53 protein-coding genes (2 of these 53 cut by a window edge) are annotated in these 57,671 nt (G+C 62.9%); 21 read left to right on the forward strand and 32 right to left on the reverse strand.

The genetic code is table 11. The annotated features are described in order from the left end of the window. Positions 1–67: the start of a PPK2 family polyphosphate kinase gene (locus DVO78_RS00765; protein ID WP_120002901.1), read on the reverse strand. The gene continues 977 nt to the left of window position 1, outside the view; the window shows 67 of its 1,044 coding nt (coding positions 1–67); it begins with the start codon at positions 65–67; the stop codon falls past the left edge of the window. A 92-nt stretch (positions 68–159) separates the two neighbouring features. On the opposite strand from DVO78_RS00765, the gene DVO78_RS00770 reads away from it, so the two are divergent. Continuing rightward, complete coding sequence (locus DVO78_RS00770; protein ID WP_120002902.1) at positions 160–1,371, forward strand: DNA recombination protein RmuC; 1,212 nt, start codon at positions 160–162, stop codon at positions 1,369–1,371. On the opposite strand, the gene DVO78_RS00775 is transcribed toward DVO78_RS00770, so the two are convergent. The 3 genes from DVO78_RS00775 to DVO78_RS00785 form a co-directional block, all read right to left on the reverse strand. Further along, complete coding sequence (locus tag DVO78_RS00775) at positions 1,361–3,058, reverse strand: SLC13 family permease (RefSeq protein ID WP_120002903.1); 1,698 nt, start codon at positions 3,056–3,058, stop codon at positions 1,361–1,363. The two genes, DVO78_RS00770 and DVO78_RS00775, sit on opposite strands and share 11 nt — an antisense overlap. 113 nt (positions 3,059–3,171) lie before the next feature. Then, complete coding sequence (locus tag DVO78_RS00780) at positions 3,172–4,365, reverse strand: MFS transporter (RefSeq protein WP_238385065.1); 1,194 nt, start codon at positions 4,363–4,365, stop codon at positions 3,172–3,174. A 37-nt stretch (positions 4,366–4,402) separates the two neighbouring features. Then, positions 4,403–5,173 carry a sulfite exporter TauE/SafE family protein gene (locus DVO78_RS00785; protein WP_238385066.1) on the reverse strand — a complete coding sequence of 257 codons (771 nt, stop codon included), beginning with the start codon at positions 5,171–5,173 and terminating at the stop codon, positions 4,403–4,405. Positions 5,174–5,386: 213 nt separating this feature from the next. Between DVO78_RS00785 and DVO78_RS00790 the strand changes: the two genes are divergently transcribed. After that, positions 5,387–6,163 (forward strand): CDP-alcohol phosphatidyltransferase family protein, encoded by a 777-nt coding sequence (locus DVO78_RS00790; protein ID WP_157983779.1) that lies wholly within the window; start codon positions 5,387–5,389, stop codon positions 6,161–6,163. 142 nt (positions 6,164–6,305) lie between these two features. Then, on the forward strand, positions 6,306–7,268 hold the full coding sequence (locus DVO78_RS00795) for a lysylphosphatidylglycerol synthase transmembrane domain-containing protein (RefSeq protein WP_120002907.1): 963 nt from the start codon (positions 6,306–6,308) through the stop codon (positions 7,266–7,268). Positions 7,269–7,321: 53 nt separating this feature from the next. On the opposite strand, the gene DVO78_RS00800 is transcribed toward DVO78_RS00795, so the two are convergent. From DVO78_RS00800 to DVO78_RS00810, 3 genes are all read right to left on the reverse strand, one after another. Further along, complete coding sequence (locus tag DVO78_RS00800) at positions 7,322–8,170, reverse strand: endonuclease/exonuclease/phosphatase family protein (RefSeq protein WP_202912043.1); 849 nt, start codon at positions 8,168–8,170, stop codon at positions 7,322–7,324. Between the two features lie 168 nt (positions 8,171–8,338). Beyond that, on the reverse strand, positions 8,339–9,412 hold the full coding sequence (locus DVO78_RS00805) for a 4-hydroxy-3-methylbut-2-enyl diphosphate reductase (RefSeq protein WP_120002908.1): 1,074 nt from the start codon (positions 9,410–9,412) through the stop codon (positions 8,339–8,341). Positions 9,413–9,558: 146 nt separating this feature from the next. Further along, positions 9,559–10,497: a hypothetical protein gene (locus DVO78_RS00810; protein WP_120002909.1), complete on the reverse strand. Its 939-nt coding sequence runs from the start codon at positions 10,495–10,497 to the stop codon at positions 9,559–9,561. A 63-nt stretch (positions 10,498–10,560) separates the two neighbouring features. On the opposite strand from DVO78_RS00810, the gene xseA reads away from it, so the two are divergent. Continuing rightward, positions 10,561–11,844 carry an exodeoxyribonuclease VII large subunit gene (gene xseA / locus DVO78_RS00815; protein ID WP_120002910.1) on the forward strand — a complete coding sequence of 428 codons (1,284 nt, stop codon included), beginning with the start codon at positions 10,561–10,563 and terminating at the stop codon, positions 11,842–11,844. Then, positions 11,837–12,094 (forward strand): exodeoxyribonuclease VII small subunit, encoded by a 258-nt coding sequence (locus tag DVO78_RS00820; protein WP_120002911.1) that lies wholly within the window; start codon positions 11,837–11,839, stop codon positions 12,092–12,094. Before xseA ends, DVO78_RS00820 begins: the two co-directional genes overlap by 8 nt. A 93-nt stretch (positions 12,095–12,187) precedes the next feature. Here DVO78_RS00820 and DVO78_RS00825 read toward each other — a convergent pair whose 3' ends face one another. The 15 genes from DVO78_RS00825 to DVO78_RS17375 all read right to left on the reverse strand — a co-directional run bounded on the left by DVO78_RS00825 (position 12,188) and on the right by DVO78_RS17375 (position 25,734). Further along, positions 12,188–12,580: a hypothetical protein gene (locus DVO78_RS00825; RefSeq protein WP_120002912.1), complete on the reverse strand. Its 393-nt coding sequence runs from the start codon at positions 12,578–12,580 to the stop codon at positions 12,188–12,190. 250 nt (positions 12,581–12,830) lie between these two features. After that, a complete protein-coding gene (locus tag DVO78_RS00830; RefSeq protein ID WP_120002913.1) occupies positions 12,831–13,181 on the reverse strand; it encodes a hypothetical protein in 351 nt (116 codons plus the stop codon). A 43-nt stretch (positions 13,182–13,224) separates the two neighbouring features. After that, positions 13,225–13,794: a hypothetical protein gene (locus tag DVO78_RS00835; protein WP_120002914.1), complete on the reverse strand. Its 570-nt coding sequence runs from the start codon at positions 13,792–13,794 to the stop codon at positions 13,225–13,227. A 25-nt stretch (positions 13,795–13,819) separates the two neighbouring features. After that, a complete protein-coding gene (locus DVO78_RS00840; protein ID WP_157983780.1) occupies positions 13,820–15,148 on the reverse strand; it encodes a hypothetical protein in 1,329 nt (442 codons plus the stop codon). A gap of 320 nt (positions 15,149–15,468) precedes the next feature. Next, the gene (locus tag DVO78_RS17370) at positions 15,469–15,912 is read right to left on the reverse strand and encodes a prepilin peptidase (RefSeq protein ID WP_157983781.1); all 444 of its coding nucleotides are present in this window, start codon (positions 15,910–15,912) and stop codon (positions 15,469–15,471) included. A 142-nt stretch (positions 15,913–16,054) separates the two neighbouring features. After that, positions 16,055–16,726, reverse strand: a complete 672-nt coding sequence (locus DVO78_RS00850) for a pilus assembly protein TadG-related protein (RefSeq protein WP_120002917.1) — start codon at positions 16,724–16,726, stop codon at positions 16,055–16,057. Between the two features lie 20 nt (positions 16,727–16,746). Next, on the reverse strand, positions 16,747–16,956 hold the full coding sequence (locus DVO78_RS00855) for a hypothetical protein (protein ID WP_120002918.1): 210 nt from the start codon (positions 16,954–16,956) through the stop codon (positions 16,747–16,749). 228 nt (positions 16,957–17,184) lie between these two features. After that, a complete protein-coding gene (locus DVO78_RS00860) occupies positions 17,185–17,880 on the reverse strand; it encodes a LuxR C-terminal-related transcriptional regulator (RefSeq protein WP_120002919.1) in 696 nt (231 codons plus the stop codon). Then, a complete protein-coding gene (locus tag DVO78_RS00865; protein ID WP_120002920.1) occupies positions 17,877–19,070 on the reverse strand; it encodes a sensor histidine kinase in 1,194 nt (397 codons plus the stop codon). The genes DVO78_RS00860 and DVO78_RS00865 overlap by 4 nt, the downstream gene beginning before the upstream one ends. Further along, positions 19,067–19,963: a type II secretion system F family protein gene (locus tag DVO78_RS00870; RefSeq protein WP_120002921.1), complete on the reverse strand. Its 897-nt coding sequence runs from the start codon at positions 19,961–19,963 to the stop codon at positions 19,067–19,069. Before DVO78_RS00870 ends, DVO78_RS00865 begins: the two co-directional genes overlap by 4 nt. Then, positions 19,963–20,649: a type II secretion system F family protein gene (locus DVO78_RS00875; RefSeq protein WP_238385067.1), complete on the reverse strand. Its 687-nt coding sequence runs from the start codon at positions 20,647–20,649 to the stop codon at positions 19,963–19,965. Before DVO78_RS00875 ends, DVO78_RS00870 begins: the two co-directional genes overlap by 1 nt. A gap of 243 nt (positions 20,650–20,892) precedes the next feature. After that, positions 20,893–22,068, reverse strand: coding sequence for a TadA family conjugal transfer-associated ATPase (locus DVO78_RS00880; protein ID WP_420799038.1), 1,176 nt, complete (start codon positions 22,066–22,068; stop codon positions 20,893–20,895). Positions 22,069–22,724: 656 nt separating this feature from the next. Next, complete coding sequence (locus DVO78_RS00890) at positions 22,725–24,407, reverse strand: CpaE/TadZ family protein (RefSeq protein WP_120002925.1); 1,683 nt, start codon at positions 24,405–24,407, stop codon at positions 22,725–22,727. Positions 24,408–24,409: 2 nt separating this feature from the next. Then, positions 24,410–25,261, reverse strand: a complete 852-nt coding sequence (cpaB, locus tag DVO78_RS00895; RefSeq protein ID WP_120002926.1) for a Flp pilus assembly protein CpaB — start codon at positions 25,259–25,261, stop codon at positions 24,410–24,412. Further along, the gene (locus DVO78_RS17375; protein ID WP_157983783.1) at positions 25,258–25,734 is read right to left on the reverse strand and encodes a hypothetical protein; all 477 of its coding nucleotides are present in this window, start codon (positions 25,732–25,734) and stop codon (positions 25,258–25,260) included. Before DVO78_RS17375 ends, cpaB begins: the two co-directional genes overlap by 4 nt. Before the next feature lie 572 nt (positions 25,735–26,306). Between DVO78_RS17375 and DVO78_RS00905 the strand changes: the two genes are divergently transcribed. Both DVO78_RS00905 and DVO78_RS00910 read left to right on the forward strand, forming a co-directional pair. Beyond that, positions 26,307–26,666 carry a DUF192 domain-containing protein gene (locus tag DVO78_RS00905; protein WP_120002928.1) on the forward strand — a complete coding sequence of 120 codons (360 nt, stop codon included), beginning with the start codon at positions 26,307–26,309 and terminating at the stop codon, positions 26,664–26,666. Beyond that, positions 26,663–27,904 carry a hypothetical protein gene (locus DVO78_RS00910; RefSeq protein WP_157983784.1) on the forward strand — a complete coding sequence of 414 codons (1,242 nt, stop codon included), beginning with the start codon at positions 26,663–26,665 and terminating at the stop codon, positions 27,902–27,904. The genes DVO78_RS00905 and DVO78_RS00910 overlap by 4 nt, the downstream gene beginning before the upstream one ends. A gap of 1,103 nt (positions 27,905–29,007) precedes the next feature. Here the strand turns inward: DVO78_RS00910 and DVO78_RS00920 are convergent. Beyond that, entirely contained in the window at positions 29,008–30,888 is a 1,881-nt protein-coding gene (locus DVO78_RS00920; RefSeq protein ID WP_238385092.1) for an OmpA family protein, read from the reverse strand. A 157-nt stretch (positions 30,889–31,045) separates the two neighbouring features. After that, a complete protein-coding gene (locus tag DVO78_RS00925; RefSeq protein ID WP_157983786.1) occupies positions 31,046–32,923 on the reverse strand; it encodes an OmpA family protein in 1,878 nt (625 codons plus the stop codon). A gap of 559 nt (positions 32,924–33,482) precedes the next feature. Between DVO78_RS00925 and DVO78_RS18105 the strand changes: the two genes are divergently transcribed. Beyond that, entirely contained in the window at positions 33,483–33,944 is a 462-nt protein-coding gene (locus DVO78_RS18105; RefSeq protein WP_120002933.1) for a DUF4870 domain-containing protein, read from the forward strand. A gap of 33 nt (positions 33,945–33,977) precedes the next feature. Here DVO78_RS18105 and DVO78_RS00935 read toward each other — a convergent pair whose 3' ends face one another. The 3 genes from DVO78_RS00935 to DVO78_RS00945 are packed head-to-tail and all read right to left on the reverse strand — an operon-like array spanning position 33,978 to position 37,698. Continuing rightward, a complete protein-coding gene (locus DVO78_RS00935) occupies positions 33,978–35,216 on the reverse strand; it encodes a pyridoxal phosphate-dependent aminotransferase (RefSeq protein ID WP_120002934.1) in 1,239 nt (412 codons plus the stop codon). Between the two features lie 55 nt (positions 35,217–35,271). Beyond that, positions 35,272–36,534, reverse strand: a complete 1,263-nt coding sequence (locus DVO78_RS00940; protein WP_120002935.1) for a pyridoxal phosphate-dependent aminotransferase — start codon at positions 36,532–36,534, stop codon at positions 35,272–35,274. A 54-nt stretch (positions 36,535–36,588) separates the two neighbouring features. Next, on the reverse strand, positions 36,589–37,698 hold the full coding sequence (locus DVO78_RS00945; RefSeq protein WP_157983788.1) for a glycine betaine ABC transporter substrate-binding protein: 1,110 nt from the start codon (positions 37,696–37,698) through the stop codon (positions 36,589–36,591). A gap of 46 nt (positions 37,699–37,744) precedes the next feature. Here DVO78_RS00945 and DVO78_RS00950 point away from each other — a divergent pair, with 46 nt between their 5' ends. Further along, a complete protein-coding gene (locus tag DVO78_RS00950; protein ID WP_157983789.1) occupies positions 37,745–39,535 on the forward strand; it encodes a hypothetical protein in 1,791 nt (596 codons plus the stop codon). Here the strand turns inward: DVO78_RS00950 and DVO78_RS00955 are convergent. Further along, positions 39,489–40,754 carry a phosphotransferase family protein gene (locus DVO78_RS00955; RefSeq protein ID WP_120002938.1) on the reverse strand — a complete coding sequence of 422 codons (1,266 nt, stop codon included), beginning with the start codon at positions 40,752–40,754 and terminating at the stop codon, positions 39,489–39,491. The genes DVO78_RS00950 and DVO78_RS00955 overlap by 47 nt on opposite strands. 23 nt (positions 40,755–40,777) lie before the next feature. Further along, complete coding sequence (locus DVO78_RS00960) at positions 40,778–41,848, reverse strand: hypothetical protein (protein WP_120002939.1); 1,071 nt, start codon at positions 41,846–41,848, stop codon at positions 40,778–40,780. A gap of 155 nt (positions 41,849–42,003) precedes the next feature. On the opposite strand from DVO78_RS00960, the gene DVO78_RS00965 reads away from it, so the two are divergent. From DVO78_RS00965 to DVO78_RS18110, 7 genes are all read left to right on the forward strand, one after another. Then, entirely contained in the window at positions 42,004–43,452 is a 1,449-nt protein-coding gene (locus tag DVO78_RS00965) for an NAD(P)H-quinone dehydrogenase (RefSeq protein ID WP_120002940.1), read from the forward strand. Between the two features lie 88 nt (positions 43,453–43,540). Beyond that, positions 43,541–45,214: a DUF885 domain-containing protein gene (locus DVO78_RS00970; RefSeq protein ID WP_120002941.1), complete on the forward strand. Its 1,674-nt coding sequence runs from the start codon at positions 43,541–43,543 to the stop codon at positions 45,212–45,214. Between the two features lie 218 nt (positions 45,215–45,432). Further along, positions 45,433–46,203: a purine-nucleoside phosphorylase gene (locus DVO78_RS00975; protein WP_238385093.1), complete on the forward strand. Its 771-nt coding sequence runs from the start codon at positions 45,433–45,435 to the stop codon at positions 46,201–46,203. Positions 46,204–46,205: 2 nt separating this feature from the next. After that, positions 46,206–48,053: a phospho-sugar mutase gene (locus DVO78_RS00980; RefSeq protein ID WP_120002942.1), complete on the forward strand. Its 1,848-nt coding sequence runs from the start codon at positions 46,206–46,208 to the stop codon at positions 48,051–48,053. An 82-nt stretch (positions 48,054–48,135) separates the two neighbouring features. Beyond that, a complete protein-coding gene (gene deoC / locus DVO78_RS00985; RefSeq protein WP_238385068.1) occupies positions 48,136–48,831 on the forward strand; it encodes a deoxyribose-phosphate aldolase in 696 nt (231 codons plus the stop codon). 43 nt (positions 48,832–48,874) lie between these two features. Further along, entirely contained in the window at positions 48,875–49,207 is a 333-nt protein-coding gene (locus tag DVO78_RS00990; RefSeq protein ID WP_120002944.1) for a hypothetical protein, read from the forward strand. 521 nt (positions 49,208–49,728) lie between these two features. Continuing rightward, positions 49,729–49,863: a hypothetical protein gene (locus DVO78_RS18110; RefSeq protein ID WP_274380723.1), complete on the forward strand. Its 135-nt coding sequence runs from the start codon at positions 49,729–49,731 to the stop codon at positions 49,861–49,863. Here DVO78_RS18110 and DVO78_RS01000 read toward each other — a convergent pair. Beyond that, on the reverse strand, positions 49,860–50,354 hold the full coding sequence (locus DVO78_RS01000; RefSeq protein WP_120002945.1) for an RES family NAD+ phosphorylase: 495 nt from the start codon (positions 50,352–50,354) through the stop codon (positions 49,860–49,862). The genes DVO78_RS18110 and DVO78_RS01000 overlap by 4 nt on opposite strands. An 8-nt stretch (positions 50,355–50,362) precedes the next feature. Then, positions 50,363–53,983, reverse strand: coding sequence for a transcription-repair coupling factor (mfd, locus tag DVO78_RS01005; protein ID WP_120003151.1), 3,621 nt, complete (start codon positions 53,981–53,983; stop codon positions 50,363–50,365). Between the two features lie 95 nt (positions 53,984–54,078). On the opposite strand from mfd, the gene DVO78_RS01010 reads away from it, so the two are divergent. Then, positions 54,079–54,789: a maleylpyruvate isomerase family mycothiol-dependent enzyme gene (locus DVO78_RS01010; protein ID WP_157983790.1), complete on the forward strand. Its 711-nt coding sequence runs from the start codon at positions 54,079–54,081 to the stop codon at positions 54,787–54,789. A gap of 32 nt (positions 54,790–54,821) precedes the next feature. Then, positions 54,822–55,304: a GNAT family N-acetyltransferase gene (locus DVO78_RS01015; RefSeq protein WP_120002946.1), complete on the forward strand. Its 483-nt coding sequence runs from the start codon at positions 54,822–54,824 to the stop codon at positions 55,302–55,304. 8 nt (positions 55,305–55,312) lie between these two features. Here DVO78_RS01015 and DVO78_RS01020 read toward each other — a convergent pair whose 3' ends face one another. Continuing rightward, positions 55,313–55,651 (reverse strand): winged helix-turn-helix transcriptional regulator, encoded by a 339-nt coding sequence (locus DVO78_RS01020; protein ID WP_202912044.1) that lies wholly within the window; start codon positions 55,649–55,651, stop codon positions 55,313–55,315. A gap of 84 nt (positions 55,652–55,735) precedes the next feature. Between DVO78_RS01020 and DVO78_RS01025 the strand changes: the two genes are divergently transcribed. The 3 genes from DVO78_RS01025 to DVO78_RS01035 all read left to right on the forward strand — a co-directional run. Continuing rightward, on the forward strand, positions 55,736–56,506 hold the full coding sequence (locus tag DVO78_RS01025; RefSeq protein ID WP_202912045.1) for an NAD(P)H-dependent oxidoreductase: 771 nt from the start codon (positions 55,736–55,738) through the stop codon (positions 56,504–56,506). A gap of 111 nt (positions 56,507–56,617) precedes the next feature. After that, a complete protein-coding gene (locus DVO78_RS01030; RefSeq protein ID WP_120002948.1) occupies positions 56,618–57,661 on the forward strand; it encodes a nitronate monooxygenase in 1,044 nt (347 codons plus the stop codon). Between the two features lie 9 nt (positions 57,662–57,670). Further along, on the forward strand, position 57,671 holds a 1-nt sliver of the coding sequence (locus DVO78_RS01035) for an aminoglycoside 3'-phosphotransferase (protein WP_120002949.1). 731 nt of this gene lie beyond the right edge of the window; just 1 of its 732 coding nucleotides falls inside the window; the start codon is cut by the window's right edge — 1 of its three bases falls inside, at position 57,671; the stop codon falls past the right edge of the window.

The following is a 57,671-nucleotide window of genomic DNA, read 5'->3' on the forward strand; positions in this document are numbered from 1 at the left end:
GCACACCGGTGACCTTCGGACCCGGAACTCCGGTCAGCTCAACTGCCAAGGGCTTCACATCAGTCATCCCCACAGCCTACAGACCGTTAGACTCAAGCTCCTTTCGACGCAGCATGAGTGCTTCCACCACATCTCCGTACCGGGTGGCAGAGTGGTGGCATGGAATGGTTGATGCTTCTTCTTGGACTCGCGCTGGGCCTGATCATCGGCACGGTGGCTGCCTGGTATCTGCTGACACGGCACGACGGCACCCGAAAGTTAATCCACCAGCAGCTGGCAGACAGCCAGGCGAACACCGAGCGGCTGAGCGCACAGCTCACCGAAGCTCAGCAGAACCTCGCTGCGGCCCGCGGCAGGTTGGAGGAGATCGAACGGCGTCGTGCCGAAGAAGCGGAGGCGGCCCAGGAGCGCGAATCCCTGCTGGAGATGTTGCACCCGGTGCGGCAGGGTGTGACCGAGATGCAGCGCCGTATCCAGGAGCTGGAGCGCGAACGCTCCGCACAGCACTCCCGACTCAGCCAGCAGCTGAGCACCGCCGCTGAGTCCGATGCCAAGATCATCGAATCCACCCAGGCGCTGCTGGGCTCGCTGCACTCCACCTCCGCCCGCGGGCACTGGGGTGAGGTACAGCTGCGCAGGGTGGTGGAGGCCGCGGGCATGCTCTCGCATGTGGACTTCGCCGTGCAGCACACCGGCACCAACCCTGACGGGGAGGTGCTGCGCCCGGATATGGTAGTGCATCTGCCCGGGGGCCGGCAGCTGATCATCGACGCCAAGGCCCCGCTGAACGCGACTGATCCCCGCGCACAGGCCAAAGCGCTGCGTGGCCGCGTCGAGGAACTGGCCAAGAAGCGGTACTGGGACGCCGTCGAGCTCTCCCCAGATGTGGTGTTCTGCTTTGTGCCGGCAGAGTCACTGCTCTCCGCAGCACTGGAGACTGACCCGCAGCTGCTGGACTGGGCCATGGCCAGAGGCGTTGCCCTGGTCTCCCCGGCCTCACTGCTGGCCTCGCTGAAAGCAGTGGAGACTGCATGGCGGCAGGAGCGGGTGGCCGCCAACATCAAGGAAGTGGTGGACCATTCCCGGGAGCTCTACCGGCGTCTGGCGGCGATGAGCAAGTATCTGGAGGAGACCGGTGCCCGGCTGTCCCAGGCTGTGGGGGCTTACAACAAACTCATCGGCAATATCGAGCGCAGAGTGCTTCCGCAAGCAGAGACGCTAAGCCGGCTGGAGGTGGCAGATTCGGCCAAGCACGGCGCAGAAGAACTGACTGCAACGGTGGCGGCCGACCACGTCGCCACTGAGGTCAACCCGCTCGGGCCACGTCTACGGGGCCACAAGCCCGCAGAGCCCGGAACACCTACAGAGTGAGTCCGAAGACCCAGACCAGAATGCTCATCGACACCATCGTAATGACTATCACGGCCGCAAGGTTCAGCCAGAGTCCACCTTTGACCATCTGACCGATGGTCACATACCCGGAGCCGTAGGCGATGGCGTTGGGCGGAGTGGCCACCGGCAGCATGAATGCACACGTCGCCGCCAACGCCACCGGAGCGGCCAGAATCAGTGGGTCCACCCCGGTACCCATGGCGACGCCAGATGCCACCGGGAGGAAGGTCGCCGCAGTGGCGGTATTCGACGTCATCTCAGTCAGCACCAGCACCCCTAGCGCTGTGACAAGCACCAGGACCCAGATCGGCACCCCGGCCAGTCCTTCCATCTGAGTGCCCAACCATTCGGAGAGACCCGATGCCCCGAACTGGCCAGAGAGGGCCAGACCGCCACCGAAGAGCAGCAGCACGCCCCAGGGAAGCTTCACCGCATAGTCCCAATCCAGCAGGCGAACGCCTTTCTTGGCGTTGCCGCCGGCCGGCAGCAGGAACAGCAGCAGGCCGACCAGCATCGCGATACCGGCATCTTCGATCGGCGGGTCGGTATCCGGCGGGACCACGCCTAAGGCCTCCAGCACATCAGTTCCGATGGGCACGAAGACCCATAGCAGGGCGGCCAGGATGAAGATCAGCAGGACGCGGATCTCGCCCTGGCTCATCGGACCAAGTTTGCGAAGCTGCTCCTTGATCAGCTCGCCCCCACCAGGAATATGGTCGATCTCCGGGCGGAAGACGACCTTGGTGAGCATGAACCAGGTGAAGGCCATCATCACTATTGACAGCGGAACACCGACCAGCATCCACTGGGCGAAGCCGATGGTCACATCGTGATTCGTGCTCATATGTCCGGCCAGCAGCGTGTTGGGCGGTGTGCCGATAATCGTGCCCAGTGACCCGATCGAGGCGGCATAGGCGATGCCGAGCATCAGCGCTGTGCCGAAGTTCGACTTGATGGCCTGCTTCTTGCCCTCCTCCTGAGCGTCCTCGTCTTCGGCCGCACCAGCGGTGGCAGGATCTTCGCCGGCGAGAATCTTACGCACCAGCATCAACACCGAGATGCCGATGGGCAGCATCATGACCGCGGTGGCGGTGTTGGACACCCACATCGACAGGAACCCGGTGGCGATCATGAAACCCGCGATCAGGGCAGTTGGTTTGGAGCCCATCAGGCGCAGAGTCCCTAAAGCGATCCTGCGGTGCAAGTTCCACCGCTGCATGGCCAGGGCCAGCATGAACCCGCCCATGAACAGGAAGATGATGTTATTCCCGTAGGAGGCGCCGACATCGTCAAAGCCCACACCTCCGGCCGGTTCATCGCCGCTGCCGAACTCGTCTTCGGGCACCAGAATCGGAAACAGCAGCAGCGGCAGCAGTGCAGTGGCCGGGATCGGGATAGCCTCCGTCATCCACCAGACGGCCATCAGCACTGCCGTGGCGGCTGTAAGCCGGGGCCAGAGTTCGATATCTGCGGGCATGATGGCGAAGATGATCAAAGCCAGGACCACTCCGCCGAAAAGTCCGATCAGCCGCCGGAGCAAAGCCGGTTTAGCGAATCCCTCAGCCTGATGGCCGGCCGACAGTTCGGTGCTCTCGCGCTCCGACTGTTCTCTGGGGTCATACTGTTGAAGATGTGCCCCGGTCACCCGGGAACGCGGTGGCATCATGGGTCACCAGCTCCTTAGTCCTATGCCTTAGCTCACAGTGATACTACTCACCAAGCCTGGAGAGTCCCCTGCGGGGCCTCGGCGTTTTGCCGGATCCGCCGCACGGAGGCCGTTCAGTTTCTGGGGAGCACCGCCATCACCAGCACTGTGGCGAGAACGGTCAGGACGATCACCATACCGACTGTGCCGGGCCAACCGGCAAGATGAAGGAAGGATCCGCCAAGGTAGCCGAAGACGGAGGAACCGCCGTAATAGCCGAGGTTGTACAGAGAGGCGGACTGGGACCGTCCTGCCACCGCCTGCGCCCCGGCCCAGCCCGAGGCCACCGCGTGGGAGGCGAAGAACCCGCCGGTGAGCACCACCATGCCCAGGACAATCACCCATACATGGGGGATCAGTGTCAGGACGACGCCGCCGACCATCACCACGTTGCCGCCGATGAGCACGGGTCTACGGCCCACTCTGGAGGCCAGTGCGCCGGCCCGGGGGGAGGAGATTGTGCCCGCGAGATAAGCGAGGAAGATCAAGCTGGTCAGCCACAGCGGCATCAGGAACGGAGGCTCGGCCAGGTGGAAGGCCAGAAAGTTATACATCGCCACAAACCCGCCCATAGTCAGGAAGCCCTGGATATAGATGACCCAGAGTGCCGGTGAGCGCAGGTTGCCCAGCAGCTGTCCCACCGCCTCGCCGAACCGGCTTCGCCGCGGGGTGAAGTTCCTGGCCCGCGGAGCGGTGCACAGAAAGATCAGAACGCAGATGACCGCGACTCCGGTGACCACCAACATTCCCAGCTTCCAGCCCAGCTGTTCCCCGACGGGCGCGGCGATGATCCTCCCGGAGAGCCCGCCGATGGTGGTGCCAGAGATGTAGGTGCCTGCGGCGACGGCGGCGACTTTGGCGCTGACCTCCTCGCTGAGGTACGCCACTGCAAGAGCGGGCACCCCGCCGAGCATGAAGCCCTCAATGAACCGCATGGCTAGCGCCAGAGAGAAGGTAGGCATCAGCACGGTGAGGATGGCGAAAATGCAGGCCAGGGAGATCGCCATGAGCATGGCAGGTTTACGGCCCATTGCGTCACCGATATATGACCAGGGGATGACGCCGATGGCCAGTCCGAGAGTCGCAGCCGAGACCATGAGCGCTGCTTGATCAGCGGTCACACTCTGATCACCGGCGATCAGCGGCAGCAGCCCTTGGGGAGAATACAGTTGGGCGAAGGTGGCCACACCGATGAAGAACAGTGCCACGAGCAGCAGCCGGTACGGCGGGGTCCCAGGCTGGAGCCCGGGGGTGGAGGCGCTGTTCACAGAGAACCACCTTACGCCCGGTGCCCTGGCGTGCTGGTCAAGCGGCAGAGACCACATCAATCACCCCGCGGATAATGGCACCGGCACCGCCCAGGCCGGCCAGGGTCATCGCGAGAGTGCGAGCCGCCGGGACAGGGACGAACCTGGCCAGTTGAGCCGCAAGGAGGATGCCGACCAGCACGGTGGCAACAATGCCTGCGAGCAACCAGCCGAAGGGGATGCCCACACCACCGTCGATGCTCACCGACCCCAGGGCGAGCTTGGACACCACCGAAGCGGCCCCCATGGTCATGAAGACCGGCTGCAGGGTGGCGGCGAAGGAACGCTGCTCCCAACGGGAGAGACGCGAATAGATGACCATCACGGGGGCAGCGACCCCGGAGGTGGTGTTGAAGAACCCTCCGATGAGTCCGGCGATCACCCCCGGTGACCTGCCGGTCCATTCCGGCAGCCGTCGCAGGGTGACGGTGACCAGCAGGGCGGTCACTACAATCGAGCCCAGGATAATAGAGAGCCAGCCGGCCGACAGCACACCCACCAGCCACGCCCCGGGCCAGGCGCCGATGACGGCGGCGGGAATGATCAGCCAGAACTTTCGCCAGTCGATGTACGCCCAGACGCTGAGCATGATCAGCAGTCCGGAGACCACTGTGGTCATATTCGTGACCAGCACCCCGAACGATGGTCCTAGCAGCAGCGAGAGCACAGGGGCGACGACGAGCCCCACGCCCGTGCCGGAGAGCCGCTGCAAGATAGTGCCGACCAGCACTGCGGCGGCGATGATCGCAACAGTGCCGAGAATGCCCACCAGCTCATCGTAAACCCTGGGTTCTGGTGTCAGTTCCGGCCCGGTAGACTGATGTGCTGCCGCTGGAACGCCGGGGCACCCCTGGCCAACCACTGCCCCAAGGAGATCCATACGGATGAGTCCGCATCTGCTTCTCAGCGTCATGGCCCCTGGCAAAGCAGTGACATGGGCCCTATGGGCATTGGGCTCGCCTCTCGACAGACTCCTAGACCGATGACCGGCCGACCCTCAGCATATGCTTCCCCGGCAGAGGACGGTTCTGCCAAAGGCCTGGTCAATTCCGTGGTGGTGGTGACTGGCGCCTTCGCCGGAGCGGGTGTGCTGACTGCGATCTCCGCTCCGGGGCCTGTGATCGGTGTGGTGAGCGTGGCCTCGTCATTGGTGATTCCAGTGATCGCCGCCTGGTCAGTGCTGAGCCGCCGGCCCCCCAGGGTCACCTCCGCAGACCGCATCACGCTGCTGCGCATGGCGCTGATAGGGGTTCTCACCGCTGCGCTGGTGCTGACACTCGCCAGCGCGCTGCCCTCCCGGACCTGGACGGTTCTCCTTCTGGCATCACTGGCAGCGGTTTTGGACGCCGTGGACGGATGGGCCGCCAGGCGGGCCGGTATGGACAGCGCCGCCGGAGCACGGCTGGACGAAGAGTCCGACGCCGCCGCACTGCTGGTGCTGACAGCTCTCCTGGCGATGACGGTGGGGTGGTGGGTGCTGCTGATCGGACTCATGCGGTACCTGTTCGTGGCCGGCTCGCTGATCAGGCGCAGATGGAGGCAGCACCTGCCGCACAGCGGATTCCGCAGATATGTGGCCGCAGGCCAGGCCACCGCAGTGGTGACAGGCCTGGCCCCGGTGGTGCCCATCCCCCTGGCAGCTGCTCTGGCCGCTGCGGCACTGACGGCGCTGCTGGCCTCATTCGGACGCGACATCCTGCTGCTGGAGAGATCCGGGGGCTCGGACAGTTCCGGTCACCACCCGGAGACAGGACTCTGATCAGGGCAGAGTCTTCTGACCACGCCTTTGCCGGTGGTGGGAGGGACGGGGATAGACTCCGCCCATGGAGGAAGACCGTCAAAGATCTCCGCACGGCCCCGGTGGTCGGACACATCAGTCCACCGGGTCAGCGGGGTGAACGGTGAACACCCCTGCCCCTGCTGGAACAAGAAGGCCAGCACGTCTACCCTGGCCTACCATCGCCGCAGGTGCTGGCCAGGTGCTCATCACCGGAGCGATTCTGTCGATCATCGCGGTGCATTGGGGACCGCAGAATTTCACCTCCGCACTGCGCGGCCTGCCGTGGTGGTCTTTCACCGCAGCGGGCGCGCTGGGAAGCGCAGGCGTGGTGGCGCAGGCCCTGCGATGGCGGATCATCGCCCGGCATCATGCCATTGAGGTGGATCCAGGGGCTGCAGTTGCTCGGTGTTGGCAGGCGGCGTTCCTCAACAGTGTGCTCCCCGGCGGGCTCTCTGGAGATGCTCTGCGAGCCGCTGACGACAGCACTGATGCGACCGTCTCCACGCGCCGTCGCGCTTTGGCCAGCGGGTTCGCCTCCATGGCCGCAGAGCGATTGGTCGGCACCTCGGTGGTCTTCAGCGCCGGAGGGGTGGTTCTGCTGCCTCGTGCTCCGCTGATCGGGGCCGGGTGCGTGGTGGCGGCAATCGTCGCGGCAGTATTCGCCCGCCGCTGGCTGCGCTGTCTTGCTGCGGCAGAGGTTCTCCAGGTGGTGGTGCTGTCCGTGTTCGGATGGATATGCTTCGCCGGACTGTTCATGGTGTCGGTGGCTGTGCTTGCTCCTGATACACCCCTCGCAGCGATGGCGGGCTCGGCCGCGGTGGCGCTGGCGGGAATGTCCCTGCCGGTGGGAGTCGGAGGGTGGGGTGTCCGGGAGGCCGCAGCGGCGTGGAGCTTCTCCCTCAGCGGACTCTCGCCTGCTGAGGGGGTCAGGGTCTCTGTGGGCTATGGGGTCTTGGCTCTGGCCTCAACTGCCCCAGGTGCTGTCATTCTGGCACTCAGGTTCATACCACGTCTGCGCCGGGCCCGACGGTTTGCCGCAGAACCGGAACGGCAGAATCGGCACCCTCGGCAGGGCCACCACTGACTATCGCTGCCTCACCCTCCCGGCAGCAGCAGGAATCCGATGACGACGGCGCCTCAGGGCAGACTGATCACCGCGTGGACCGGAAGGTGATCAGAGGGCCATCCTTCTGCGTAGCGCTGAGCGTTCACCGCCGCGCTGTGCACGCGGAAGGGCGAGGACGCAAAGATCCAGTCGATGCGACGTCCCCGGGCTCTCGGCGGCTGATAGTTGGCGAAGGTGTCCCACTCTTGACTGCGGCGATGCTCAGCTGCCTGCCATGTGTCTGCGAGTGTGCTGCCGGAGCAGAGCTCCTGGATGGGCTTGGTGCCGGCACCGGTGTTGAGGTCGCCAGTAAGAACTGCGGGGAAGGAGGTGGCAGCCAGTGCTCGGCCGATGGTGTGCGCACCCATCAGCCGGGCTCGGGCAGACAGGTGATCGAGGTGTGTGTTGATGGCCAGGAAATGCGAACCGGTCACGCGGTCTCGGAAAGTGGCGGAGACCATGATCCTCGGGTGGAGGCTCCCCCAGGACCTGGAGCCAGGTCTGCGGGGGGTCTTTGAGAGTGCCCTCTGGTCCCATCCTTGCAGCTGCAGCCGTTCGGCGTCGTAGAGAATCGGAGTGCCTTCCCCGCGGCCACGGGCCCCACGTCCTCGCCCGATGATCCGGTAGTTCTCCCCCAGGGAGTGCTGAGCGAAGAACGCCTGGTCCGCCAGCGCCTCCTGCAGCCCCAGCAGGGTGGGACCTTCGGCCCGGAGGAGCGCTCGAATGCCTGGGGCGCGTACGGCCCAGCGGTCCGCCGGCCGCAGAGAGGGCAGCGTGCCTCGCCGGCGAATGTTCCAGCTCATCACATGCAGACCCAGCGCCCCCACATGTCCAACCAGTGGCTTCGGACGCACCCCTGGGGTGTGTGGCGAGCTGGACACGCCACTACTCCATCACACCATGCACTGGTATGCCCAGCGCCTCGTGGGGCGGTCGGGGTCCGGGCATCCCTGGTGACCGGCATTGCACCATGCTCATGGGCAGAAGCTGCCGCGGGAGCGCATGAACAGTGCCAAGAAGTCTCAGCGCCTCCGTCTCTCAGGGATGCTCTAACTCGTGGAGCATGCGCTGCGCTTGCGGCCGCCGCGGCCGACGTCGTCGTGCCCGGCCTCCTTCAACGCCTTGCGGATCTCCTTGGGCAGGGAGAACACGATGTCCTCCTCGGCGGTGACCACCTCTTCGGGGTCCCCATAGCCGTATTCGGCCAGCAGCCGCAGCACCTCCTGGACCAACACCTCGGGCACGGAGGCCCCGGAGGTCACTCCGATGGTGGCCGCGTCCTCGAACCAGGATTCGTCCACCTGATTGGCAAAGTCCACCCGCTCAGCCCGTGTGGCCCCGTACTCCTTGGCGACCTCTTTGAGCCGCACCGAGTTGGAGGAGTTGGCCGAGCCGACCACGATCACCAGATCCGTCTCCGGGGCGATCTTCTTGATCGCCGCCTGACGGTTGGACGTGGCGTAGCAGATGTCATCCGAAGGAGGGTCCTGGAGGTTCGGGAACCGTTGCCGAAGCTTCTGAACCGTCTCCATCGCCTCGTCCACCGAAAGTGTGGTCTGCGAGAGCCAGATGAGTTTGTCCGGATCAGGAACCTCGATCTGGTCGACCTCCCACGGGCCGTTGACGATCGTGGTGTTCTGCGGAGCATGACCATAGGTGCCTTCGACCTCCTCATGACCGTCATGGCCGATCAGCAGGATGTGAAAATCGTCCTTGGTGGTGAACCTCACCGCCTCGCGGTGGACCTTGGTCACCAGCGGGCAGGTGGCGTCGATGGTCTGCAGGCCGCGGTCAGCCGCAGATGCTTTCACCGCCGGGGAGACTCCGTGCGCGGAGAAGACCAGCAGCCCACCCTCTGGCACCTCGTCGGTCTCTTCGACGAAGACCACGCCCTTCTCGGTCAAGGTATCCACCACATGACGGTTGTGCACGATCTCCTTGCGCACGTACACCGGCGGGCCATACTGCTCCAGGGCCTTCTCAACGGCGACGACGGCGCGGTCGACTCCCGCGCAGTAGCCACGAGGAGCGGCCAGCAGCACACGCTTGGGCTCCTGGAATCGCTGTGCGGCGGCGATCTCCTCCGGTGAGCGTCGCTGTCGGGGCACCTGCGGGGTGGGCATGGAGATGTGCTTCCGGCGCTGGGCTGCTCCCTGATAGGTCGGGGCTTCCGGCGTCGTCGTAGTCATCGTTCGTTCGCTTCCCGTGTCATCGCTTCGCGCTGAACCGGGTCCCCGGCTCGCTCTCCTGCAAGTGTACCGGCGTGACCTTAACGCTGAGTCAGCACCTGGGCTGAGCCTCTGTACCTGGAGGGAGTCAGCAGCGCGACGGCCACACCGATCAGCACGACGACGCCGCTGATGACGCTGAAGACCCACCAGGCCGGCTGCGCCCAGGCGGTGAACTCGGCCTGGAGATGATCGAGGATCACCGCGGCAGTCTCGGGCACACCGGGCGGATGGTGGAAATCAGGCGAAGCATAGGTGGTGGCGATCCACATACCCAGGGCAGCGGCAAGGACCGCACCGGAGGCCAGCGCGTACCAGCGAAGGCGCCGGGTACCCAGCATCAAGCCGAGCACCGCCAACGCGGCCGCAGCCAGGGTGAGGGCCGGCCAGTACCGACTGGCCGCCGCCGCAGTGGCCCAGGTGTAGGGGTCGGCGGTGTTTTCGGTGGCGGCCTGGATATCGATGCTGATCTCCGGGGCGATGACGTCGAAGCTCTCCGGCTCCACCCCGTGTATCCAACCCAAGGCATCGTCGAGCCCCTCGCGCAGCGGCTGAGTCATCGCTTCGGTGACCGGAGTGAGGTCCAGTTCGATGTCCAGCTCCCGCAGATCCCCGGAGGTGCCTTCGGCGAAGATCTGTTCAAGCTGGGCGGTGTAGTCGGTGCGGGTCTGCTGCAGGACCTCCTCCCAGGCGGCGAGGGTGCGGTCGTTGTTCAGGGCCGCCGAGACCAGCGGTGCCGCCACCTGATCCACTCCCCCGGGCACGAAACTCTGCAGCTGACCGGGAAGCCGGGACGTGAGGTCGTCAATCATCGCCTCAGTGACCGCCTGGGAGAAGTCCTGCTGTGCGGGCAGAGTGCCGGCGATCTGGGCCACGGGCTCTTCGCTGCGCAGCAGCTCGTTGAGCTGGTATCCGGCCAGTCCGGCAACGGAGGCCAGCCCTGCCAGCAGCAGGCACAGCAGGCTGAACAGATTGCGCATGGAACTCCTGTGGTGTGGTGGGACCAGTGACACGTCGGTGGATGGAGCTAGTCTGTATGCAGTATGAGTTATCAGGAGCCTGCCGCCAAAGACCGCCCCCCGCTGGCCGCGCTGCCTGCCACCTCTCAGGACACCAGTGAGGAGACGCCCTGGCCGCTGAGCCACTTCTCCGGCAAGCTGCGGGCCCATATTGACCGTGTCACCCCCACTTGGGTGGAGGGTCAGCTGGTGGAGTTCACTATGCGCAATGGGAACGCGTGGATGACCCTGCGGGACTTGGAGCAGGAGATCTCCTTCCAAGCGGTGGCCTGGCGGAATGTGGCAAGCGGGCTGAGCAGAAAGGGGCTGGAGCCCGGCTCCCGGGTCGTGGCTCTGGTCAAGCCCTCGCTTTGGGAGAAGTCCGGGAGGCTCTCCCTGGTCACCCAGAAGATGGAGCCGGTAGGGCTGGGTGACCTGCTGGCCAGGATTGAGCGGATGAAGCAGCAGCTGGCCGCCGAAGGGCTGTTCGACTCCTCCCGGAAGAAGCCGCTGCCTCTGCTTCCGGCAACCATCGGCATCATCACCGGGCGTGACTCCGATGCCAAGAAGGACATACTGCGCAATGTGACCGCTCGCTGGGCCGCAGCCCGGTTCGAGCTCCGGGAGGTATCCACGCAGGGCCCGATGGCGCCGATCGAGGTGGCCGCTGCGCTGGAGCAGCTGGACACCCTGGAGCATGTGGAGGTCATTGTCATCGCCCGCGGCGGCGGAGCCCTGGAAGAGGTGGTGCTTCCCTTTTCCGATGAGCGGCTTATCCGCGCGGTGGCCGCGGCGCAGACCCCGGTAATCTCAGCCATCGGCCATGAGGCCGACCGGCCGCTGCTGGATGAGGTGGCTGATGTGCGGGCTTCCACGCCGACAGGATCGGCCAAGCTGCTGGTGCCGGAGGAGGCCGCCGAGCGCGAGGACATCGCGCTGTCCAGGTCTCGGATGTCCCAGGGCCTGGAGCGGATGCTGGCCCGGGAGGCAGAATGGCTCCGGGCCGCGCGGTCCCGCCCGGTGCTGGCGCATCCGGAGACGATGATCCAGGTGCGTTCTGAGGATCTGCTGGGGCTGCGTCGTCGTGCCCTGGTCTCGGCACAGACGGCAGTGGACCGCGCCCGCGACTGGGTGAGATCCGCCCGAGTGCAGGTGACCTCGCTGTCGCCGCAGTCCACCCTGGACCGGGGCTATGCGGTGGTCCAGCATCAGCGCAGGATTGTGCGCAGTGCCGCCGACCTGGTCCCTGGCGACGGCGTGCAGGTGATGGTGGCCCACGGAGAGTTCAGCGCAGATGTCACCGATGTGAAGGAGGATCCCGATGAGTGAGACCGAAGAGACGTTCAGCACAGCCAGAACTGATGACATCGAGCAGATGTCCTATGAGCACGCCCGCGATGAGCTGGCCGCCGTGGTCACCAAACTGGAGGCCGGCGGTGCCCCTTTGGAGGAGTCTCTGGCGCTGTGGCAGCGTGGTGAGGCATTGGCCGAGCGCTGTGAGCGCTGGCTGGACGGTGCCAGCGCGAAGCTCGAGGAGGTCCGCAGCACGCTCGATGGGCATGAGAGCCCACACGACTGATCAAGTTCCGTTGTTCCCGGCAGACGACCATCGCCTCGCCGCCAGCCGGGAGCACAGCTGCCCATCGGTGTGCAGACCGCAAAGAGACAGTGGTCAGGCGTTCTGGCTCGGAGCGGTCTTTTGCGTGGTGCGTGCCGAGAGAAGCAGACGCCCGAACATGACTGCTCCCAAGCCAACTGTGGCCAGGGCTCCGGCAGTTCCCACCTCGGCGGCAAGAGAAACGACCTGATCATCACTCTGCGGAAGACCTCGATGGCTGATCACGCCATAGGCGGCAATCACTGCCGGCGCCGGCAGCACTGCCAAAAAATGCCGGACCCACCCCCCAGCACCACGTTCAGCGTGGTAGAGACTAGCCGCGATCCCAGCGGCAAACGGTGCGACGTAGAAGACCTGTGAGAACTCGGTGGAAGCAACCCTGTTGATGGCGAATGTCAGGCCAAGATACACCACCCCTGCGACCACCCAGCTTCGCACGATGTCCATCACCTGAACTCACAATCCTCTTCTGCAGTTACCCTCATTCACCGACTGTTCTGCGTCCCGTCGTTCCAGTGCCCCGTTCTTAGCACTGGAACGACGGAACCGCCCGTTCCCCCTGAGCACTTACGAGCGTATTCCCTCAGCGGCCTGCTCGCCTGAGGCTAGAGTCCCAGATCGGGGCCCAATTGACGTGTGGGCCTTCGGCGACGCATCTTTCCCGGCCACAGTGCAGGCCGAATCGCTTGCGGCAGCGCTAGGCCATCTTCCACCGGATGAGCATGGCAATCCCGAAACCAAGGGCGGACAGCCCACCTGCTGTGACTATTGACATGCTGAACACCCCCCAGTCGCCCAGGCTCTCAGGCCGCTCCGTTAGCAAGAACCATGCTCCATTGACAACTACGGGAGCGGGCATCACCGCGAGCAGATGCCGGGGCCAGCCTCCCACACCTCGTGCAGCGTGATACAGCGAGGCCACCAGACCGGCCGACAGCGGACAGAGCGCGTAGATGAAGAAGCTGCCATAGCCCACAGTGAGGCTCAGCAGAAAGTTCAGCCCCAGGAAGACTGCAGCAGAGATGATCCAGGTACGCAACAGATCCACGGTTTACCCCTTTGCGCTGAGGTCACTGACCAGGCAGTGATCCTCACCAGCTTTGTCCGGCGTCCATCTCCAGAGTCTCGGCGAAACTCTGCACGTCTTCATCACTGACCTCGCTGCCGTAGAACTCTACGGTGACGGCGACGTCCTGCTCAGGATCAACGAGGACCCACCACCTGCCGGTGATTCCCTCAGCCTCGTCCTCCGACCTGAGATCGACAATATAAGCGTCCTCAGCCCCGGAGATCTCGACCTCTCCCCCTTCGCTGGTGCGAATACCTGGATGGGTGCCGGAGGATCTCACCTGCACGATCATTTCTCCAGCAGCATCGATGGCAGACGGTGGGGTCTCCCGGAAGCGCCACACCCCAATGAACGCACCAGCACTCTGCTGATCTTCATCGGCGTACTCAGCTACCCACCCACCTTCACGCTCTGCGTCCCGGTACACCTCATGGATTCCATCCGGCAACTCGAAACTGACCGGACCCACCTGAGTGATGTTGCCGCTTTCACCTTCGCCATCGGTGTGACCGGCGCCACCCTCACCGCCATCAGAGGCACAGCTGACCAAGAGCATGCCGGCCATGCCCAGCATGATGCTGGATCGCTTCATCGATCTCGTCCTTTCGTGAGGTTGCTCAGCAGTTGGGGTTTTCACGGAACTCACGCGTTCCACCTGGGTGGTCAGGAGGCGCAAGATAGGAGGATTCCTCTAGCCGTTCTTCACTCGAACCGGTATCCCGGCCGTAGCCACCACCAACCCCGAGAATCTTGGCACGGAATCCCCAGCCGCCGTCTTCAGAAACGCCGGAGAACACATCGTGAGTAGTAACTCCGCGATCATATATCAGCTGCTCAAGAGCACTCAATGAGGTTCCGTCCCGTTCTGGCCGCTCGGTCACCCCTTGGGCGTTGGGGGCCATCCCCGCTAGCTGACCATCGATTGGATCCGTCATCCAATCCATGACGAGTTGGCGGTCAGCATCAGTCTCGATATCAATCGATGTGGAGTACACCTCGCTGGTGTAATCACCGCTAGTACCATTGACCGTTCCCACGGTGAACTCAAGACCGATGACCTCTCCGTCGCTGTTCTCCACCACAGTGAAGGACTCTTCGATCTCATACTGGGGATCGAAGTCCCACTCGTAAACCCCACCACCAGCTTGGGCACCGAAATTGGACGTGAAGGTGTAAGCCCTCGTCGTGTCTGCAGGGTCGTCACCATGGTGGGTAGCCATATGGTACGTGCCGCCGAGAGAGGCACTGCCGCTTATCGACGGCAACCAATCATGACTGAACGAACCTGAGTTATTGACGTTGCCGTCTTCATCCTCATTGCCTTCGAATCCGGGCCGCAATGAGGCGCTGCCTCCAACTTCACCCTCGAGGCTGAACTGGTGGTGGGTCACGTGAGGGTCACTAGGAGGCTCGGGCGGGCTGTTGAAGATGGGCCCTAGGACTGGCACATAGTTCCAGTTGGAGTCAACATAGCTCTGCATGTCGTTAACGAATGCCTCGGCTTCTGGCGCATTGTCGAAGACCCAGGTATCGCCGTTGCCGTATTCCAGTTCAACTCCGGCGTTGGCCCCGGCACCAGCTAATGTGACGTTATTGCCCCAGCTCACGCCAGTATAGGCATTCGCCCCGGCAGAGTACCCATCCATGATGGTGACATGGACTTCACCGTCACTGTACTCCTGCCAGGACAACCCCGCGTCTCCGCCCAGGCTGACCCAGAAGATATCTACGGTCGATCCAGCATTCTGAGCGTTGGAACTGACGGTGCACCGAGGCTGAAAGTCTTCCTCTGTGAGAGGCTCTCTCCCACAGTCACCTCCGCCGGGCAAATGTGAGCTGATGCTGCAGATCACTTCACTGATGGTGTCCCGCACCTGCGGCGCGAACTGACTGGCCCACGGAAGAGCCACCAGAGAGGCAATGATGACCGTAATCGCAACCGCCACGCCGGTATATTCCAGAGTTCCCGCCCCCGACTCCCGATCCGGAAGCGAGGCTCTCGGTTCCCACGTGCCCTCTTGGGCTGTCCCTGTGTGCATATTCCCGTTCCTTTGGTCTTCCCACCCCGTGAAGAAAATTCCTATTCCATATGCACGATACGAGCTGGGCGAGCGGAAAACATGAGCCTTAGGCACCTATCACAGGCCTAATTCGCTGCGAGGAGACCTGTCGGTCGAGCCAGGGACACAGAGCAGGTCAAGACATGCTCACATCCGTCCAGCAACCCACGTGAGGCCCCCGCCGGGCAGGCACGATCGGACGATGCTCAATACGCCAAGAGTCCGACGATCAGGACGCCTGCGATCAGGTGGGGGCCAAGTGCGAGATGAGAACGCGGATCTGCCCGACGGCGAATGATCTGCACTAATCCGAAGCCGAGGCCGATCATCAAGCCAAGACCTACTCCTAGGAGCGTGACCATAGGGCCGTGCCATCCCAGCACCAGACCAGCTGAGAGCATAAGTTTGACATCGCCAAATCCCATTTGCGATGGGGAGGCAATGAACAAGATCAAAAAGAACAATGTCGCGCCGAGCGCGCAGGCCAGAGCCACCCCCCACCGGGACCATTGCCCGGTGACCAGAGCATCTGAAGTCAGAGCAAGCAGACACGCAAGGGCCAATGGCAAGGTCATCACGTCGGGCAGACGCCGTTCCCGCCAGTCGATGGACGCCAAAAGAGGACCGCTTAAAGCGAAAAGCAGCAGCACGGCCCGTGCGGGCCAAGAGCCCGTAGGACCAATCGCTGCTAACGTGGCCAATAGACCACCAGCAACACCGTTCCACACCCAAAACCGTCGAGGAGCCGGAGACCCGGTAAGAAGTGGCGGAAAGAATCCTCTCAACGCCCGGCTAGTTGATGAGTCGGATGTCGTCAAAGAGCCGACCAATCGCTGACGGACTGTAGGACACCGCATTGCCTGCGCCATCATATTGCACGCTTGCCGAGGCTCCATTACCAGAGCACGTTACTTTCCAGGCGATGAGAGTTTGGCTGTTGTCTTCCCATTGACCGCCATCACCTATGCAGCTCACTCCTGCTACGCTCAGTTCGGCTGTCGCCGTGGCATTACCTTGGACATCGCCGATCATATTTGACGTCGTCCCCTGGGCATCGACCACTTCGGAGTCAGTGTCGACAGTAATCTCCACGGTTCGGAACCCTGGTGTCCTAGAAGAGTAGTTTCGCACAGTGGAGTTGCTATTGGCCTGCGCAAAACTCACTGCTTCCCAATACCCCGACCCGCCCGCAGAAGCCGCATAATGGTCAAAGTCTCTCCACACTTCGTAGCCATCCGCACGGGTAGTGGGCATAATCTGCCCATGCACCCAGGCGTCAATCCAGTTTCGTTTGGCCTCCTCAGCAGCTGCCAAAGACGCCGCATCGGCTGCCTTTTGGGCCTTGCCCCGCACATCGGAGGCCTGACCAAGTACCACAAGCCCCAGACCAACGATCAGTACAGATACAGCAAGAAGGAGGACGGCCAGGGACATCTGGCCGTCCTCCTTCTTTATGGTACGCATCACTTAAGTGTTTCCAGACCTTATCCGCTGATGCCTTCTGCGATGGAGGAGATCACACGCGAGATCACAGAGTTGATCTCCTCGTAGATCTGGCTCTCTGTGAGAACCATCACAACACCGGCGATGATGACGGTGATCACCACTGCGATGCCGACATACTCAACAGTTCCCTGACCTTCTTCTTTGCGCTGTTCGAGAGCGTTCTTCAGGTTGAGGTAGAAGTTCATCATGAGTCAATCCTTTTCCGTTCCGAATAGCGGAGCTATTCCCGTGTTAAGACCCCCAGGCTTTCGCCCCTCTTGGCCTCCTTGCACTGACTACTATTCCAAGCCCTGCATCCGAAACCTAGAGCCTAAAGACCCATTGCTAGGCCCAAAACCACGACAGGACGTGGGGCCCAAGCAAGGACGCCCCCACAGCAGCGCTTTCCTCAGTCATCTCCGGATCTCTGCTCGATCTCACAGCTGATTGCGGAACCAGACGCTGACTGCTTCTGCACGCGACCCGACTCCCATTTTGGAGAAGATCCGGTTGGTGTGGTTCTTGACCGTCTTTTCGCTGAGGAACAGCTGACCGGCGATCTCCTTGTTCGGAAGCCCGTCCGCCACCAGCTCCATAATCTGTGCCTCCCGCCCGCTGAGGCCGAAGGGGGAACGCCCACGCACAACCTCCGTGGTACTGTCCGTAGCTCTTTCGTCGGTAACTGTCTCTGATATGCGTGGATTCGCTTCGGCATCGCTCCCAGAACCTGACATGACCGCGGTGATGGCACTGGGTGACATCAACGATGCCCCGCCAGCCACGGAGTGAAGCGCCTTGGAGAGGTCCTCCATCTGAATCTCGTTATACACCACGTATCCCCGTGCACCGTTTCGCAGCGCAGAATTGATCACTTCGTGCTCTTCGCTGTGGGTCAGCATCACCACTGGGCAGATGCACGAAATGGTCTTCACCGCCTCGACACCAGTCATCACCGGCATCCGCACGTCCAATAAGCAGATATCGGGTGTGAGCTCCTGAGCAAGGTCAATAGCCTGCTTTCCGTTCTCAGCCGATCCTACGAGTTCCAAGTCCGGCAGTGCATTCAAGATCTGCTCCAGGCCTGTACGGACTACCCCGTTATCGTCCGCTATCAGTACACGCAAAGTACTCATGAGTCTTCCTCCTGACCAGCCACCGGCACGATGAGCGTCACCTCAGTCCCCTGTCCCTCCCGAGACTTCACGGTCAGCTTACCCCCGACCTCCTCAGTTCGTTCACGCATCCCGACCAGACCGTAGTGATTGTCCTTTCGGTGGCCTTTTCCCGTTCGCGTGGAAAACCCGCGCCCTGCGTCGCGGACAACTACCTGCAGCCTGCCCCCCGTATAGGAGACTTCGCACTCCACGCGCTCTTCACCGGAATGGGTGACTGCGTTGATCAGAGCTTCCTCAGCAATCTTTTGAGCGACATATCGGATGTCAAGGGGCAGCGGAGGCATTGCGGTCGCGATCACGTGGTCTACCGTGACACCGTGTATCGCCTGCACTTCGTCAACCACCTTCTGCAGCGAATCCTCCAATGGGGGAACCGCCGCCTCACGCAGGTCGGTCAGCAGCAGACGGGACTCCGCAATAGCTTCTGTGGCCGACTCGCTGATCTGTTGCGCCTCCTCTGCTGACTTTCCGCTGATCACCATAGCCTTCGCCTGCAGCGAGATACCTTCGAGACTCTTGACCAGTGAATCGTGTAGTTCCCTTGCCAACCTGGACCGTTCCTGTCCCAACGCGGCATCGGCTGCGGCGGATCGAGCCTGCTCGATAGCGGTGTCAACCTGCTTCTGCAGCCGTTGCATCACGCTGCCCACGCAGGTGAGGCTGGCGAAAAGTACCAATGATGCCATGACCGTCGTCGGCGATTGCGCCCACGAATTTCCATCCGACAGGTGAATCGCAACAACCATGATGTACCCCGATGAGAGCAACATCGTCAGGAGGACCTGTCCCAGCACTGGGAAGAACAGCCCGATGAGCACCGCGGTAGTGCCCAGATAGCCCATGTATGCGGTGGGTGTGTTCGCATTGGCAAAAACAACAAGTCCCAACAGAATGTCAAGACCGACTGCTGCTGGGTGCCGGGCGATGAAAGGGGCCACACGATCCCACGCCAGGAGGACGCTCAACGAGGTCGCCAATACCGCCCCAAGCATCACGAGCTCGCTGAACCCACCTTCCTCGCCCGCGACCACCGCCACCGGATAGGTGCAGATCAAGCGCAGGACCAGAGCGATCTTGCCGCATTTAACCAGAACGTACCCTGCCTTTACAGAACCGGAGCTCTGCCTTCTCCTTGCGGCAGCCATCATTCTCCGAACAGGGTCCCGAAGTCGATGTCAGCGACATACCAGATGCTCACCAGCAGGAGCACCATAGTGCCAGGGACCATGATCAAGGTGACCACACTAGCGATCTTGGGCGAGGCTTTTGAGGCTTCCTGCCGCGCTCGCTGGGCGCGTTTCTGCCGCAGGTCCGTGGCAATCTGGTCCAGAGACTCCACCAAGGGAGACCCTAAGTCCTCCGACTGCATCAAGGCGGTGACGAACGCTTCCATGGATTGCGATTTGGTCCGCTCCTTCATATCGCGGAACGCCTCATATCGCGATGTACCCACGTCCATCTGCCGAAGAGCTGTCTGCATTTCCACTGCCAACGGCCCCTCAGTCCTCTCGAGCACACGTTGCAGAGCACCACGAAACGAAAGACCGGCGGATACTGTCACCGCAAGGACATCTAAGAAATCTGGAAGCGCGTCCTCGATCTCCTCCTGCCGACGCCGGCCAGCGGAGTAGAGGATGAGGTCCGGGAGGAAAAAGCCAAGAATGACGACGAGCAGCGGAAACAGAACGTTCTGAGTGAACATGAACAGCGCCACCGCGCCCAATCCGAAGATCAGCAGCAGGCGCGCTTTCATGGCAAAGAAGTCTGCCGGGGAAGCGAACTCCTGAGACTGCGCATAGACCAGACGTGTGGACACGAAATTCCGATAGGAGGCCCCCATGACTCCCGAGATCTCAGGACCCACTCGCTGTCCGAACCAGGTGAACGGGCTCTTTCCACGACGCCGCCTCGCCGGCTCTTTGATCAGGGCTCGGTCCTCGACGCTGAGATGGCCGAGGGGGTCTGCCCGGACAAGACGAAGCCCGTAGGCCAGCGCGCCGAAGACCAGCACGGCGCCAAGGCCCCAGAGGAGTGGTTCCATCAGATCTTCACCTTGGTGATCCGGTTGATCAGCAGCAAGCCGATCACATAGGTGATACCTGTGATGAACAGGGCAATCTGCCCCAGGACGCTGCTGGTCAGGTCGTAGAGCAGGCCGGGCGACATCCAGTTGAACAGCAGAAGGAGTCCTACGCCGAAGATGACCACAACGTAGCCGGTAAAACTCGCTTGAGTGATCAGAGTGCGCACCTCACGCGCGGTCTCCTTACGGTCCTCCAGAGCCTGCGCCATACCTCGTAACGCCGTGATGAGCGAGCCGCCAGAACGTTGGGAGATCACCAGAGTTCCGATCAGCACCGTAAGATCTCGACCGGGGATACGCTGCTCCATGCGCTCAAGACCGATATCAATGGGCGTGCCAATACTGAGTTCGTCATCCAATATGTTCAGCTCACGGCCCGCTGGGTCAGACATTTCGGACGCAGCGATCTGCAGCGCAGTGCGAATGGAGAGCCCAGCACTGGTCGAGTTGGCGAGAATGCGGGCAAGCTCGGGCAATTGACTGAGAAACAGACGATACTGTCGCTGCCTCAGAAAGCCCAGAAGTCCAAGCAACCCCCAGAGCGCAGCAATCATCATCAACAAGGCATAGAACAACGTCACTTGCGAGTTGGCGACGAGAAATACCGCAATCACCGACACCATGCCCAATACGGTGTACTCCAAAGGGTATAGCGTTCGGAGATTCGCCTCAGTGAAGCGCCTCTCAAGATCCCGCCCGTAACGGGTACGGACAAACGCATGGTTCAGAGGGCGAATGAACCCCCCTCGGAAGCTGCCCCTGAGGCCACCGGACTCAGCCCGAACCACTGCAGCCTGATCAGCTGATCCTGAAGCGAAAAGCACCAGGCCGATACACGCAATGACCAGGACACCCGCTAAGACCAGCAGGAGAAGTTCAGGGCTCATTCAGATAGCCACCCCCGGCTGCCGGCAGGCAGCGCCTGCTTCAACAGGGATGTGCGCGGGAAGTGGATTTCCGGACAACCAGAAACGATCAGCGAGCGCAGCAGGCACTTCAAACTGCTTGACGGTGCCCCGCGTGAGGCGATCGGGACCGGGAGGTTCCTGCTCGAAACGCATCAGAGGTTGAAGGGCAAACTCTTCGCGCCGCGAAGAGACTACGGTCGCCACCTCGACAACTCGGCGGGAACCGTCGCCGCCTCGGCTGAGCTGAACGATGATATCTACCGCGGAATTGATCTGATCGCGGATGGCCTCGTAGGGAACCTCGATTTCACTCATTGAGGCCAGAGTTTCCATTCTGGAGACTGCATCATCTGCGCTGTTGGCGTGCACTGTCACCAGAGACCCATCGTGGCCGGTGTTCATCGCCTGGAGCATATCTAGGGTCTCACCACCACGAACTTCGCCGACGATGATGCGGTCCGGCCTCATACGTAGGCTGTTTCTCACCAAATCGCGAATAGTCACCTGTCCCTTGCCCTCGATATTGGCAGGACGGGACTCCAGTCGAATCACGTGAGGCTGCTGAAGCTGGAGTTCCGCGGAGTCCTCGATTGTGACGATGCGCTCACTATCTGGAATCAGTCCAGACAAAGCATTCAGCAGAGTTGTCTTACCCGTGCCGGTTCCCCCGGAGACCACCACGTTCAACCGGGCTCTGACGCAGGCTGTCAGCAGTTCAGCCGTCTCGGCGGTGAAGCTGTCTTTCTCCACCAGATCGTTGATTGAGAAAGGAGTGGGAAAGCGCCGTATGGTGATGGATGCGCCGTCCAGAGACAGGGGTGGGACAATCACGTTGACGCGTTCACCAGTGGGCAGCCTCGCGTCAACCATGGGAGATGACTCGTCCACACGGCGGTTGACACCCGCCACAATGCGGTCGATCGTTTGCATCAGCTGCTCATTGCTGGAGAATCCGTAACTCATCCTCTCCAGACGCCCGGCGCGCTCCACGAAAATATCATCGGGGCCATTGACCATGATCTCGGTGACGCTGGGGTCCGCAAGCAGAGGCTCCAGAATGCCCAAGCCAAGGGCCTCGTCCACCACTTGACGAATGATCGCCTGACGTTCCCTGGTGGAAAGAACAGGACCCTTTCTGGAGATCAGCTGGCTCATGACCCGTTCGAGGCGGACCCGCTGCTGGGTGCTGTCCAGTCTTGCGAGTTCTTCGAGGTCGATCTCCTCCAGCAGCAGCTGTCGATATTCAACAGCTGCCTGTTCGTGCGCGCTGCTGGCTTGTGCAGCGCCGGTCAGGGTGCCCTTGGCCCGCGCCTGGCCTGCAGCGCCGTTTCCAGACCACGGCTTCTCGGGCCCCTGTGATCCCTGCTTGAGCTTATGAGCCTCTGCTCGTCGAAGCAACGCCATACTTTAGTCGCTACCAGTCGGCATCGTCGCGGATCGGGAAATCGTCGTCGCAGGCAACGGATCCCACCAAAAATCTGTTCCGATAATGGGGACATTCACATCTGCCGTACAGGTGATGCTCGATCCCCCTGACCCCCCGCAGGAGACGGATGACCCTGGGCGCAACGAAGAGCTGAGGGCGTCGAGTCCGGCGCTTGTCCCCGTCCCCGCTGCCAGAGACTCGGCTCGGGCGGCGTCACGAGCAGCAGTGTTGGCCTGACTGAGCGCGTGCATGGCTAAGAATCCTTGCCAAGCAAAAACCACCATGATGAACACAAAGATCATGGTTCCCAGAAACTCAAGGCCCACCGTTCCCCGTTCGTTCTTCCTCGCCAGACGGCCTACTCGCCTCCGTGCTGTTGACATCCTCATGGCTCCTCCACTACTCCTGCACTCGCCTCGATCGGAACGATCAGTTCTCGGGTGGCGGGCACTAAAGCCGGGGTTCTGAGGGAGACAGTGACCCGGTCACCTGAGTGGTTAACGGCCATGTCACGGCGCCAGGGTCCAGGAGTTGACGATTCAGCAGCCTCGACCGCTGAATTGCCCACCGCAGCGGCACGGGCAGCCTCACTGGCTGAATGTGAGGCGAAGATCCAGGTGGTCCCCAGAAGCACCAGCTGAAAAGCAATCGCCGCTACTGTGACAAAGAGCGCTACCACCCCGAGGAACTCGAAGGTGGACTGACCCTCTTCGCGCTCACTGCGCACAGCTTTCCTTGTCCGTGCTCCCGTTCCAGTGAGCTGAAGCATGGAATCATCAGCTTCACGCAGCTCGACCTGGGATTCGGGCTTCTGCTGCTCTGATATGCGCCGCCCTGACCTTCGGCGCCCTGTCTTCTTGCCTGTCTGCTCCCTCTTAGGCGGTTTGTCTTTTCGCGTCCTGGCCAGGGACGCTGGAGGCACGATCTGCATCTCACGACCCAGCTCCTGGATCTTATGCGACCAGTCTGAGCCTGCCATCGCCGGATCGCGCCGATTCACGGCCTGCTCGAGGGGGCGATCCATCTTAGGCAGTACAGTGCGGTAGCTCTGCAGAGCCACGATCTTGCGAGCGGATTCAGGCTGGATGTCGTTCGTCTTGTGCACGCCGTTGAGGACCACCCGCACACTTTCGGACTGCCGAGCACCAATGCGCTCCCACAAAGACGCCAGTCGTCGAACCCCGCGAAGTGCCAGAACATCGGCCTGCGCGACCACACATACTTCATCGGCCATCTCCACCGCAGTGGCATTAGCCTCACCGATGACGGACCCTACATCCACAATGACCACATCAAAGCGAGAACGGAGGACGCCGAGGATCTTCTTGGCGGCGGCTTCAGCGACCAGCTCTCCACGCTCTCCTTCACCCGGCCCGAAAAGCACTGAAAGCCCTGCCGGATGGTCAAAGAGCACATCGCCTATAAAGCGAGGAGACAACTCATCCACTACGCTAAGCAGGTCGGTGATATCGCGCTGGCGAGGCGCATCGATCAGAATGGACTGATCCGGCTTCTGCAGGTCCAGATCAACCAGCACCACTTTACGACCACTGGTTTGAGCCGCTTCTAGTGCTAGGTGCAAAGCTATTGTGGATGATCCTGCACCGCCCTTTGCCGAGGCAACTGCGATCATCTTGCCAGCACCGAGACTATTCTCGTCATCGTGACTGCGCTGAACCGCCTTGCGCAGCGAAGCACCCCAGGATGTGGCTGCCTGGACACGGGCCGATACATTCTCAAAGTTCAGCGGATATGCGATGACGCCACGGGATCCAGAGTCCAGAGCAGTGGCGAAATCCTCACTCTTGGGCTCGGCGACGACAGTGAGCACCGCAATCGAAGGGTACCGCCCCGACACTTCGGCCGCCAGATCCCACATCGGCATAGGTGATGATGACTCATCGATCACCAGCACATCGATGTCCTGTTCCCCGTATTGGGCGATGGCAGCAAGAAGAGCCTGAGTGGAGGAGTACTGACGCGATACGTCCGCCTCCGAATCAGAGAGGGCTTGACGGATTTCCCAACTACGCTTTTCATCTGCGCAGCACAGTACAGCTTTAGCCATGTCTACCCTTCCTCATCCTCAGTTTCTTCGCCATCATGATCGTCCTCGTCGGATCCGCTGTCTTCGTCGAGTTCTTCAGGCGCTTCCTGGAAGTTCGGCCCAAGGTCGATGTCCTGGAACGACTGGTCGCTCTCTTCGAAAGCAGTGCCGGTCTCGTTATTGCCGGCGCGGACGATACGCATTGAAATAGCGAATGACTCCCCGTAAGCCAACTGGGTTGCTTCTCCCACTGTCACGGCAAAGGTCACGGGGACCACCACACCCGGGTCGTTTGTTCCTTCTGCTGCCGCTCCAGCTGCTGCCCCCGCGTCCATAGGCTGTCCCACTGAGACCACCTCAGCGTTTTGCACCAAGATGCCGGAGACGTTGTAAGGAATATCAGCCCGACGGTAGGAAATGTCGCCGACTTCCGGGCCTCCCCTGTCCCGAGCGAAGGAGGCGATCACATCGACCTGGTCGCCTGGCTGGACGCGGCCGAAGATTCCCTGATCTCCTGCAAAGTTGATGGAGACTTCACGCTCACCGTCTTGTAGGGACGAGGCAGGTTCCAGCATGTCGGACTGCAGATATGAACCCTCATTGATCTCAGATGACGCCTTCATGCCCACCAGGTCCTCCTGCTGAGTGATCATCTGGTCGTTGAGGTACTTATCCGGGACCTCCTCAGTTTCCACGAAATCGAGCGAGATGGCCTGATGGACTCCGATCTCCTCGTTCGTGACGTAAACCTCAGTGGTGGGACCCACCTCCGCGCGGACCCCGCTGACGTAAGAGGTCACGCCTAAGAAAACCGCGACAGCGCCGATCACAGCGATGATCAACGTGATCACGCCACGAAGTTGCTTCGGGTTCACCGAGTGGCCTCCTTGATGTCACTTTCCTGTGAACCGCGACTCTCTGATGCGGTCAGGGCCGGCACTGCAGCGGTCATCAGTGCACGCACGGGAATGTCATCGAGCACAGGCTCAGCTTCAGCGGCGCGTCGGGCGGCGCTGCTGAGATTGCTGGGGGCCAGAACGATCTGAGCCCCTTGGGGCGTCCCCCACCAAGTGGGGTCTGGGTTGGGGCGGCGGACGACGTCTTGAGGCTCCAGATGTCCCAGCACCCCTTCGAGAACATCATTCACGCGTGTCGAACTCTTCTTATCCTGAACCGCTTCACCGACGATGGCGATGCTCCCCTCAGCAGCCAAATCGAAGTGTTCAAAGGTCTTTTCTGGCTTCCTCCGGGAGTAACGCCGTACGGCATCGCCCCGCTCGGCAATGTAGGTACCACCAGGTATCCAGCTGCGAGCGTGTAACCACAGTCCCACCTTGGGTTCGTCCATGTTAATGACCGAAGGCACAACTGCCAGGCAACGGATCTGCGATTCCAAGACTGCCAATGCTGGGAGAACCCTGTGCGGGGGCAGTGCTCTCATCAAGGGTTGAGCCATCTCATGGAGCACGCCGACCCCAAGCGGTGACAATCGAGTCACGTGAAAAGCCACCAGAGTCTCTTCGTAACCCGCCCGCGCCTGATAGACCAAGTGCCGGCTCTCGGCATGCCTTCGGTGAGGACTGATGAGCACAGCCCATGAGCCCTGGGTGGCACCGAGAATGTCTAACGCGTCGTTCATTGTTTCAGGGGCTGTCGTAATAGCTCCCACAGACGGCGCAATTTCCGTTCGCATTTTTTGTTCCGCACTCCAGCACTGTGTGTCATCACTGCCGTGTCATCCGTTACCACCAGAATCTAACCACAGGAGTGACGCCGATAGTGACTTCCGGGTAAATTTGTGGACGTAATTAGGGCCGATGATAGGCCTAAAGACCCAGGGCCCACTGCAATCTGTATAAGAAACTGGTAGGCACTACACCCACCCCGTAACCAGGGAAGTCCATGCAGGAGTGACTTGCGATGACCACCATTAAAGATCTCCCCAAGAGGGCAAGGTCTGTGCGTATCAGCGCCGATGACGGTTTGAGCGTGGACGTGCCCCACGCTGGTACCTTCTTTCGCCGACTCCGCGGACTGCTCTTCGGCGGAGATCAGCTTCTGCTCAATCCCTGCGCTTCTGTCCATGGAATCGGCCTGCGCAGATCCTTGGATGTCGCCTACATAGCCCCGGACGGGAAGGTACTCGAAGTGGCAACCATCCGCCCGTGGGCAGCACACCGGCCCAGACGTGGAGCCAAGGTTGCTTGGGAGGCGCCAGCAGGAAAGTTCTCAGCCATGGGAATCGCCGCAGGAACGAGCCTCAGGTTTCGTGCTGCATGAGAAGCCGACCCCGGGCAGCGCTTCCTCAACTCAGTACAGCGTTCCTCCTTCTGATGCTATTGGCGGCATCTATCGCCTTGGTGACCGGACGGGATCTGGCACACCACATCACGGTGGCCGTCTGCGCCGATGCCGATGATTGCGGAACATTCCCCGATTCGCCTCCAGTCTGCCAGTACTATGGTCGCGATCGCGTCGTCGCCCGAGAGTCTTTCGCTTTCGCTCAACAATGGCCGGCCGACGGCTCCCGCCTCATCCAATTCGGCGACGATTCGGCCGAAGTGATCGTTGCCACCGGCAAGGACACGACGGAGGTGTACCGCTTTAATCGCTGGGAAGACGCGCAACGGTGGGTGATCGACAATTCCACAGATCTGGGCAACACCGCTGATGCCGCCGCTGGTCCATGGCGTGTGCCGGTCAGGGAGGGATACCTCCGTATGTTGCTGCTGACCGGCCTTGATCATGAATCCGAGCGAGCTGCAGCAGCCTCCGCCTTTCTCGTGGAGGAGCCTTCTGGTCCCGGGACGCATGGGGTGCTCCGCCAGAGCGCTGAGGGAGACATCAGAGAAGTCACCGTTGTGATGGCCCTTGACGAGGCGACGGATGAACTACGTGAATATGCTAGTAACCTGGGCTTCTGGGGGTTCATCAGTTATTCAGTGGACCTCGGACCCGAGCTTTCCCCCCAGCGCCTGACTTTCAGCGGCCCTGCCACCGATGCGTGGTCTCTCGCTCAGTTGCGCGCTCCATCGTCACCGAGAAACAGACCCGAGGCCGAGGAACATCCTCAATACATGTCACATGAAAACGCAGTGCTCAGGAGTTTCGTCCTCGACCTCAGGCAGGAGGCCAACGCCGCACTCTACCGGGAGGTTTTCGCCATGGAGAGTATCCTGGAGACCGCGGTGCCGTTACTCACCTCCGAAAACTGGATCTCAGCGGGCGAACGGTCAGAGCGGTACACCCACCTCGAAGAGCGCATTCGAGACAACGCAGTAGCAGTGGAGACAACTCACGCATTGCAGGATGAGCCGATCACTGACGAGACGGTGCAGAGCGCTGTGGAGGGCCTCGTGGTCCAAGCGGGGCCGATGACTGCTCCGGAGACCAGGCTCATCGACGCCCGGACTGCCGACCTGACCATCGCCGGCTCTTCCTTCGAACCACTTCTCAGTTGTGAAGTTCTAGAAGATGACGCCGAAGAAGCGCCCGGACATGGGGGTGGATCCTCATGAAGCTCCCTGGTCCACACTGGCCGGCCTTTCGTGCCGGCCTCTTGATGCACCTGGCATTCGGCGTCACTATCCTCGCAGTGGCGGTGATCATCGGCCCCCCGCTTGCCTGGGTCCTGGGAGAAGAAAGCGTTTCAACGATGATCGCCCTACTGGCAGTCTCCGGACGGGCACTGGTGGGCGCTCTGAACTCACGTCAACTGTGGAGTGCTGCTGCTGCGCCCAGCCTGGTGCTCAGCACCACTCTCAGCGCCTGCCTGGCTGGCTACCTGTCAGTTTTTCTGCCATTGACAGTCCTTGGTCTCTCAACGACGGGCTCAGGACTTGTATCGGCAACAACATCGGCCATCCTAGCCCTGGCCTTGGACTGCACTTTCGCCCTCCTGGCCACCTGCTCCGGTGCATTGATCGTCTCGGGACGGTCGAAACGCCGTTATCGCCCCCGACGTTTTCAGATGTCGAGGCTGCCCGTGATCAGGGAGATCTCTGAGAGTTTTTCTGAGCATCAGGCCAAAGCACGGCTTAATGCATAGAGCCTCAGAGAAATCCGAGCAACAAAGTCAGGAGAACAACTATTAACAGCAGGGCCCAGCCCACGCGAGTCAATCGCCTGTTCCGGAGATCTCTACTCGTGATATCGCTCAATTCGCTGTCCTGATTCGCCGTCTGCGGTGTGAAGGAAGTCTCACCGGACGCGACGACGCCCCCTGCGCTTCGTCTATCGCTGCGGCCGGTCTCAGGCAGACGAGAAGGGTGGACCTGCGCATCATCGAAAGTCCACGGTAGCCTTGGGAGTTCCTCAGCCTGTTGTCCGGCCTTCTCGGCTTTTTCCCATATGGTGTCGGCAGTGCCGCTCGGACTCCATGTCAGATCAGACTCGACGTCCCTTTCGGACTGCCTGGCCGGTCTTCCCGTAGCAGTCTCTGAACTCTGCGGACCCTGGTCCTCCACAGGCGATTCAAGCGGACTGTCTAAGCGTGCCTCCGATGAGCGTTGAGCACCGTGAATCTGTTCTAACCAGGAACGTTCTTCCTCTTGTTCCTCAGTGACTCGCTGCTGGCGTTTAGCGCCGCCCAGTAATGACCGTTTACCCATTGTCACCGATCCTACTGGTCTTCGGCGGAAGCATCGTCAGTCATGGTGATGTGGTCCGAAACATCCTGAGGAAGGGGGAGCTGGCCCGCATCGGGCAGGTGCAGAACAACGGGGCCCTCGAGCTCTTCGGAGAGGTGGAACTGGGCGTAGAGCGGGCTCTGCGCCATCGGCAGCGTTTCCACGGTCCCGGCGACCTCGGTACAGAGACAGCCCATGTCACCAGAGCCCAAGGGGAAATACCGGCGTTCAGCGCCGATGTCGATGAGGCTCATGTTGGACAGTCCCGGGGATGTGCCGTCACCTTGGGGATTGTGCCCAAAGTGTTGTTTGCCGCCTATTTCTGGGTTACCCGTGAACACCCTCCCTGATTCTCTATGACCTGGCGGTGCAGCCAACGCAAAGCGCATCGTCACGAGCTCACCGGTTCGCTCTGCATCCAGCACGTCGAATCGGATCGGCGTCTCTGAGGTATCGTCCTCAGGAGGTTCGACAATGAACGAGGCTTGCGCTCCCTCTGCTGGGTCTATGCTCAGTGCATCGGGAAGTTCAGGGACACCTGCCTGGCCGAGATCGACCTCAATGCCAGCCTCCTGGACGACTATCGGATAGCGAAAGCTGACCCGCCGATTCCGCTCTTGATTCTCTGGTATCGGCTCACCGTCAGCATCCAAGTTGGGAACCTGGGGCCTTGTGAAACCATAGCCTACGATCTCTAATTCAATGGTGTCATCCAAATGCTCTTCGATCACATCAGCCACAGCCTGTGAACGTTCCTCAGAGAGTTCTTCGTTCAGCTCAGCCGAACCCACATTGTCTGTATGACCTTCCACTGTCACCGTGAAACCGGCCGCTTCCTCGTTCAGTTTCTCTGCCGCAGATTCAATAATATCTGCAGCCTCATCCATCAAATCCGCAGAGCCGAATTCGAAGAGCACATCGGAAGGTAATGAGACCTCCTGAGTCTCCTCTTCGATAGTTGTGGTCACGCCGCTCAGAGTTTCGGTGCGCGCCGCTATCGGATACCGCACTTCATAACGCGCCCCTGCTCCGTACTGTTCAGGCGGGTCCTCCCCGGAAGCGTGCGTGAAGAACCATGAAGAATCCTGATTAGGGCGGGCGAACGTTTCTCCTGAGGAGACTTCAACGTCGGGTATCGGTTCAGCCCATTCCCCTGGCACAATATCCACCGATTCGGATTCCGGTGCGGGAAAATCCACATAGATGAGCTCGGTGCGGCTTGGCGGGTCATCTGCAGCCCCGGAGAGCATCGAGCATATGCAGGTACCCCTGTCAGGGACTTCACTGTCGATGCCGTTCTGGGACGGCTGCGGCTCGTCGGACTCACTATCCTGGCCAGCGAGGTCTGCTGTGGTTTCTTCCTCGTCCGTCACGCTGGTGATCTGCGGAGGTTCATCGACACTGAAGAAGTTGGACTCCGCACGTAACGGCTCAATCAGTTCCCCCGCGTCTCGATCCACAAGTCGAATAAACGGCGTTGCCTCGTATCGGTGCTTATGCGAACTTAGAACGATCGACCCAAGGGGTATGCCTTCGTCTGGGGCCAGCCACGCCATCACCAATCGCACGAACTCGCCATCACTGTCCAGAGACAAAATCTGCAGCTTCGCCGTGGCCAGTTCATCATCACCTTCCGGTGCCGGGAGAGTAAGTATGGTCTCGGCCACCGGATCGGGCAAGGCCTCGTCCCGCCAGAAACCCTCGTCAAGAACTGTGCCTCGAGAAACACTGGATGGTGATGCATCTGGCTCTACGGTGGGTTCCTCGGTGCCTCCGCAGCCGGTCAGCACCAGCGATGAGAGCCCCACCACTCCCACCAAGAAACTGGCTCTGCGTTGCCCATTTCGCAGTCGAGAACCTCGGCGCCTAGTCATCACACCCATTGATTGTATCCGCACCTACCTGATCACTGATGAGCCGTGGCGTTCCAGCCACAGACCCCGAGAGCAGCCAGGGCCGAAAGTGGAATCTCAGCGCAGTCTCCCCCGAGTCTGCTGTGCTTGCCTGTTCTCAGGGAATGCCCGGCTACCCTTACCCGCCTTCAGTGAGCTGCTCGAGCAGCTCATCGGGCAGTTCGATGTGGCCTCCGTCTGGAATCCGCAGGACTACCGGGCCTTCCAGGGACTCCGGGAGCTCGAACTCAGCGAAAGCTGGCACCGCATCAGGCCCCAGGCCTTCATAGGTGGAGAGTCGTTCCGAGCACAAACACCCTTGGCCACCGAACATCACTGGGAAGTACCGTTGTTCATCACCTACATCAACCAGACTGATATTGAGCATATTCGGCGCAGAATGGGTTTTATTCTGGTAGACGCTCCTGCCGAACTGACGGTCTGTGGATCCGCCGCCGAAGACTCCGAAGGCAGAATCATCGAACGCGTCAGCATCTGCATCGGCAACTCCGAGCCGCAACACCACAGAGTCATCTCGCCGCTGAGCCTCCAGCAGATCGATCCGGATGTCTACCTCGTTCTGGTCGTCTTCCGGAGCCTCAATAACGTAGGAGCCCACCGCACCCTCTGACGCCTCGATCTCCTCGGCATCAGCAAGCTCATCCAACTCCTCAAACTCTCCCAGCTCAATCACAGTCTCGGATTCCTCCACCACGGTGTATCGGAAACTCACTCTGCGGTTCAGCGCCTGGTTCTCTTCGATCTCATTGCCCTCCACGTCGGTATTGGGCACCAAAGGACGATTGAAACTATGCCCCTCCGTCTCGATGGTGATGGCATCGTCCAGCAGCGGTTCAATGGCTTCAGCCACCGCTTGCGCACGGTTCTCCGACAGCGGCTGATTCACATCATGACCACTGACATTATCGGTATGTCCCTCAATGACTACCGTCTCACCGGACGCCTCCTCATTGAGCATCTGGGCAGCAGCCTCGATGATCGACTCGGCCTCACCCACCAGGTCGTACTCCCCGAACTCAAACAGCACATCAGCAGGCAAAGAAACCTCCTGAGTATCTCCTTCAATCGTGGTCGTCACTCCCGTCAGTGACTGCGAGCGAGCCTGCAGCGGAAGACTGGCAACGTACTCGGCACCAGCCCCGTACACCTCTCCAGGCGCCTCGTCATTTATGGATGGCATCTCAAACTCTGCCAGTTCTTCTTCCTCGGGATCGAACTCGAAAGGTTCGCCCTCAGTGACTGGCACATCAGTGATCGGCTCAGCCCACTGTCCCGGCAGAACCTCGACACGCTCTGACTCCGGGACAGGGAAGTCGATGAACATCAGCTCAATGCTCTCTGGAGCCTCCGCATCAGCAGAACTCTGCGTGGTGACCTCTGAGCAGATGCAGGTTCTGCGCGGGCGCCAAGGGTCCATCTCCTCGAACGGATCGGCATCTTCAATGCTGGCCGGTGCAGTGATATCGAACCGTGACTCAGAGGTCAGCAACGGCCAATGCGCCTGGCCCGCTTCCCGATCAACAAGCCGAATATATGGACGATGCAGCACCTCCCCCGGTTCATTCTGCAGCTCCTCCGAACCAAGGAACGCCCCCTGCTCGGGAACCAGCCAGGCAAGAATCATCCGCGCATATTCACCGTCAGAGTCCAACGACAGGATCTCCAGCTTCGCTGAAGCGACCTCTCCGTCAGTATCGATGACAGGGGCCTCCATCACCATCTCAGCAACCGGCTCAGGCAGAGTGTTCAGCCGCCAGAAACCATCCTCTGCCTCAATAGCAGGCTCCACGTCATCGTCATCTTCATCACCCTCGTCCTCTGGCGCACCAGGGCTCCCCTCGGCGCCAGAATCGCCCTCAGCGGTCGGTTCCCCCGCCGGAACACCCCCGGGCTCTTCAGCAGCACTCTCATCGTCACCATCAAACGTATTCTCAGGCGCACACGCCGTCACAAAGAGCGCGCCGACAAGAACTCCGCCTAGGATCTTTTGCCGCATACCAACAGATTCCGTTCCCATCACACTTCCCCTTCCCTGAGACCTCGCCGGAGGTCACCACCCGATTGGACCAGCTTCCAGCATCACTGAAGAGCCCTGTCAGAAGCCTTCCACCGCATCAGTCCCTGGCTCTGCACCAGAGAGCTCAGCAACTGTTGCCCACCATACCAAAACTATTTGCTTGCGCAAACCTATTTCGGTGTTTCGTGGGCACCGGTGAAGAACGCAGACCTTGCTGCGGCGCTGGTCAGCCTTGACACTTGGACAGAGTACTCCTCAATTGACCCTATAAACTCTGTCATCTCATAGCCAGAAGCGCATCTTCTATAGAGAGTGCAGACAGATTCTCCCTGACCCATAGTGGCGACATACAACCTTCACGTTTGCAAAGTTTCGCTGCGCGTGGCGCAATATTCCGTACAGATCGGTTCAGCTCTTCGCCGGACCCACGCCCCGGCAGATGAGGACTCAAGTGACTGACTCACCTAGTCTCCCGCTGAACCGCTGTTGTCTTGTACGCTTTTTGCTGAAGGAGCGGAACCCATCATGAGGAGCTCAAGTGTCACACCCGCCACACGGAAACCAAGAGCCTGGGAACGAACACACCCATGAACAGACTCCCCCTCATCAAGCACAGGGGCAAGCTCAGCAGCCTCCTCACGGTCAGCAGGGATCCCAGTATGCTGCGCAGGATCAGCTGCTGCTGAGTGCCGGCGCACATATTGGCGGATTGCTGACCTCTATCATCGTCCCGGCGATCCTCTGGGCGATCTATCGCGACCGCAGCGCCGTGATCGAAGAGCACTCGCGCCGGGCGCTCAACTTCCAGCTAGTCCTCCTTCCGGCCTATATTCTGGCCAGTATCGTGGCTTTTATACTGCCACTTGGCATCATCGGCAGCCTGCTGCAGTTCGCCGTGTTCGTGTTTTCTGCCATCTTTGCCATTCAGGGTGCAATATCGGCTTACCACAGCCAGCAGCACAGCTATCCCATCGATGTCGACATCGTGAAGAAGCAGTAGTCGGTCCGGCACCCGGTGTAAAACTGCAAGGTCTCACCGAGAGGCCGCATCGCGGTATTCGGTGAGGAAGTCTGCGATTTCGGCGATGGCGGTCTCGAGATCCTCCACACTGGGCAAGGTCACTAGCCGCAGATGCTGGGTGTCCTCCCAGTTGAAGGCTCGCCCGTGGGAAAGCAGTATCTTCTTCTGACGCAGCAGGTCGATGACGAACTTCTCGTCATCGGCGATCGGGTAGATCTCCGGATCCAGCCGCGGGAACAGGTAGAGTGCTCCGTCGGCCTTCTCCACGGTCACGCCCTCAATCTCTGCGAGCAGCCGGTGCGCAGTTCTCGACTGCTCATAGAGCCGCCCGCCGGGCAGGATCAGCTCCTCAATGGACTGATAACCGCCAAGGGCGGCCTGGATGGCATGCTGGGCCGGAACATTGGCGCACATACGCATGTTCATCAGCAGGTTCAGGCCTTCGATGTAGTTCTTGGCCCGGTGTCTCGGCCCGGAGACATAGATCCAGCCGGACCGGAATCCGGCGACCCGCCACGTCTTCGACAGCCCGGAGAAGGTCACCGTCAGCACGTCATCGGCCACGGTGGCCGCATTGATCATCTCCGCGCCGTCGAAGATGATGTTCTCGTAGATCTCATCGGCGAACAGCATCAGATTGTGCCGACGGCAGATATCGGCCATCGCCACAAGGATCTCACGTGGGTACACCGCCCCGGTGGGATTGTTCGGGTTGATCAGCACTAAGGCCTTAGTGCGGTCGGTGACCTTGGACTCGATCTCCTCCGGATCCGGCCACCACCGGTTGTGCTCATCGCAAATGTAGTGAACCGCTCTGCCACCGGCGAGCTTGGTCGCCCCGGTCCACAGCGGATAGTCCGGAGCCGGAATCAGGATTTCGTCCTCAGGAGCCAACAGGGCAGTGAGCACCATGGAGATCAGCTCGGAGACCCCGTTGCCCAGCCACACATCCTCCGGAGAGGCATCGCGCAGCCCGCGAGCCTGGTAGTACTGAGCCACCGCGACCCGGGCGGAATAGATGCCCTGGGAGTCCGAATAGCCCTGGGCAGTGGGCAGGGTCTTGATCATGTGCTGAAGAATCTGCTCCGGAGCCTGGAACCCGAACGGTGCCGGATTGCCGATGTTCAGCCGGGTGATCCGGTGTCCCGCTCGCTCGAGCCGGACCGCTTCCCGAGCAATGGGACCCCGGACGTCATAGCGGACCTCAGCGAGCTTGGGCGACTGGAGAAACTCCTCGGCGAATTGCTGCATCCTCACATCATGCAACACATTGCTCCCGAGGTGGGGCATCGGCAGGCCGGGATGCTCACCAGGTGCCGGAGGTCACAGCCTGCGGCTTGGCGAAGGCGTCGCGATACTGGGCCAGGAACTGGGCGATGCCGTCCACTGCCTCCTCCAGCTCCTCGACCGCGGGCAGAGTCACCAGCCGGAAGTGCTGATCATCGATCCAGTTGAACGCGCGCCCGTGCGAGACCAAGATCTTCTGCTGGCGCAGCAGCTCGATCACGAAACTCTCGTCATTGTCGATCGGATAGATCTCCGGGTCCAGCCGCGGAAACAGGTACATCGCCCCGTCCATCTGGGAGACCTGGACACCTTCGATGTCGGAGAGCAGCTTGTATGCGACACTGCGCTGCTCGTAGAGCCGGCCTCCGGGGTGGATGAACTCCTCGATCGACTGATAGCCGCCCAAGGCGGTCTGGATGGCGTGCTGGCCGGGCACATTGGGGCACATGCGCAGATTCGACATCAGCTGCAGACCCTCCAGATAGTTCTTCGCACGGTGCTTGGGACCGGAGATGAACATCCACCCGGAACGGTAGCCGGCCACCCGCCAAGTCTTCGACAGCCCGGAGTAGGTGATGGTGAAGACATCGTCGGAGAGCGTAGCGGCGTTGATCATCTCCGCGCCGTCATAGGTGATCTTCTCGTAGATCTCATCAGCAAACAGCATCAGATTGTGCCGACGGCAGATGTCCACGATGGCTTCGAGGATCTCCCGCGGATAGACCGCCCCGGTGGGATTGTTCGGATTGATGATCACCACAGCCTTGGTGCGGTCGGTGACCTTGGACTCGATCTCCTCAGGATCCGGCCACCAGTTATTCTGCTCATCACAGATGTAGTGCACAGGGATGCCCTGATAGAGGGCGGTCAGCCCCGTCCAGAGCGGATAATCGGGGGCGGGGATCAGGATCTCGTCACCTGGATTGATCAGCGCCTGCAGAGTGATGGTGATCAGCTCGGAGACTCCGTTGCCCAGGTAGACATCATCCACCTCGGCGTCCTTCATGCCCTTGGTCTGGTAGTACTGGGCCACGGCGGTGCGCGCGGAGTAGATGCCGGCGGAGTCGGAGTAGCCCTGGGCAGTGGGCAGATGCCTGATCATATCCATCATGATCGAGTCCGGCGCTTCAAAGCCGAAGGGCGCCATATTGCCGATGTTCAGCTTGGTGATCCGGTGCCCGGCCCGCTCCAGCCGTGCCGCCTCCTCAGCGATGGGCCCGCGTACGTCGTAGCGGACATTGCGCAGCTTATGCGCCTGGGTGAAGTCCTCGAATACCTCCATGAGGTGATTCTGCCTCATTGACCCAATTGTCAACAATCCGACACAGGAAGTCGTTTAGCCCCAGCTTTCAGGTTCGGCGAGCAGCCCCTCATCCACGAGCCAGTAAACTGCGGCATCCTCAGGCTCCAGGGCGTCCTCTCCGTGGATCAGACGGCGCAGCGTCAGAAGGGCCTCATCGTCGAGGGCGAGGGAGATATCCTCGACGACACCGGGCACCTCTTCAGCGATCCGGGAAGAGACCAGCGGGGCGTACTGGTCCTGGGGGAAGGCTCGGCGGGCATCAGTCACCGTCACCAGTGCATGATCATCGACATCCGGATGGGAGCTGGTCATCAGGGCCGCGTCGATCTCGGCGGTGATCAGCAGCTCGATGAGTTCATCCTCACGACCTGCGTGAATCTCAGCGGGGGCACAGCCATAAGTCTCGTTCAGCAGGGGGGCTGCGTCGGGAAGACTGCCGGTGACACCGATGCTCAGCTCCCCGCAGCGCTCGGCCAGCTCATCGAAGGCGGTCTCCTCCTCGGCGTCGACCTCATAGTTTTCGGCTGTGACGGTGGTGATGATCAGACCGTTTCGCAGCACTGCTGTGGTCGGCTCAAAAAGCTGGGCCCGGCTCAGCTGGGACTCCACCAGTGCTGCCAGTTCTTCGGGCTCAGCCGCTGGGCCCCGCCCGTTCTCCTCGTCGGGGGCAGTCAGGTCGGCGAAGCCCTCGGGGTCCAGTGCCTCCGCCAGGGGCATTGTTCGCGCCACCACCATCTCGTACCGATCATCAGGGGTCTCCCCGGTACCCTCGATGACAGCAGCCGTCTCGTCATCCGGTGTTTCGGGGCTGGAATCGCTGCCCGGTGCGGTCGCGGCGAGCCCCACGGCCAGTTCCACGGCTGTCGCATCGTCGGCCTGGACCACCACGGTAGGTGTCTCGTGAGAGTTCATAGCCATCGCATAGACCTGCGCAAGGGTCTGGTCCAAGGGGTCGTCACTGCCTACGGCTACCCGCCAGGCACGTTCCAGATCCTCTCCTGTGGGCTCTGGCACCGGCTGCGGCGGAGCGGAGCAGCCGGCCAGTGTCAGGACCAGGCCCAACCCCACAGCAGTGGCGGTTCCAGGGCAGGTGAGGCGATGAGTGCGCACAGGCGAAGAAGGTGCCCTGCGCGCGAAAGTCATGGGGAATATTCTACGTGCAGTCCGCCGCGGGTTTATCCTGGGGAAGATGAGAGGCGAATCTGTTGACCTGCCTGTCGAGATTCCCGGCTCGGCCCCGCTGAACATCCGCCTGCAGTCCCTGCTGCAGCACCCGGCATCTGCCCAGGATGAGGCGCAGTCTGCCCGCGGATGGGTAGACCTGGCCTATGAGGCCGCCTACGGTGAGCGCTACTCCGCCGCCGCCGCTGCTGCCGAGCGTGGCCTGACCGCACCAGGGTCCGAGGACCCGGAGAACCGTCTGATGCTGCTGCGGATACTCTCCGGGGTCCATGAGATGCGTGGAGAGTCCCAGCTGTCGGCACCTTTCCTGCGCGAACGCATCGAACTGCTGCGCCAGCTGGGCCGCACTCGTCAGGCTGAGATCGAGGCCCAGCTGGGCCCGATGCTCCTGCGCGAGCCTGACCGGGTCGAGGCGGAGATTCTGAGCCGGATGGCCGAGGAACTCGACGACGGTGAAGGGCCCAGCGTGGAGCGGGCCGATGTGCTCTCCTCACTGGCAGTTCGCTGCCTCCACGACGAAGGCCCGGAAGCCGCACTGCCGCTGATCAGCGAGGCCTGTGAAATCCTTGCGACGTTGAACCGGGCCCAGGCCCTGGCCGCCGCGCGGATGTTCTTAGCCCACGCTCAGCTTCTCTGCGATGATCCGGAAGCAGCGCTGACCACCGCCGACCAGGTACTCAGCGAACCGGCCAACCGTGCAGTCCGCGGAGCCATGGCCATGCTGCGCGCCACCGTCCACCACCATGCTGATCGGCCAGCAGAAGCCGCCGGCGACGCGATGGCCTCAGTGGAGCTCTACTCGAGGTGCGGTGTCCGCAAGGGAGCCGCCTCCGCCGCAGCCCTGCTGGCAGGCATCACCTCCAGCATCAACCAGGAAGAGACTGCTGTACTGGCCTGGCGGGTTGCGGTGCAGCAGGCTGAGCTGGGCGAATTCTCCGAATCCCGGATGCTCTCACTGGCCCTGGGCCAGCAGCTGCTGGAGATGAACCAGCACGCAGAGGCGGAGAAGGTCCTCGATGCGCTCTCACTCAGGCTGGCCGGCGGGGAGGGCGACTATTCCACCCGCGGCCGTGCTTTGATGGGCCTGGGCCATGCGGTCACTCAGCAGAAACGCCCCCTGGAGGCGATGGCCCACTGGAATGAGGCTGCTGACCAGTTCATCGCCGCAGAAGAGGTCGATGAGGCTGCCCGGGCTCATCTGGCCGCAGGCGCGCTGGCAGCCTCCTTAGACCGGGTCGAGACTGCCCGCCAGCACTACGAACAGGGGCTTGTGCTGGCTGATCAGGGTGAGGACACCGATCCGCTGATGCTGCTGCAGGCCCTGCATTCTTTGGGACATCTGCTGTGCCGGCATGAGGAGGAGGCAGGCCTGGCCTATCTGGACCGGGCGCTGGAGATTGTAGCCGAGCATGGCACTGACTGGCAGCGTGCTGACATCACCGATACCCAGGCCCGTTCGTTGACCGCGCTGGGCCGGGGCTCTGAGGCGGTGGCCGCAGCCCTGGAGGCAGCCGACATGTTCGCCGGCTGCGGGGATCAGGAGGCGGCCGCCGACGCTGAGATCTTCGCGGCCACCGTGCTGCTGCAGATGGACCAGCCGCAGGAGGCCGAAACAGTCTTCCGAATGGCCGCCGAGTTCCGGGAGGTCTCCGGGGCCCTGCTAGCGACCTCGCTCGAGGGCAGGGTTGAAGCCCTGAACGCCATGGGAAAGCACGACGCCGCCGCCCTGCTCAGCAATGAGCTGGAGGACCTCAGAGCACAGCTGGCCAGTGAGGAAGATCGCCCGCGGCCGGAGTAAGCCCGAGCAGCACCTCGGCACAGCGCAGCCTGTGCTCGGCCTGAGCCTCCCAGCCGCTGCGGCGGGTGTTTCGCGCCCCGGAGACCAGGGACAGCGTCACCGATGCCGCACGGATCCGCAGGGCTTCAGGGTCCACCCCTTCAGCGAAGGCGCGGGCGAACCGGTCGAAGGCAGCCGGGGCGTGAATATACCGGAAGTCCACTGCCGGCAGCACTGCCAGGTGCCCGAGGAAGCAAGCCAGATCGTCCACCCTGTGGCCCGGGCCCAAGGAGTCGACATCCAGCAGGCAGGAGATCTGCGGGCCCGTCAGCAGCAGATTGGCCTCATAGAAGTCACCGTGGGCCGGTACCACCGGGCCGCGGTCAGTCACCTGCAGCCCGGCAAGCACCTCATCCTCCAGACGCCGGATTCTCCGCTCACAGACCGGCAGCGCCGAGACGGCAGCTGTGGCGTAGGAGGGCAGCCGGTCCGTCCATGCGTCGCGGGAAGGAAGTGTCAGCACCTCTTCGGGCAGAGCATCAAGCAGCTCAATGAAGTCTGCCGGACGGACAGCTGCGGCACCATCGGCCAAAAAATGCTCGGCCAGGGGGACCCCTTCGCCCTTCCTCAGAGCCACCACGTCACTGACCGGGTCACCGACCGTCACCGGAGCGGGGACACCAGCCTCCAGCAGCATCCGATGCCTGGCGACTAGGTCAGCGGCCCGGTCTTTGCGCAGAACTTTGAGATAGATCCTTCGACCGTCGGAGAAATCCGCAGCAAGGACCGCCCTTCGCAAGGGCCGGTAGCTGATGGTCTCCAGGGAGATCAGCTCAGCGCCCTCGCCCCAGGTGGCGGCCACGGCGGCCGGAGAGGCAGCAAGCGGCAGCCCTGGCAGCACAGGGTCCATGGGGTGCTGCCAGGCCACCAGCTGGCCGTGGTCGGAATCAAGCCGGACCACGTCACCGGCCCCACGGGGGATGCGTTCGCTGGTGATTCCCACATAGGTCTCCGCGGCGGCTGAGACGCGGTAGATGCCGGTGACTCCAGCACCGGGCCGGTGCTGGACGGCTTCCATCATCACCGCTGCGGGGTTGATCACCTGATTGGGCAAGACATCTGTGATCAGCGGGTGAACATCCTTTGACTGGAGGAACTCCAGCTGCTGAGCCTCTTGTTCCACCCGGGACCGGGCCGGTGCCGCTCGCGGCATTGCGGTCGGCGGATTCAGCGAGGACATGCGGTGAGGCTACCGGAGTGTGCTCAGGCGCGCCTGCGCTGGAGGACCTTGTCCAGGTCCATGGACTCATGCCGGGCGCCCTCCGCCGACTGTTCGGGGCTCTGTGGTGTTCCCGCATCATGCTGCTTGAGCTTCACCTCACCTGCCGGTGCTGGTTTCTCCTGCTCGATCGGCTCCGGCTCGGGCCTCTGGGCCTTATCGGCCACCATGTACTTGGCCGAGGGCACCTCACGGACATTCCAGGATTCTGCCGGTGTCACCTCAGCAGACTCACTGGCCTGTGACTGGTCGAAGATCACGGCCTGAGACACTGGGGACGACGCTGTGAAAAGCCGCTCGGCGCTGGTGGGCAGGCCGTCTTCATCCACGCTGATCAGTGAGTCCGGCCCGCCCTTTCCTCCTGGCTCGGCGCTCAACGCATCGAAGGGGGCTTGGGCGCCGTCGTCCTTCTGGGCGTGGTGCCCAAGGCCCAGCTCGGCGGCGGCCGCAGCGGCGCTGCGTTGGCGCTGTGCGGCATCGGCGGCAATGTCGGGATGGGTGTTCATCGCCTCCTGCATGACCCGCTCCACCCGCTGACGGCGTGCAGCCCGGCGGCGCACCGCTGCGGTGATCTGCAGACCTGCCAGGGAGAAGAGGAGCACCCCGGCACAGACCGCTGGAACCAGCCAGGACAGCGCGGCGACGAACGGCACGGCCACAGCTGTTGCGGCACCGCCGATCAGGGCGAGCACCCCCAGCAGAGCAAGGGCGGTGCGGCCCCAGTGGATGCGGAAGGGCGCTGATGCTGCTGCGCGATCGGTATTGGTGTTCTGCTTCATCTCTGTCCTGACGGTGGTGCTCATCTGTGCCCCTCTGTTGACTGTGCGTGTGCCACGCACCCTCCGGCCGCGCTGCACACGTCTGCGCGCAGCGCGGGCCTGCCGGGTGGTCAGCCCGTTCTGTGGCAATGGCTGCCTCGGCAGCCGTTGGGCCCTGAGCATCAGCGCCGCCAGGAAGAGCCCGGCGACCAGAGGGATGAGGACTGAGGTGTGGATGGGCAGGCTGGGGATCATCTCGATGATTCCGGCCTGCAGTGGCCGGAGGCCCAGCGTCATAGAGGTCTCCACCTGCCCTGGTCTCTGGTCAGCTCAACTCTGGCGCGACGGGGGTGTCACTGATCTGTCCAGAGTATCGGATGAAGTGGGTGAACCTTGGACATAAACACGAACCTCTGTGACACCTGATCGGAGAGTCCGCCAGAATAGGTCTCATGACTCCAGCGAACCCCCCTGTGCGTTTTGCCCCTGATCGAGTAGCCATCATCGGTGGCGGCCCCGGCGGCTATGAGGCAGCGATGGTCGCCGCCGACGCTGGAGCCGAGGTGACCATCGTCGAGGACAAGGGGATGGGCGGGTCCGCGGTGCTCACCGATGTGGTGCCTTCCAAGACGCTGATCGCCACTGCTGATGCGATGCGGCGGGTCAACGCCTCCACCTCCTTCGGTGTCCGGTTCGGCGAATCCGGCGGTGACAAGTATGAGGCCGAGGCCTGGGCCGACTTCTCCAAGGTCAACCACCGGCTGCTGAGGCTGGCCGAGTCCCAGTCTCGGGATATCCATGCCTCGCTGCAGGCTGCTGGGGTGCGTATCATCGCCGGCCGCGGCCGCTTGCTGCCACCGCACCATGTGGAGGTCACCACTGGTGCCGGAGAGACCTCGGTGGTGGAGGCCGACGCCGTGATAGTGGCCACCGGGGCCCATCCTCGTGAACTGCCCAGTGCTCAGCCCGACGGCGAGCGCATCCTGAACTGGACCCAGGCCTATAACCTCGCCGAGGTGCCGGAGCATATGATCGTGGTCGGCTCCGGGGTCACCGGCGCGGAGTTCGCCTCGGCCTACCGCCGGCTGGGCGCGGAGGTCACTCTGGTCTCCTCCCGGGACCAAGTGCTGCCCGGGGAGGACTCTGATGCGGCCTCGGTGCTGGAGAATGCGTTCCAGCGGGTGGGTGTGCGGCTGGCCGCCAGAACTCGGGCTGCCTCTGCTGAGCGGACTGAGAACGGTGTCAGCGTCACCCTCTCCGATGGACGGGTGCTGGAGGGCTCGCACTGCCTGATGGCTGTGGGCGGGATTCCCAACACCGCCGGCATCGGGCTGGAGGAGTGCGGGGTGGAGACCACGGAGTCCGGTCATATCCGGGTGGACACCGTCTCACGCACCACTGCGACCAATATCTATGCCGCAGGTGACTGCACCGGGATGCTGCCGCTGGCCTCAGTGGCGGCCATGCAGGGACGGATCGCGGTGGCTCATATGCAGGGCGGGGCGGTCAAGCCTCTGCAGCTGCACCGTGTGGCATCCAATGTGTTCACCTCTCCAGAGATCGCCACCGTGGGCGTCACCCAGGCCCAGGTGGATTCCGGGAAGTACCAGGCCGATGTGGTGAAGCTGGACCTGACCACCAATCCGCGGGCCAAGATGATGAATATTCGTGAGGGTTTCGTCAAGATCTTCGCCCGCCGGGGCTCGGGCACGGTGATCGGCGCAGTGGTGGTGGCCCCCCGTGCCTCAGAGCTGATCTACCCGCTGGCACTGGCGGTGACCCACAAACTCCATGTGGACGACGTCGCCTCCACCTTCACCGTCTACCCCTCACTGACCGGCTCGATCGCCGAAGCAGCCCGGCGGCTGCATCTGCACGTGCTGGACCCCGCCGACGGGTGATCGGCAGGAGCTCTTGGCATGAAGGCCGGTGTCTCGGCGAGCGCGAGCCGTGCGCGCCGGCGGCATCAGCCCAGCTAGGCTTTGGTCCATGACTGAGCCACGCACTCCCACAGCGGTTGATACTTTCGCCGAGGACTACTCCGCCAAAGCACTGGAGCTCTCTCCCGAGGAGGCCACCTACCTGGGCATCGGCGGCCATGAGACCGAGTACGGGGACTACTCGCCGGCCGGCAAGCAGCTGAAGGCCGAGCTCGACGCCGCCGCACTGAAGGATCTGGAGACCCTGACCCCTGCCGACCACACCGATGAGGTCACCCTCCACGCCATGCGTGAGCGGCTGGGCCTGGCGGCAGCCCTGCATGCCACCGGACGTGAGGAGGTCAACAACATCGCCACCCCCGCCCACGGGGCCCGGCAGATCCTGGACCTGATGCCGCAATCCACCGACCAGGACTTCGCCCATATCGCCGGCCGGTTGGCCAATCTGCCTGCCGCGCTGGAGGGCTGGTGGGAATCGCTGCGGGCTGCCAAGAGCGCAGGGAAGGTCTCCGCTGCCCGGCAGGTGCAGGCCGCTGCCGGGCAGTTCGCCACCTATGCCGCCGAAGAGGGTCCGCTGTCGCAGCTGGTCGCAGCCGCTGAGTCCGCCGGGGTGAGCGGGGGCGTCGCCGCCGATGTCCGCAGAGGTGTGGAGGGCGCAGCCCATGCCTACCTGGACCTGTCACGCAGGCTCACCGAGCGGCTGCTTCCTTCTGCTCCTGCTCACGATGCTGTGGGCATCGACTATTACCGGCTGGCCTCGCAGAGCTTCACCGGTACGGTGCTGGACCTGGAGGAGACCTATCAGTGGGGGCTTGAGGAGCTTGCCCGGCTGGTGGCCGCCCAGGAGGAGGTCGCCTCAACGATCAAGCCCGGCGCCACCATCACAGAGGCCAAGGAGGTGCTCGACACTGACCCTGCCCGGAAGCTGCACGGCACCGAAGCGCTGCAGGAGTGGATGCAGCGGCTCTCCGATCAGGCGGTCGCGGACCTGAAAGATGTGCACTTCGACATCCCCTCCCCCATGGATCAGCTGGAGTGCCGCATCGCCCCGACCACCGACGGCGGGGTCTACTACACCGGTCCCTCAGAAGACTTCTCCCGCCCGGGACGGATGTGGTGGTCGGTGCCGCCGGAGGACACCGAGTTCACCACCTGGGCCGAGACCACCACCGTCTACCACGAAGGCGTGCCGGGCCACCATCTGCAGATCGCCACCGCCGTGCTGGTCAAGGACAAGCTGAACTTCTGGCGGCGCAACGGCTGCTTCACCTCCGGCTATGCGGAGGGCTGGGCGCTCTACGCAGAGGATCTCATGGCCGAATTGGGCTACCTGGATGATCCTGGGGACATGATGGGGATGCTGGATATGCAGCGGATGCGCGCTGCCCGGGTGATCTTCGACATCGGTCTGCACTGCGGCTTCCGGGCTCCGGCTGAATGGGGCTCCCAGGTGTGGAACCCGGTCAACGGCCGGGCATTCCTGCGCGAGCATCTGCCGATCTCCGAGGCGCAGCTGGAGTTCGAGCTGACCCGCTACCTGGGCTGGCCGGGGCAGGCGCCCAGCTACAAGGTGGGTCAGCGGGTGTTCCAGCAGATCCGCGCGGAGCAGGAGCAGGCTGCCCGTCAGGCCGGGCAGGAACTCGACCTGAAAGCCTTCCACACTGAGCTGCTGCAGCTGGGCACTCTGGGTCTCGATACCCTGCGCTGGGCGATGCAGAGCTGAGGAGCTGAAGGCCGCCCGGATCCGCCCAGCAGGGTAAATTGGATGTCATGAGCACACTAGGCGGCACTGAGCGGGGCGAGGACCCCCAGACTTCTCCAGGCTTCGGTCACGTCATCGCCGAGGCCAGCGACCACGGCACCCTGCCCGATCCTGTGGAGCTGGCAGCCACCAATGATCCGACCAGCCTGCCGAACCAGCAGGCCGAGCACGCCGCCAAGATGCTGCTGCAGGCCTCCGGGGTGGACACCATCGACCTGGCCTGCACCCTGGGCTCGGGCTGGGGTGAAGCCGCCGGGCAGCTCGGTGAGCTGGTCACTGAGATCGATGCCGAGGACGTCCCGGGATTCCACACCTCCGGTGTTCCCGGGCACTCTGGATCGCTGAAGGTCATCAGGACCGCTTCCAGGGCCCATGTGCTGGTCATCGGCGCACGGACCCACTACTACGAAGGCAAAGGGGTCGACGCGGTGGCCCACGGAGTGCGCACCGCAGCGGCAGCCGGAGCCGGCGCCGTCGTACTGACCAATGGCTGCGGCGGGCTGAACCCGGCCTGGTCCCCGGGCACCCCGGTGCTGATCAGCGATCACCTCAACCTCACCGGCACCTCACCGCTGCGCGGGGCACATTTCGTCGATCTCACCGATCTCTACTCCCCCAGGATCCGGGGGATCGCCAAGGAGGTCGACTCCTCGCTCCCCGAGGGCGTCTACGCCCAGCTGCCGGGACCGCACTATGAGACGCCGGCGGAGATTCGCTATCTGGGCACCGCTGGAGCAGACCTGGTGGGCATGTCCACCGCGCTGGAGGCCATCGCCGCCCGGGCTGCCGGGATGGAGGTCTTCGGCATCTCGCTGGTCACCAACCTGGCCGCAGGCATCTCCGAAGAACCTCTGAGCCACCGAGAGGTCATCGAGGCCGGGCAGGAAGCGGCGCCGCGGATCTCCGCACTGCTGGCCCAGATCATCACCCGCACACTGGAGGAGAGCTGACCATGGCTGAGCACGGGACCGCTGAACTGGGCGGCGATGCACTGCTGAACACGGTGACGCGCTGGATAGAGCTGGACCCGGACCCCAGCACCCGGGCCGAGCTGACAGAGCTTCTCCATGACGCCGCAGACGGCGGCCAGACCGCCTACGATTCCTTGGAGCGGCTGTTCGCCGGGCGGCTGGCCTTCGGCACCGCCGGGCTGCGTGCGGAGCTGGGCCCGGGACCTCTGCGGATGAACCGGCTGGTGGTCCGCCAGACAGCCGTGGGCCTGCTGAAATACGCTTCCGCCACACTCGACGACGCTGAAGGCAGAGCCGATACGGGTTCGGCCCGGCGAATCGTCATCGGTTTCGACGCCCGCTATCAGTCCGATGAGTTTGCCTTCGAGACCGCGGAGATCTTCCGCGACGCCGGATGGGAGGTCCACCTCTTCGACAAGCCCGGCCCCACTCCTCTGCTGGCACGCCAGGTGCTGGTCCAGGACGCCGAGGTCGGGGTGATGGTCACCGCCAGTCACAATCCGCCCCGGGACAACGGGTACAAGGTCTATCTGGGCGGTGCACTCTCCCGGCACCTGGAGCCTGACGGACTGGGAGTCGGCGCTCAGATTGTCTCTCCGGTGGATCAGGAGATCGCGGCGACCATCGCTGAGATCGTGGCATCCGACTTCGCCGAAGGCTCCCCCGCACCGGCCGCAGTGTCCTCTCCAGAGGTGCCGCTCCCCTCCGGAGTCCGTGTGATCGGCCGGCAGGCCCGGGAGAGCTACCAGAAGGAGGCTCTGGAACTCCTGGATCCGGCCGGCTATCCGCACCGGGATCTCACCATCGTCTATACCGCCATGCACGGGGTGGGTGGTGAGGCGGTGACCGATCTGCTCGACGCCGCCGGCTTCACTGATGTGGTGCCCGTGGCCGAGCAGTTCGCGCCCGATCCTGCCTTCCCCACCGCCGACTTTCCCAACCCGGAGGAGGCCGGGGCCCTGGATCTGGCGCTGAAGGCGGCCGCCGAGCACAACGCCGACCTGGTGCTGGCCAATGACCCTGATGCGGACCGTCTTTCCGCTGCGGTCTTCGACACCGCCGCGGGAAGCTGGCGCCAGCTCTCTGGCGATGAGATCGGCGCCCTGCTGGGCCTGCACGTCTTGGAGCGCGGCCCGCTGCGCGAGGGCTGGCGGAACGGTGGCGATCAGCCCACTGTCGGAAACTCGGTGGTCTCCTCCCGCCTGCTGGGCAAGCTCGCCGCGGCCCGGGGGGCCGGACATGAGGAGACGCTGACCGGGTTCAAATGGCTGGCCCGGGTGCCCAACATCGTCTTCGGCTATGAAGAGGCCATCGGCTTCGACGTGGACCCGGTCCATGTCCGTGACAAGGACGGTGTCTCCGCGGCCCTGATCTTCAGCGAAATGATCGCCGACCTCAAAGCCAAGGACAAGACCGCGCTGGATGTGCTCGATGAGATCGCTGCCGAGGTAGGGGTTCACCTCACCGGACAGGTCACGATCCGGGTCAAGGATCTCTCCCAGCTGGGTGCGGTCACCGCCGCGCTGCGGAGCTCCCCTCCTACCGAGATCGCCGGCGATGCTATCGCCGAATCCCTCGACCTGCGCACCGTCCCACTGCCGGGCAAGGAGTTCACCCAGGCCAAGTCCACCGATGCGCTGGTCTACCTCACCGAAGGAGGACACCGCGTCATCGTCCGGCCCTCCGGCACCGAGCCGAAGGTCAAGTGCTATCTGGAGGCCGTGGCGCTCCCGGAGTCCGGCTCTCCCGAAGCACTGACTGCTGCACGGCGGACCGCCGAGGCCCAGCTGGAGCGGCTGCGCACCTCCATGGAGGAGATACTGGGCTAGTACCAAGGCGGCGGGCAACCGGTCCCGCGCGCTCCCTGATGCGGCCGCCTCAGGCGGTCATCACACCCGAAGGAGTTGTCTGTTGTCCACACCCACGCCTCACGAGCTGGCCGGGCTGATCGATCACACCGTGCTCAAACCCGACACTGACCAGGCCACTGTCCGCAGGGTGATAAGTGAAGCAGTCGAGCACGGCTTCGCCGCCGTGTGCATCAACCCGAAGTGGGTGCGACTGACCGCCGAGGCCTTGGCAGGAACCGGTGTGAAGACCTGTACCGTCGTCGGCTTCCCGCTGGGGGCGACCACCACTGCTCAGAAAGTCGCCGAAGCTCAGGATGCGGTGTCCAGCGGTGCTGAGGAGGTGGACATGGTGGTCGATATCGCTGATGCCAACGCCGGTGACGCCGACGCCGTTCAAGCCCAGATCGCCGCGGTAGCCGCAGCCGCACATGCAGGGGGGGCAATTCTGAAAGTCATCCTCGAGACCACTTTGCTGACCGAGGAGGCCAAGGTGCTGGTCTGCCGCGCCGCCGAGGCCGCGGGCGCGGACTTCGTCAAGACCTCCACCGGTTTCGCCGGCGGCGGTGCGACCGTCGAGGACATTTCTCTGATGCACCGTGAGGTCGGCGGCAGGCTGGGAATCAAGGCCTCCGGCGGGGTTCGCACCTACGAGGACGTCCTAGCTGTCGTCGGTGCTGGGGCAACACGCATCGGTGCCAGCTCATCACTTGATATTGTGGGGGCAGAGAACACAAGCTCCGGCAGCGGTGCCTACTAGGGCGCCGTCGCCGGTATCAACCACTTCACGGCAGAGGGATCGCATGATTGATGCACGCGGCCAGGTCAGGGCCTACTCCGGACAGGGACACTTTCTCGGCAATCTGGTTGCCTTCCTTTTTGTGCTCGGCCTGCTTCTCGGGTCTATGGTCGCCCTGGTCTCCTGGGACCTGGACGCTGTCTGGCTGCCCGGGCTGATCTTCATCGTTCTCTATACCGCAGCATTCCTGGTGGCCAAGGAGATCATCGGCCGCTCCGACTCGCTGGAGCAGCAGGATCTGCACGGCGAGCACGGTGAGCCTCTTGACGCCATGGCTTCCCGCGCGGCTGAGTCTCAGGCCCCGGCCGGCGAGCCCAAGCCTGCCGGGCGCTACTGAGCGCTCACCCCTGCATTCGCACAGTCTGTTTCCCATATTCATGGCGATTGCGGCCCGTTGTGCCAAATAGGCTGTGCATCTCGTATCTATGCTGAGCTGTGACGATCCTCTGCCCGCTAAGCCCTGGCGTGTGCTGATCGCCGGGGTCACCGGTGTGGGAAAGTCCACTCTCGGCAATCGGCTCGGTGAGCTGTGGGACACTCCCTACATCCAGATGGATGCCCTGCACTGGGCACCGGACTGGATCACGCGTGCTGAGTTTACTGCGACGTCGCAGCCTTTGCCGCCCAAGACGCCTGGATCACCGAGTGGCAGTACTGGGGCAAGGACATGAAGCATGTGGTCGGTGACCGGGCAGACACCCTGATCTGGCGGCTCAACTTCCCGCGGCCGCTGGCTCTGCAGTGTCTGCTGCGCCGCACCTTACGACGCCCGATCACTCAGGAGCGCGTCTGCAATGGCAACATCGAGCCCAGCTCTGGACGGTTCTCACCGACAAGGACCACATCATTCGGTGGGAGATGAAGACCCACAGCAAGTGGCCGGACCGGATGCCGAAGATCCTTGAGGAGTTCTCGCAGCTGACCGTGGTCAAGCTGCGCTCTCCCCGCCAGGTCTACCGCGGGTTGGCCGGCCCGGCCTCGCGGCTTGCTTAGCGCAGTACCCGCACCGAGGCACCGCCGGCGGCGTTCCAGCGAAACAGGACCAGATGCCACAGGCCAGGGGCCTTTCGTGAGGGATCTATCAGCCCTTCTGCGCCAAGCTGCTCGATGCGGCGGCGAACCGTCCACGAGGGCGACTGCTCTCCTCTGGTGACGAGGTCCTGCCACGGCGCGGTGGCGTCGTCGAGCTCTATGCCTGCCATCGCACGGGCCCGGCTGTCCCGCAGGTCGACGATGCGCTCTGCCCGCACTCTGAGCTCTAGCACCTCCAGATCCGGAGTGCGCGCGCTGCGGTGAGCGATCATAGCCGCCTCGACGCCTTCGGCCGAAGAGCTCAGATACAGCGTGGGCTGATCAGCCGAGGAGTACCGCCCCGGACTCCGGGAACCGGTCAGTGCAGAGTCTCGGTAGCGAGGGTCCACTGCACGGAAGAACGTTCCCGCAACACGTACAAAAGGGCTTTCTGCCTCGATCACCTCAGGCATCGCGCTCATCACCCCTGTGCGAACAGAGCCTCGTAGACTCCGCTGAGCCACTGCAGAAGCGCGCCGTCGGTGAGGTCCTCCCCGCCGATGGGCTTGGTGGTCGGTTTGGCCAGCAGAACCTGCTGCATGGAGGCCTTGTGCTGGCCGGAGTACATCCGCTCCATACGCAGCTGGCGCGATTCCGGCAGCTCAGCCACCGGGGCGAACCGGATGAACTTGCCCTGTACGCCCACGTCGGTGATGCCCACCGCGCGCACCCGGTTGCGGAAGCGTGCGACCTCCACCAGGTTCTGCGCCGGGGCAGGAAGCTCGCCGTAGCGGTCGGCCCATTCGGTGACCACCTCATCGACCTTCTCACCGGTGTCTGCCGCGGCCAGCTTCCGGTAGCCCTCCAGCCGCAGCGGCTCTGAGGGGACATAGTCGGCAGGCAGATGGGCGTTGATCGGTAGTTCGATCTTGACCTCTTCGGGGTGGATGTCCTCCTCCCCGCGATAGTCCGCCACTGCTTCGCCGACCATGCGCAGGTAGAGGTCGAAGCCCACACCTTCGATGTGCCCGGACTGCTCGCCGCCGAGCAGGTTTCCGGCCCCACGCAGCTGCAGGTCCTTTTTGGCCAGCTGGAATCCAGCACCGAGCTCATTATGCGCGGCCACCGCTTTGAGCCGCTCCAGAGCGTCCTCGCCCAATGGCTTCTCCGCAGGGTAGAGGAAGTAGGCATAGGCCCGCTCCCGGGACCGGCCCACCCGGCCGCGCAGCTGATGCAGCTGGCTCAGCCCGAAGGCGCTGGCCTTGTCCACGATCAGGGTGTTCGCATTCGAGATGTCCAGCCCGGTTTCGATGATGGTGGTGGAGACCAGCACGTCGAACCGGCGCTCCCAAAAGTCCTGAACGATCTGCTCCAGCTGTGACTCGCCCATCTGGCCGTGTGCCACCTCTACCCGGGCCTCGGGGACCAGCTCACGGATCCGGGCGGCGACCCGGTCGATGTCGGCGACCCGGTTGTGCACGTAGAAGACCTGTCCTTCACGCATCAGCTCCCGGCGGATGGCCGCGGAGACCTGCTTATCGGTGTAGGGGCCCACATAGGTGAGCACAGGGTGCCGCTCCTCCGGGGGCGTGATCAGCTCGGAGGTCTCGCGGATCCCGGCCAGGGACATCTCCAGGGTGCGCGGAATCGGGGTGGCGGTCATGGCCAGCACATCCACATTGGTGCGCAGCTTCTTCAGCTGCTCCTTGTGCTCGACCCCGAAGCGCTGCTCCTCATCGATGATCACCAGGCCGAGATCCTTGAACTGGACCTGGCTGCCCAGCAGCCGGTGGGTGCCGATGACGATGTCGACCGTTCCCTCCTTCAGCCCGCTCATCACCTCCTTGGACTCCTTGCCGCCCTGGAACCGGGAGAGTGCCCGGACCCGGACCGGGAAGCCGGCGTAGCGTTCGGTGAAGGTCTCATAGTGCTGGGACACCAGCAGGGTGGTGGGCACCAGAACCGCGACCTGTTTGCCCTCCTGCACGGCTTTGAAAGCCGCCCGGATGGCGATCTCGGTCTTGCCGAAGCCCACGTCTCCGGAGATCAGCCGGTCCATGGGGACCTCGGCCTCCATATCGCGTTTGACCTCATCCATCGCGGAGAGCTGGTCCGGGGTCTCCACATAGGGGAAGGCATCCTCCAGCTCTGACTGCCAGGGGGTGTCGGACTGGTAGGCATGGCCCCGGGAGGCCATGCGGGCAGCATAGAGGCGGATGAGCTCAGCGGCGATCTCCTTGACCGCCTTCCGGGCCTTGCGCTTGGTGGCCGCCCAGTCGGAGCCGCCCATCTTGGAGAGCTTCGGCTCATCACCGCCGACGTACTGGCTGACCTGGTCCAGCTGGTCGGTGGGGACCATGAGCTTGTCCTTGGGCGCGCCCCGCTTGGAGGAGGCGTATTCGAGGACCATGTATTCGCGCATGCCTGCGGTGCCGGCCCGGATCGATTGGGGGGAGCCCACCGGGCGCTGGATCAGCTCGACGAACTGACCGATGCCGTGCTGCTCGTGGACCACAAAATCGCCCTGGGACAGCGAGAGCGGGTCCACCGGGTTCTTCTTCCGGCGGGTTGCGCGCTTCTTTCCGGCACGGCTGTCCTGGCGGATGGACCGGCCAAGCATCTCGGCTTCGGTGATCAGCGCCAGCTGCAGGGCATCGACGGCGAAGCCCTCGGCAACGTTGGCGGTGCTGACGGTGATCTGGCCCGGTGCCGGGGCGTCGTCAAGCGTTTCTGCCTGTTGGTGGGGCACTGAGTGCTCGGCCAGCAGCTCGGCGATGCGCTGAGCGGACCCGGAGCCTCCGGTGGTGACCACCACCGACCACTGGTCCTTGGCACGGCCGGCGAGGAACTCCATCATCTGTTCCACCGACCCGCGGTAGCCGATGGGCGGGCGCGACTCCAGAGAGACGATGTCAGCATCTTGGGCCGGGGATTCGGCATCGGTCTCGGCGTCGATTCCCAGGGAGGTGATCGACCACCACCCGCAACCGTGCTCCAGGGATGCCTCTCGGGTCTCAGCCAACGTGGCGAAGGACCCGCTGGCCAGTGAGTCCCGCTCCTGGGCAGTGACATCGATAGGGGCGGAGGCGCCATCGGAGCTGGCCTGCCAGGCCGCAGCCAGGAACTCTTCGTTGGTGGCGGCCAGGTCGTGGGCGCGGGTGCGCACCTTCTCCGGCTCTACCACCACGGTCAAGGATCCTTCAGGCATCTCGGTGACCAGCGGCACCATAGTTGAGGCCAGCACCGGGATCAGCGATTCCATCCCTTCGACGGCCTGGTGCTGGCTGATCTTCTCCAGCATGTCCACCGCGTGCGGCATGGTGCTCATCAGGTCCTTTGCCCGGGCGGCGATCTCATCGGTGATCAGCAGCTCCCGGCAGGGCACCGCATAGAGTGCGGTCGGCGCATCCTCAGCGTCGATGGACAACTGGTCGGCCACGGAGAAGTGTCGCAGCTGCTCGACCTCGTCGCCGAAGAACTCCACGCGCACCGGGTGGGTCTCATGGGGCGGGAACACATCCAGGATTCCGCCCCGGACAGCGAACTCCCCGCGCCGGGTGACCATGTCCACCCTGCTGTAGGCGGCAGCGGAGAGTCGGGCGACGGCGTCGTCGAAATCGTAGAACTCCCCTGCGCTCAGGGTGACCGGTTCCAGATCCCCGAGCCCGGCAACGATTGGCTGAATCACCGCCCGGATCGGGGCGATGACCACATCGAGCCGGCCTGCTTGCTCCGGGTGCGCCAACTGCCGCAGGATACCCAGACGCCGGCCTACGGTGTCCGAGCGCGGAGAGAGCCGTTCATGCGGCAAGGTCTCCCAGGAGGGGAAGTGCGCCACCTGGGCCTCCGGGGCGAATGCGCTCAGCGCGGAGTGGAGCTCATCGGCCTCGCGGTCGGTGGCAGTGATCGCCAGGGTCACGGCGTCGCGGTGGTTGCCCCGCAGGTTCTGGGCGACTTCTGCGATCAGTGCCGGCCTCAGCCCGGAGGTCGCGGCGATCTGCAGCTCATCAGTGCGCTCGGACACTGCCTGGTTGGCCGCCGAGCCGACCCGTGAGTATGACGATGACGCCGCCAGCGCGGTTCGCAGACCCTTCAAAGACACACAGAACACCTCATACACGCAGGATTAGGGAAGAAAACAGGCCACCCCTACATTACCGGGAAGCTCTGGAGACTGGGGCTGTATGCTCGGATGTTGTGATCTCTCCCACTGGAAGGCCCTGGCTGGATGAGCTTGCGGCCGCCACAGACCAGTTCAGAGCTGCCGTCGCCTCCGCAGAGCACGACGACGCCCTCAGCACCAAGATTGTGGCCTGTCCTGGCTGGGATCTCCGGGATGTGGCGATTCATCTGGGTCAGACGCATCTATGGGCCACCGGCATTCTGGGTGGTGCTGACCCCAGGCAGCGGTCCCAGGGGGAACCGGACCAGGGCGAGGGCCTCTCAGAATGGTACGCCGCTCAGGCTGAGACCCTGCGCAAAGCGCTGGCCGAGGCCGGACCGGACGCACCGTGCTGGACGTTGGTCAAGGAACAGCGGACAGCACTGTTCTGGCAGCGCCGACAGGTGCACGAGACAATCGTCCACCTCTGGGACGCAGGCAGTGCGCTGGGGCAGTCCACCGGGATCGATCCAGCGCTGGCCCTCGACGGTGTGGCAGAGGTCGCTGAGGTCATGTATCCGCGAATGCTGCGCGCCGGACGGATCCAGCCGCTGCCGAAGAACCTGGTCCTCACAGCCACTGACCTCGACGCAGAGCCGGTGTGCATCGGAGAGGCAAGCGAGACCATTGAAGTCCGCGCCCGGGCCGATGAGCTGCTCCTGCTGATCTGGCACCGGACCCCGTGGGATCCCAGCTACGGGGACCCGGAGGCAGCCGCGCTGATCAGTCAGTCCCTGGTCCCCTGATCCCGATGCTCTGCTGAACTCTGGAGCTGCCCATGAACATCCTCGGCCACCTCGACGCCGCCAGCACCTCCTACTCGGTGCATAGGGCAACGGTCGATGACGTGGCAGACATCGTGGCGCTGCTTGCCGATGACCCGCTGGGGGCCACACGGGAGACGGCGACCCCGGAGCAGTACCGCGAAGCATTCCACCGGGTCGAGGCGGACGCGCAGCAGCACCTGCTGGTGATCCGCGACGCGGCCGGTCAGATCGTCGGCACCGCTCAGCTGACCTTTATCCCGTATCTGGTGCGCGGCGGCACTATTCGTGTACAGGTTGAGGCGGTACGCCTGGCATCACAGGTTAGGGGCAGCGGCCTGGGCACCGCATTCTTCGAGTGGATCCATCAGTTCGCCCGCAATCAGGGAGCGCAGCTGGTTCAGCTCACCTCGGATAAGAGCCGAGAGGCTGCTCAGCGCTTCTATGAGCAGCTGGGCTACGCGCCGAGCCACATAGGATTCAAGCGCAGCCTGTAAGAACGGGGTCATAGGTCCTGATGCTGCCGTTCATAGGCTTCGCCCCATGCGTTCATCACCTGCACAAGCGGCGCAAGGCTCAACCCAAGCGAGGTCAACGAGTACTCGACCTTCGGCGGAACCTCCGGGTAGACGACCCTGGTCACGATTCCGTCCTCCTCCAGCTCCCGCAGCTGACGTGTCAGAGTCTTCCTGTTCACCAGCGGGATCAGACGTCCGAGTTCGCCGAAGCGCAGTGTTCCCTCCAGGAGATTCTTGATGATCGTCAGCTTCCAGGCGCCGCCCACCACTGAGACCCCGACCTCGACAGGGCACACCTCCATGGCCCTGCGGACTGGCGTGCGCATACCTCTTACTCCTCTTTCTTATTCCCTATGGTGACAAAAATGTCCGTACTTCACTTCCTACCACTATGGGTTGAGGATAATCCCATGGATAAGCAAACGATTCTCTGGGTAAGTGCACACCCCGAACCTGAGTCGCTGAATGGAAGTCTGCGGCGGGACGGCCTCGCCCATCTCACCTCAGCCGGCCACACCGTTCTGGAATCCGATCTCTACGCTATGGAGTGGAATCCGGTAGTCTCCCAAGAGGATGCGGGCATTGCCGAAGGCGAGCGCTTTCGTGTGACCGAAGATGTCCGGCAGGCGTACCTGGACAATACGTTGCCCGATGATGTGAGAGCCGAACAGGCCAAGCTGCTCAGCGCCGATGCTCTGGTGATTCAGTTCCCACTGTGGTGGTACGGCATGCCCGCGATCCTCAAGGGCTGGTTCGACCGCCTGTTCATCAGCGGCTTCGCCTTCGGCAAGGACCCAGAAACCGGACAGCGGCTGCGTTTCGAGCAGGGGCCGTTCCGGGGCAAGCGGGCGCTGGCGGCTCTGACGCTGGGGGACCGTCCAGCGTCGATCGGTCCGCGGGGCAAGAGCGGGGAGATCACCGAGCTTCTCTTCGGCCTGCTGCATGGGACGTTCACCTACACCGGGATGAGCGCGCTGAGGCCCTGGGCGCTGCCGAGCGCAGATTTCACCGAAGACTACGACGCCGTTCTCTCCAGTCTCACCGGACGGCTTGACTCGCTCTTCACCGAGACCCCCATTCCCTACCGGCCGCAGTTCACCGGTCAGTACACAGATCAATGGGAGCTGGTCCCGGAACTCGCCCCAGGAGAATCCGGCCTCTCGATTCATCTGGAGAGCTGAAGCACCACTGGCTGTGGTTGATCCTGAAAAGTGCGTTGCCTCCAACCCCGCCAGGGCGCCGGCGCTTCTGCCTGGTCGAATGCCGAGGGACGGCGCCGTAGAATTCTGCTGATGAGTAGACCAATTCCTGCTGCCGACCTCGCTGCTGAGCTTGGTGCCAGGATCCCTGTGATAGCCGCGCCCATGGCTGGCGGGCCGAGCACTCCTGAGCTGGTGCTCGCCGCAGCATCTGCCGGAGGGATCGGATTCCTGGCCGGGGGGTACAAGACCGCCGAGCAGCTGGTTGAGCAGATCGCGCACGTCCGGGCGGAGACCAACCGCTTCGGTGTGAATCTCTTCGTGCCGAATCCGGTGCCGGTGGACCCGTCCGAGTACCAGAGCTACCGCAGTGCCCTGCAGTCCTGGGCGGAGCAGTATGGTGTCGAGCTCCCCGAAGGTCCCAGAGAGGACGACGACGCCTGGCATGACAAGCTCCAGCTCCTGGTGGAGAACCCGGCACCAGTGGTCAGCTTCACCTTCGGACTTGCCGATCAGAAGGCAATCACCTCCCTCCAGCACGTGGGATCAACGGTGCTGCAGACCGTCACCAACGCTGAGGAGGCACAGCAGGCGGAGGCTGCCGGAGTGGATGGGCTGATCGTGCAGTCCAGTCAGGCGGGCGGGCATTCGGGCACCTGGACCCCACAGCTGCCGCTGAAAGACACGACGACGCTCCCACTGGTACGGCAGATCAGGGCAGCGACACCACTGCCGTTTTGGGCTGCTGGGGGGATCGCCACCGCAGCCATCGTGCAGGATGTGCTTTCCGCCGGTGCTGAGGCCGCTGTGGTCGGGACCGTGCTGCTGAGGTCGCAGGAGAGCGGAGCGAGTGCGACTCATCAAAGTGCCCTGGCGTCGTCGTCGTTCTCTGAAACCCTGATGACCACAGCGTTCTCCGGCCGCCCGGCCCGCGCGCTTCGCAATGCGTTCACCGAGGAGTTCACCGCATCGGCACCACTGGGGTTCCCGGCCCTGCACTATCTCACCGGCCCGCTGCGCAAAGCCTCAGCTGCCGGTGGAGATCCCCACGCGGTGAATCTCTGGGCCGGCACCGGCTATCCCGAAGCGACGGCGGAACCTGCCGCCGCCATCCTGCGGCGTCTTGCCGGAGAGTGATGTCAGAACG

It is taken from the genome of Nesterenkonia muleiensis (assembly GCF_003600155.1).
GTDB lineage: Bacteria > Actinomycetota > Actinomycetes > Actinomycetales > Micrococcaceae > Nesterenkonia > Nesterenkonia muleiensis.

Coding starts and splice junctions, on each gene's coding strand:
- DVO78_RS01000 (WP_120002945.1), bottom strand. CDS start 50,354: ATGCCTGAGGTGATCGAGGCAGAAAGCCCTTTTGTACGTGTTGCGGGA.
- DVO78_RS00825 (WP_120002912.1), bottom strand. CDS start 12,580: ATGGACATCGTGCGAAGCTGGGTGGTCGCAGGGGTGGTGTATCTTGGC.
- DVO78_RS17375 (WP_157983783.1), bottom strand. CDS start 25,734: ATGGACGAACCCAAGGTGGGACTGTGGTTACACGCTCGCAGCTGGATA.
- DVO78_RS00980 (WP_120002942.1), top strand. CDS start 46,206: ATGGCTGAGCACGGGACCGCTGAACTGGGCGGCGATGCACTGCTGAAC.
- DVO78_RS00925 (WP_157983786.1), bottom strand. CDS start 32,923: ATGCGGCAAAAGATCCTAGGCGGAGTTCTTGTCGGCGCGCTCTTTGTG.
- DVO78_RS00920 (WP_238385092.1), bottom strand. CDS start 30,888: ATGACTAGGCGCCGAGGTTCTCGACTGCGAAATGGGCAACGCAGAGCC.
- DVO78_RS00860 (WP_120002919.1), bottom strand. CDS start 17,880: ATGAGTACTTTGCGTGTACTGATAGCGGACGATAACGGGGTAGTCCGT.
- DVO78_RS00890 (WP_120002925.1), bottom strand. CDS start 24,407: ATGGCTAAAGCTGTACTGTGCTGCGCAGATGAAAAGCGTAGTTGGGAA.
- DVO78_RS00790 (WP_157983779.1), top strand. CDS start 5,387: ATGACCGGCCGACCCTCAGCATATGCTTCCCCGGCAGAGGACGGTTCT.
- DVO78_RS00850 (WP_120002917.1), bottom strand. CDS start 16,726: ATGCGTACCATAAAGAAGGAGGACGGCCAGATGTCCCTGGCCGTCCTC.
- DVO78_RS00770 (WP_120002902.1), top strand. CDS start 160: ATGGAATGGTTGATGCTTCTTCTTGGACTCGCGCTGGGCCTGATCATC.
- DVO78_RS00965 (WP_120002940.1), top strand. CDS start 42,004: ATGACTCCAGCGAACCCCCCTGTGCGTTTTGCCCCTGATCGAGTAGCC.
- DVO78_RS00775 (WP_120002903.1), bottom strand. CDS start 3,058: ATGATGCCACCGCGTTCCCGGGTGACCGGGGCACATCTTCAACAGTAT.
- DVO78_RS00960 (WP_120002939.1), bottom strand. CDS start 41,848: ATGACGCTGGGCCTCCGGCCACTGCAGGCCGGAATCATCGAGATGATC.
- DVO78_RS00935 (WP_120002934.1), bottom strand. CDS start 35,216: ATGCAGCAATTCGCCGAGGAGTTTCTCCAGTCGCCCAAGCTCGCTGAG.
- DVO78_RS00855 (WP_120002918.1), bottom strand. CDS start 16,956: ATGATGAACTTCTACCTCAACCTGAAGAACGCTCTCGAACAGCGCAAA.
- DVO78_RS00945 (WP_157983788.1), bottom strand. CDS start 37,698: ATGACTTTCGCGCGCAGGGCACCTTCTTCGCCTGTGCGCACTCATCGC.
- DVO78_RS18110 (WP_274380723.1), top strand. CDS start 49,729: ATGAAGACCCACAGCAAGTGGCCGGACCGGATGCCGAAGATCCTTGAG.
- DVO78_RS00810 (WP_120002909.1), bottom strand. CDS start 10,497: ATGCGCAATCTGTTCAGCCTGCTGTGCCTGCTGCTGGCAGGGCTGGCC.
- DVO78_RS00970 (WP_120002941.1), top strand. CDS start 43,541: ATGACTGAGCCACGCACTCCCACAGCGGTTGATACTTTCGCCGAGGAC.
- DVO78_RS00940 (WP_120002935.1), bottom strand. CDS start 36,534: ATGGAGGTATTCGAGGACTTCACCCAGGCGCATAAGCTGCGCAATGTC.
- DVO78_RS00955 (WP_120002938.1), bottom strand. CDS start 40,754: ATGTCCTCGCTGAATCCGCCGACCGCAATGCCGCGAGCGGCACCGGCC.
- DVO78_RS00990 (WP_120002944.1), top strand. CDS start 48,875: ATGATTGATGCACGCGGCCAGGTCAGGGCCTACTCCGGACAGGGACAC.
- DVO78_RS00835 (WP_120002914.1), bottom strand. CDS start 13,794: ATGAAGCGATCCAGCATCATGCTGGGCATGGCCGGCATGCTCTTGGTC.
- DVO78_RS00820 (WP_120002911.1), top strand. CDS start 11,837: ATGAGTGAGACCGAAGAGACGTTCAGCACAGCCAGAACTGATGACATC.
- DVO78_RS00905 (WP_120002928.1), top strand. CDS start 26,307: ATGACCACCATTAAAGATCTCCCCAAGAGGGCAAGGTCTGTGCGTATC.
- DVO78_RS00910 (WP_157983784.1), top strand. CDS start 26,663: ATGAGAAGCCGACCCCGGGCAGCGCTTCCTCAACTCAGTACAGCGTTC.
- DVO78_RS01015 (WP_120002946.1), top strand. CDS start 54,822: ATGAACATCCTCGGCCACCTCGACGCCGCCAGCACCTCCTACTCGGTG.
- DVO78_RS01020 (WP_202912044.1), bottom strand. CDS start 55,651: ATGCGCACGCCAGTCCGCAGGGCCATGGAGGTGTGCCCTGTCGAGGTC.
- DVO78_RS01025 (WP_202912045.1), top strand. CDS start 55,736: ATGGATAAGCAAACGATTCTCTGGGTAAGTGCACACCCCGAACCTGAG.
- DVO78_RS00805 (WP_120002908.1), bottom strand. CDS start 9,412: ATGCCCACCCCGCAGGTGCCCCGACAGCGACGCTCACCGGAGGAGATC.
- DVO78_RS00880 (WP_420799038.1), bottom strand. CDS start 22,068: ATGAGCCAGCTGATCTCCAGAAAGGGTCCTGTTCTTTCCACCAGGGAA.
- DVO78_RS00870 (WP_120002921.1), bottom strand. CDS start 19,963: ATGGAACCACTCCTCTGGGGCCTTGGCGCCGTGCTGGTCTTCGGCGCG.
- DVO78_RS00865 (WP_120002920.1), bottom strand. CDS start 19,070: ATGATGGCTGCCGCAAGGAGAAGGCAGAGCTCCGGTTCTGTAAAGGCA.
- DVO78_RS00975 (WP_238385093.1), top strand. CDS start 45,433: ATGCTGCTGCAGGCCTCCGGGGTGGACACCATCGACCTGGCCTGCACC.
- DVO78_RS00950 (WP_157983789.1), top strand. CDS start 37,745: ATGAGAGGCGAATCTGTTGACCTGCCTGTCGAGATTCCCGGCTCGGCC.
- xseA (WP_120002910.1), top strand. CDS start 10,561: ATGAGTTATCAGGAGCCTGCCGCCAAAGACCGCCCCCCGCTGGCCGCG.
- DVO78_RS01030 (WP_120002948.1), top strand. CDS start 56,618: ATGAGTAGACCAATTCCTGCTGCCGACCTCGCTGCTGAGCTTGGTGCC.